Origin of the sequence: Streptomyces sp. NPDC096310 (assembly GCF_044763125.1) — a bacterium.
GTDB lineage: Bacteria > Actinomycetota > Actinomycetes > Streptomycetales > Streptomycetaceae > Streptomyces.
In genome coordinates, this window is record NZ_JBIWFO010000019.1 from 111,691 (window position 1) to 158,165 (window position 46,475).

38 protein-coding genes, 1 pseudogene and 1 riboswitch are annotated in these 46,475 nt (G+C 71.0%); of the genes and pseudogenes, 16 read left to right on the top strand and 23 right to left on the bottom strand.

Annotation, left to right across the window (positions count from 1 at the left end; translation table 11 throughout):
• Nucleotides 1–10 precede the first annotated feature (10 nt).
• The 9 genes and pseudogenes from ACIQ7D_RS28330 to ACIQ7D_RS28370 form a co-directional block, all read right to left on the bottom strand.
• A complete protein-coding gene (locus ACIQ7D_RS28330) occupies nt 11–1,543 on the bottom strand; it encodes an aldehyde dehydrogenase family protein (RefSeq protein ID WP_403942167.1) in 1,533 nt (510 codons plus the stop codon).
• A 125-nt stretch (nt 1,544–1,668) separates the two neighbouring features.
• Nucleotides 1,669–2,196: a hypothetical protein gene (locus ACIQ7D_RS28335; protein ID WP_403942169.1), complete on the bottom strand. Its 528-nt coding sequence runs from the start codon at nt 2,194–2,196 to the stop codon at nt 1,669–1,671.
• A complete protein-coding gene (locus tag ACIQ7D_RS28340; protein ID WP_384994659.1) occupies nt 2,196–2,441 on the bottom strand; it encodes a helix-turn-helix transcriptional regulator in 246 nt (81 codons plus the stop codon). The genes ACIQ7D_RS28335 and ACIQ7D_RS28340 overlap by 1 nt, the downstream gene beginning before the upstream one ends.
• A gap of 130 nt (nt 2,442–2,571) precedes the next feature.
• Entirely contained in the window at nt 2,572–3,561 is a 990-nt protein-coding gene (locus ACIQ7D_RS28345) for a malate dehydrogenase (RefSeq protein ID WP_403942171.1), read from the bottom strand.
• A gap of 249 nt (nt 3,562–3,810) precedes the next feature.
• Nucleotides 3,811–4,911, bottom strand: coding sequence for a helix-turn-helix domain-containing protein (locus ACIQ7D_RS28350; protein ID WP_403942173.1), 1,101 nt, complete (start codon nt 4,909–4,911; stop codon nt 3,811–3,813).
• A 322-nt stretch (nt 4,912–5,233) separates the two neighbouring features.
• Nucleotides 5,234–6,434 (bottom strand): annotated as a pseudogene (locus ACIQ7D_RS28355) (RNA-guided endonuclease InsQ/TnpB family protein); the annotation flags it as partial.
• Nucleotides 6,361–6,750, bottom strand: a complete 390-nt coding sequence (locus ACIQ7D_RS28360) for a helix-turn-helix domain-containing protein (protein ID WP_403942175.1) — start codon at nt 6,748–6,750, stop codon at nt 6,361–6,363. The pseudogene ACIQ7D_RS28355 and the gene ACIQ7D_RS28360, both read right to left, overlap by 74 nt.
• A 392-nt stretch (nt 6,751–7,142) precedes the next feature.
• Nucleotides 7,143–7,775, bottom strand: a complete 633-nt coding sequence (locus ACIQ7D_RS28365) for a DUF3017 domain-containing protein (protein ID WP_403942177.1) — start codon at nt 7,773–7,775, stop codon at nt 7,143–7,145.
• Nucleotides 7,776–7,807: 32 nt separating this feature from the next.
• The gene (locus ACIQ7D_RS28370; RefSeq protein WP_403942180.1) at nt 7,808–8,683 is read right to left on the bottom strand and encodes a bifunctional methylenetetrahydrofolate dehydrogenase/methenyltetrahydrofolate cyclohydrolase; all 876 of its coding nucleotides are present in this window, start codon (nt 8,681–8,683) and stop codon (nt 7,808–7,810) included.
• A gap of 262 nt (nt 8,684–8,945) precedes the next feature.
• On the opposite strand from ACIQ7D_RS28370, the gene ACIQ7D_RS28375 reads away from it, so the two are divergent.
• Nucleotides 8,946–9,548, top strand: a complete 603-nt coding sequence (locus ACIQ7D_RS28375; RefSeq protein ID WP_403942183.1) for a hypothetical protein — start codon at nt 8,946–8,948, stop codon at nt 9,546–9,548.
• A gap of 97 nt (nt 9,549–9,645) precedes the next feature.
• On the opposite strand, the gene purH is transcribed toward ACIQ7D_RS28375, so the two are convergent.
• Together purH and purN are read right to left on the bottom strand one after the other, a co-directional pair.
• On the bottom strand, nt 9,646–11,286 hold the full coding sequence (gene purH, locus ACIQ7D_RS28380; protein WP_403942186.1) for a bifunctional phosphoribosylaminoimidazolecarboxamide formyltransferase/IMP cyclohydrolase: 1,641 nt from the start codon (nt 11,284–11,286) through the stop codon (nt 9,646–9,648).
• Complete coding sequence (purN, locus tag ACIQ7D_RS28385) at nt 11,279–11,929, bottom strand: phosphoribosylglycinamide formyltransferase (protein ID WP_403942188.1); 651 nt, start codon at nt 11,927–11,929, stop codon at nt 11,279–11,281. The genes purH and purN overlap by 8 nt, the downstream gene beginning before the upstream one ends.
• 293 nt (nt 11,930–12,222) lie before the next feature.
• On the opposite strand from purN, the gene ACIQ7D_RS28390 reads away from it, so the two are divergent.
• Complete coding sequence (locus ACIQ7D_RS28390; RefSeq protein WP_403942190.1) at nt 12,223–13,233, top strand: hypothetical protein; 1,011 nt, start codon at nt 12,223–12,225, stop codon at nt 13,231–13,233.
• Nucleotides 13,234–13,239: 6 nt separating this feature from the next.
• On the opposite strand, the gene ACIQ7D_RS28395 is transcribed toward ACIQ7D_RS28390, so the two are convergent.
• Nucleotides 13,240–15,090: a DUF6350 family protein gene (locus tag ACIQ7D_RS28395; RefSeq protein WP_403942191.1), complete on the bottom strand. Its 1,851-nt coding sequence runs from the start codon at nt 15,088–15,090 to the stop codon at nt 13,240–13,242.
• Between the two features lie 116 nt (nt 15,091–15,206).
• Between ACIQ7D_RS28395 and ACIQ7D_RS28400 the strand changes: the two genes are divergently transcribed.
• Entirely contained in the window at nt 15,207–16,541 is a 1,335-nt protein-coding gene (locus ACIQ7D_RS28400) for a sigma factor-like helix-turn-helix DNA-binding protein (RefSeq protein ID WP_403942193.1), read from the top strand.
• Nucleotides 16,542–16,642: 101 nt separating this feature from the next.
• Here the strand turns inward: ACIQ7D_RS28400 and sucD are convergent, their stop codons facing one another.
• The 6 genes from sucD to ACIQ7D_RS28430 all read right to left on the bottom strand — a co-directional run bounded on the left by sucD (nt 16,643) and on the right by ACIQ7D_RS28430 (nt 24,506).
• Nucleotides 16,643–17,527, bottom strand: a complete 885-nt coding sequence (gene sucD / locus ACIQ7D_RS28405) for a succinate--CoA ligase subunit alpha (RefSeq protein WP_384916666.1) — start codon at nt 17,525–17,527, stop codon at nt 16,643–16,645.
• Between the two features lie 20 nt (nt 17,528–17,547).
• Complete coding sequence (gene sucC, locus ACIQ7D_RS28410; RefSeq protein WP_403942196.1) at nt 17,548–18,723, bottom strand: ADP-forming succinate--CoA ligase subunit beta; 1,176 nt, start codon at nt 18,721–18,723, stop codon at nt 17,548–17,550.
• Nucleotides 18,724–19,064: 341 nt separating this feature from the next.
• Entirely contained in the window at nt 19,065–20,273 is a 1,209-nt protein-coding gene (locus ACIQ7D_RS28415; RefSeq protein WP_403942199.1) for a vWA domain-containing protein, read from the bottom strand.
• A complete protein-coding gene (locus ACIQ7D_RS28420) occupies nt 20,270–22,753 on the bottom strand; it encodes a DUF5682 family protein (protein WP_403942201.1) in 2,484 nt (827 codons plus the stop codon). Before ACIQ7D_RS28420 ends, ACIQ7D_RS28415 begins: the two co-directional genes overlap by 4 nt.
• Nucleotides 22,750–23,874, bottom strand: coding sequence for an AAA family ATPase (locus tag ACIQ7D_RS28425; RefSeq protein WP_403942203.1), 1,125 nt, complete (start codon nt 23,872–23,874; stop codon nt 22,750–22,752). The genes ACIQ7D_RS28420 and ACIQ7D_RS28425 overlap by 4 nt, the downstream gene beginning before the upstream one ends.
• Nucleotides 23,875–24,047: 173 nt before the next feature.
• Nucleotides 24,048–24,506, bottom strand: a complete 459-nt coding sequence (locus ACIQ7D_RS28430; RefSeq protein WP_403942205.1) for an MmpS family transport accessory protein — start codon at nt 24,504–24,506, stop codon at nt 24,048–24,050.
• 132 nt (nt 24,507–24,638) lie between these two features.
• Between ACIQ7D_RS28430 and ACIQ7D_RS28435 the strand changes: the two genes are divergently transcribed.
• The gene (locus tag ACIQ7D_RS28435) at nt 24,639–25,988 is read left to right on the top strand and encodes an SWIM zinc finger family protein (RefSeq protein WP_403942208.1); all 1,350 of its coding nucleotides are present in this window, start codon (nt 24,639–24,641) and stop codon (nt 25,986–25,988) included.
• 49 nt (nt 25,989–26,037) lie between these two features.
• Complete coding sequence (locus ACIQ7D_RS28440) at nt 26,038–27,909, top strand: DUF5691 domain-containing protein (protein ID WP_403942209.1); 1,872 nt, start codon at nt 26,038–26,040, stop codon at nt 27,907–27,909.
• Between the two features lie 9 nt (nt 27,910–27,918).
• Here ACIQ7D_RS28440 and ACIQ7D_RS28445 read toward each other — a convergent pair whose 3' ends face one another.
• A complete protein-coding gene (locus tag ACIQ7D_RS28445) occupies nt 27,919–28,332 on the bottom strand; it encodes a cobalamin B12-binding domain-containing protein (RefSeq protein ID WP_384998417.1) in 414 nt (137 codons plus the stop codon).
• Between the two features lie 321 nt (nt 28,333–28,653).
• Here ACIQ7D_RS28445 and ACIQ7D_RS28450 point away from each other — a divergent pair, with 321 nt between their 5' ends.
• Nucleotides 28,654–29,568: an esterase/lipase family protein gene (locus ACIQ7D_RS28450; RefSeq protein WP_403942211.1), complete on the top strand. Its 915-nt coding sequence runs from the start codon at nt 28,654–28,656 to the stop codon at nt 29,566–29,568.
• Nucleotides 29,569–29,811: 243 nt separating this feature from the next.
• Entirely contained in the window at nt 29,812–31,605 is a 1,794-nt protein-coding gene (locus ACIQ7D_RS28455) for a peptidoglycan DD-metalloendopeptidase family protein (protein WP_403942213.1), read from the top strand.
• Nucleotides 31,606–31,724: 119 nt separating this feature from the next.
• Here ACIQ7D_RS28455 and pcrA read toward each other — a convergent pair whose 3' ends face one another.
• Nucleotides 31,725–34,253, bottom strand: a complete 2,529-nt coding sequence (gene pcrA, locus ACIQ7D_RS28460) for a DNA helicase PcrA (RefSeq protein ID WP_403942215.1) — start codon at nt 34,251–34,253, stop codon at nt 31,725–31,727.
• Between the two features lie 280 nt (nt 34,254–34,533).
• Nucleotides 34,534–34,708, top strand: a riboswitch (cyclic di-AMP (ydaO/yuaA leader).
• Here pcrA and ACIQ7D_RS28465 point away from each other — a divergent pair.
• Nucleotides 34,707–35,945: an NlpC/P60 family protein gene (locus tag ACIQ7D_RS28465; RefSeq protein ID WP_403942217.1), complete on the top strand. Its 1,239-nt coding sequence runs from the start codon at nt 34,707–34,709 to the stop codon at nt 35,943–35,945. It overlaps the preceding riboswitch by 2 nt.
• Before the next feature lie 114 nt (nt 35,946–36,059).
• Here ACIQ7D_RS28465 and ACIQ7D_RS28470 read toward each other — a convergent pair whose 3' ends face one another.
• Nucleotides 36,060–36,413, bottom strand: a complete 354-nt coding sequence (locus tag ACIQ7D_RS28470) for a hypothetical protein (protein WP_403942219.1) — start codon at nt 36,411–36,413, stop codon at nt 36,060–36,062.
• A 290-nt stretch (nt 36,414–36,703) separates the two neighbouring features.
• Between ACIQ7D_RS28470 and ACIQ7D_RS28475 the strand changes: the two genes are divergently transcribed.
• Complete coding sequence (locus ACIQ7D_RS28475) at nt 36,704–37,753, top strand: NlpC/P60 family protein (RefSeq protein WP_403942220.1); 1,050 nt, start codon at nt 36,704–36,706, stop codon at nt 37,751–37,753.
• Nucleotides 37,754–37,936: 183 nt separating this feature from the next.
• On the top strand, nt 37,937–38,314 hold the full coding sequence (locus ACIQ7D_RS28480; RefSeq protein WP_403942222.1) for a hypothetical protein: 378 nt from the start codon (nt 37,937–37,939) through the stop codon (nt 38,312–38,314).
• 39 nt (nt 38,315–38,353) lie between these two features.
• Here ACIQ7D_RS28480 and ACIQ7D_RS28485 read toward each other — a convergent pair whose 3' ends face one another.
• A complete protein-coding gene (locus ACIQ7D_RS28485; protein WP_403942226.1) occupies nt 38,354–39,076 on the bottom strand; it encodes a LuxR C-terminal-related transcriptional regulator in 723 nt (240 codons plus the stop codon).
• A 112-nt stretch (nt 39,077–39,188) separates the two neighbouring features.
• Entirely contained in the window at nt 39,189–40,487 is a 1,299-nt protein-coding gene (locus tag ACIQ7D_RS28490) for a PspC domain-containing protein (protein WP_403942229.1), read from the bottom strand.
• Nucleotides 40,488–40,642: 155 nt separating this feature from the next.
• On the opposite strand from ACIQ7D_RS28490, the gene ACIQ7D_RS28495 reads away from it, so the two are divergent.
• The 6 genes from ACIQ7D_RS28495 to ACIQ7D_RS28520 all read left to right on the top strand — a co-directional run bounded on the left by ACIQ7D_RS28495 (nt 40,643) and on the right by ACIQ7D_RS28520 (nt 45,701).
• Complete coding sequence (locus tag ACIQ7D_RS28495) at nt 40,643–42,016, top strand: PspC domain-containing protein (protein ID WP_403942232.1); 1,374 nt, start codon at nt 40,643–40,645, stop codon at nt 42,014–42,016.
• A complete protein-coding gene (locus tag ACIQ7D_RS28500) occupies nt 42,003–42,266 on the top strand; it encodes a hypothetical protein (protein ID WP_403942234.1) in 264 nt (87 codons plus the stop codon). The genes ACIQ7D_RS28495 and ACIQ7D_RS28500 overlap by 14 nt, the downstream gene beginning before the upstream one ends.
• 40 nt (nt 42,267–42,306) lie before the next feature.
• On the top strand, nt 42,307–43,854 hold the full coding sequence (locus tag ACIQ7D_RS28505) for a recombinase family protein (RefSeq protein WP_403942237.1): 1,548 nt from the start codon (nt 42,307–42,309) through the stop codon (nt 43,852–43,854).
• A gap of 298 nt (nt 43,855–44,152) precedes the next feature.
• On the top strand, nt 44,153–44,362 hold the full coding sequence (locus ACIQ7D_RS28510) for a hypothetical protein (protein ID WP_403942240.1): 210 nt from the start codon (nt 44,153–44,155) through the stop codon (nt 44,360–44,362).
• Entirely contained in the window at nt 44,346–44,867 is a 522-nt protein-coding gene (locus ACIQ7D_RS28515; protein WP_403942241.1) for a DUF6879 family protein, read from the top strand. Before ACIQ7D_RS28510 ends, ACIQ7D_RS28515 begins: the two co-directional genes overlap by 17 nt.
• Nucleotides 44,868–44,870: 3 nt before the next feature.
• Nucleotides 44,871–45,701 (top strand): helix-turn-helix domain-containing protein, encoded by an 831-nt coding sequence (locus tag ACIQ7D_RS28520; protein WP_403942243.1) that lies wholly within the window; start codon nt 44,871–44,873, stop codon nt 45,699–45,701.
• Nucleotides 45,702–46,475: the final 774 nt, after the last annotated feature.

The window sequence follows — 46,475 nt, forward strand, 5'->3', positions numbered from 1 at the left end:
CCGGTGTGTGTCAGCCCTTGAACCAGCGGACCGGGGCCGGTGCGAGGTTCTGGTAGACGTGCTTGGCCTCGCGGTACTCGGCGAGCCCCGCCGGTCCCAGCTCGCGTCCGACGCCGGACTTGCCGAATCCGCCCCACTCGGCCTGCGGCAGGTACGGGTGGAAGTCGTTGATCCAGACGGTGCCGTGCCGCAGCCGGCCGGCCACGCGCCGCGCGCGCCCCGCGTCCGCGCTCCACACGCCGCCCGCGAGCCCGTACTCGGTGTCGTTGGCGAGGGCGACGGCCTCGTCCTCCGTACGGAAGGTCTCGACCGTCAGGACGGGGCCGAAGACCTCTTCCCGTACGACACGCATCTCGCGGTGGCACTGGTCGAGGACGGTCGGCTCGTAGAAGTAGCCGCCGTCGGGACGTACCCCGGACGGCCCGGGACGCTTGCCGCCGGAGCGCAGGACGGCGCCCTCGGCGAGCGCGGAGGCCACGTACTCCTCGGTCCTGGCGAGCTGCCGCGCGGAGACGAGCGGGCCGCACTCCACGCCGTCCTCGGTGCCCCGGCCGAGCCGGATCCGCTCGGCGCGGCGGGCCAGCTCCCCGACGAACCGCTCGCGCAGCGACTCCTCGATGATCAGGCGGGAACCGGCGGAGCAGACCTGTCCGCTGTGGATGAAGGCGGCGTTCAGCGCCTGGTCGACCGCGGTGTCGAAGCCCTCGTCGGTGGCGCAGGCGTCCGCGAAGACGACGTTCGGGTTCTTGCCGCCGAGTTCGAGGGCGACCTTCTTCACGCCGGGGGCCGCCGCCTGCATCACCTTCGTACCGCTGCTGAGGCCGCCGGTGAACGAGACCAGGTCCACGTCGGGGTGGGCGGAGAGCCGGGCACCGACCGGGTCACCGGCGCCGGTCACGAGGTTGGCGACGCCGGGCGGCAGCCCCGCCTCGGCGAGCAGGTCGATGAGGTCGACCGTGGAGAGCGGGGTGACCTCGCTCGGCTTGATCACGAAGGTGTTGCCCGCGGCGAGCGCCGGGGCGATCTTCCAGCTCGCCTGGAGGAGCGGGTAGTTCCAGGGGGTGATCAGCGCGCAGACCCCGACGGGCTCATGGACGACCACGCTGTGCACGGTGTCCGAACCGGCGTCGACGACCCGGCCCCCGCTCTCGTTCATCACGAGGTCCGCGAAGTAGCGGAAGGCGTCCGCGACACAGTCGACGTCGACGCGCCCCTCTTCGAGGGTCTTGCCCGAGTCCCTGCTCTCCAGCAGCGCTATCTTCTCGCGGTTGCGTATCAGCAGGTCGGCGGTCCTGCGCAGCAGCCCGGCCCGCTCGGCGACCGGGGTACGCGGCCAAGGGCCGTGGTCGAAGGCGTCACGCGCGGCGGCGACCGCGGCGTCGGTGTCCTGGGTCCCGCCTTCGGACACGACGGCGAGCACCGTCGCGTCGGCGGGGTCGAGGATGTCCCGCGTGGCGCCGGACGCGGCTTCCCGCCACTTTCCGTCCACATGAATCGTCTGTTGTGCCGACACGTCGCGTATTGCCTTCCATTCCCGGAACATTCCTCACCAGCGACAACTGGCGATTCAGGCATCTGCCCAGGGGGGTGGAAAGCATGCGTACGGCGTGACCGAAAGTGCTCTGTGTCTCTTTCGCTCACGCCGTACGTTTGTCCGCCGATGCCGGGTCAGTCGTCGGCGGGCTCGTCCCTGACCCGGAGGCCGGCCAGCCACAGCGGCGTCATCCAGTGCACGATCACGGCCACGACCAGGGCGTACGACAGCGACACCGTCACGTCCCTGCCCCCGAGCGCGTGCAGTACGACGAAGACGAAGGCGCCCCCCAGCAGCACACGGAGGGTGATCCCGTGGGCGCGGGCCCTGATCAGGTCGCGCTCGGCGCGCTGCCGCTCGTCCAGCATCCGGCCGCGCAGCTCCAGCAGCCCGCGCGTGGCGCCGTTGAGGACGCCGGTCGCCAGGCACCAGGGCAGGAGCAGCCCGATCAGTACGAAGAGCGGCCAGGTCCGGTCCATGGCCTGCGCCGCGCCCCAGGAACCGATCATGAGCGCGGTCAGCGCGATGTGGGCGCCGACGACCAGCTTTCTGCGGCCGGCCGTCGCGTGGAACGAGCCGGCCTCGCCCCGGTTCATCAGCGCGTACATGCGCCGGTCGTACGCCGTCGGCGCCGCCGGCGTCGATGTCTCTCGTGCGGTCATCACTGCTTCCTCCCGTAGACCTCGTGCGTGAGCGGGCTGAAAGGTTCGAGGGAGAACAGCGCCTCCACGGGGAGGCCGAAGTACTCCGCGATCCTCAAGGCCAGGTCGAGGCTGGGGTTGTACTGCCCGCGCTCGATGTAGCCGACGGTCTGGTAATGGGCTCCCACCGCCTCGGCCAACTGCTGACGGGACACTTTCCGTTCAGCCCTCACCACAGCCAACCTATTGTGCACCTGCTCGCTCATGTATAAGAAGTACTACATTTACGAGGACGTTGGCAACAGGACCGGCAACAAGAAGGCCCCGTACGGCCGGTGGTGGTCCGGCGGTACGGGGCCTTCTCGAAGCGGGGTGGAGCGGGGCGTGCGGGTCCGGTCAGAGGAGACCGAGCTCGCGCACGGCGTCGCGCTCCTCCGTCAGCTCCTTGACGGAGGCGTCGATCCGGGTGCGCGAGAAGTCGTTGATGTCCAGGCCCTGGACGATCTCGTACACGCCGTTCTTCGTGGTGACGGGGAAGGAGGAGATCAGGCCCTCCGGCACACCGTACGAACCGTCCGACGGGATGCCCATCGAGGTCCAGTCGCCCTCGGCAGTGCCGTTGACCCAGGTGTGGACGTGGTCGATGGCCGCGTTGGCGGCGGAGGCGGCCGAGGACGCGCCACGGGCCTCGATGATCGCCGCGCCGCGCTTGGCGACGGTCGGGATGAAGGTGTCGGCCAGCCACGCCTCGTCGTTGACGGCCTCGGCGGCGTTCTTCCCGGCGATCTCCGCGTGGTAGATGTCCGGGTACTGCGTGGCGGAGTGGTTGCCCCAGATCGTCAGCCGCTTGATGTCGGAGACGGCGGCGCCGGTCTTGGCGGCGAGCTGCGAGATCGCGCGGTTGTGGTCGAGGCGCGTCATGGCGGTGAAGCGCTCACGCGGTACGTCCGGGGCGGCGGCCTGCGCGATCAGCGCGTTGGTGTTGGCCGGGTTGCCCACGACGAGGACCTTGATGTCGTCGGCGGCGTGGTCGTTGATCGCCTTGCCCTGCGGCTTGAAGATGCCACCGTTGGCGGAGAGCAGGTCACCGCGCTCCATGCCCTTGGTACGGGGGCGGGCGCCGACCAGCAGGGCGACGTTCGCGCCGTCGAAGGCGACGTTCGGGTCATCGGTGATCTCGATGCCGCTGAGCAGCGGGAAGGCGCAGTCGTCCAGCTCCATCGCGGTGCCCTCGGCGGCCTTGAGGCCCTGAGGGATTTCGAGGAGACGCAGCTTGACCGGCACGTCCGAGCCGAGGAGCTGGCCGGAGGCGATGCGGAAGAGCAGCGCGTAACCGATCTGGCCGGCCGCGCCGGTGACGGTGACATTCACGGGAGTGCGGGTCATGGCGGTCTCCGTAAGACAGTCTGGCGGTGAGGGTCCCTGCCCCTGATACGGGACATCTCCGCAGCGCCGCTCCGTACGCGGACCGGTGTTCGACCGCCCGGCATCCGAATCTTGACGTGAAGAGATATCCGGCGGCCAGGCTATCCGACCGGGGACGGCGCGCACCCACGCCCCCTTTGTGGCGCGGCTCACGACCGTACGGATGTCCCAGGACCCGTACGGATTGTCCGGTGGCCGCGCGGTTCGCCGTCACGGCTGGGGCGTGGTGCAGCCCTTCTCGCCGGTCGTGAGCGTCGCGCACGCCGTGACGCTCGCCGCGTCCGGCGCCGTGAGCATCGCCGTGTACCCGTTGGTGCCGACCTTCACCGCACCGTTCTGGCCTGGGCCTTGGTCCTGACCCTGGCCTTCGTCCTGGCCCTGGCCCTGGTCCTGGTCCTGGTCCTGGTCCTGGTCCTCCGCGGGGGTTATCCGTATCTCGTCGCCGAGGGCCGCCTGCGTGATCCGCGCCCAGGCGGCTCCGCAGGTCTTGCTGTAGCGGACCTCGACCAGCGCGGTGCCGACCGTGGCGCTGGCGACGGTCTCCGCGAACTGGCCGCCGCAGCCCATGTTTTCCGGGTCCTTGCCCCCGCACGCCTCACCGGCGCACTTCACCCCTTCGGGCAGCACCGGTTCGCTGGTGGACGGCTTGGGCGGGGGCGGCTGGGCGACCGCCTTGCCGTCGCCGTCACCACCGAGACTGGTGAGCGTGAAGGCGGCGGCGACCACCACCAGCGCGCCGACGACACCGGACACGAAGACCAGCGCCTTGCGCCGGCCGCCCTTGCCCGGGCGGGTGCCGGTGGCCGGGCCTGGCGGGGCGGAGGACGGCGCTCCGTGCGCACCGTACGCCGCGTGCGCACCGTGCGTCCCGCGCGGAGGTACGGTGCCACGTGCATGGCCCGGCGGCGTGACGCCACCCGCGCCACCCGCGCCACCCGCGGCCCCCTCCGCGCCGACGATCGGATTCTTCCCGGATTCGGCAAGTGCTGTCCGCGCCTGGGTTATTCGGATCGCTTCCATGGTCATGTCGTGGCGCATCTCGGAACGGCTCCAGGCTCGCTCCGCCAGCTCCCACATCGTGGTCAGATGGATCTGATGCGTGCCGGTGACCTCGGCCAGCGCGACGACCGCACCCTTGGGCGGGAGCAGCCGCCCGCTCAGATAGCGCTCCCACGATGTCTTGCTGTAACCGGTTCTGTCGGCCACGGCGGCGATGCTCAGACCGCTGCGGTCGACGAGCCTGCGCAACTGGCTGGTGAACTCGCCGACCTCCGGGTCGAGCCCTTCCGGTAGCGCCTTCCAACGAGGCATTCCGCCTCCCCCTTGTCCCCCCGCACGTGCCTGATGAGCCCCGCGCTGTGCCTTGCTCCCCCGCGCCGCCTTGCTCCCCCGCGCCCGCGGCCCACCCGGCCCGTCCCCGGCTTTCCCCCTGCCGTGGACCGCCGTGGAAGGCGCCCCCGGCCAGGATGCCAGGCCCTGGGCGCGCCACGCACGGGAGCATTCGGGGCCGCACGCACGCGTCGCCGCGCGCCCCGGCCCGAACACCGCCCCAGTCTCCCATCCGTTGCGCACTCAGCACACCGTGGCTCCTCCCCCTCATGAATGAGGGGGCTTCTCGCAATGCCGGGTTGGCGTCGCGACGGACCAGCCCGGCCCGTAGAACGTTCAGGGTGCCCACCGTGTCCGCGTGCGCCTGGTGGCCGCAGCTAACGCAGTGAAACTTCTCCTGTGCGGGCCGGTTCTCCTTGTCGACGTGCCCGCATTCGGGGCAGGTCCGGGAGGTGTTGCGGGGGCCCACGGCGATCACTTCCCGTCCGGCGTTTTCGGCCTTGGCGGTGAGGATCGTCAGGAACACCCCCCATCCGGCATCCGAGATCGAACGGTTGAGTCCGGCCTTGACGGCGGACCCGTTGGGCAGGAATCTGCCTGGCTGGTCAGGGTCGGGCTTCGGTGTGGGGGCCTTGACCATGTTGCGGATCTTGAGGTCTTCGTGCGCGATGGCATCGTGTTCCCGCACAAGACCGAGGGCAGTCTTGTGCGCGTGGTCCAGACGCTGACGGCGGACCTTGCGGTGCAGCTTGGCGACCTTCTCGACTGCCCGGCGGTGGTTCGCGGTCCGCTTGTCCCGGCGGACGCGGGGGAATCGGGCGAGGGCCTGCTGTGCGGCTTCCAGTTTCGCGGCGGCCGTTCGGCCGTGGCGGGGATTGGGGACGTGCTCGCCGTTGGACGTGGTGAGGAACGACGCTATGCCCATGTCGATGCCGACCACGGACCCGGTCGCGGGCAGCGGCTCGGGCTCATCCTGTTCGGCGGTCAGGATGACGTACCAGCGCTTGCTCTCGCGCTTGACGGACACGGTCTTGACCTTGCCGACCACCGGCCGGTGCCGGTTGACCTTGACGTGCCCGACGCCCTGGAATCGGACGCGGGTGACGGGGTCGTGCGGTGTTGAGTCCCGGCGGCAGCCGTCGCCGTCCTTGGGGAAGTCCACCGTGTCGAACCAGTTGACCCCACGGAAGCGCGGATAGCCCGGCGCGTCCCCGGCCTTGACCCGGCGGAAGAACGCGGCGAATGCCTTGTCCAGGCGCCGCAAGGTGGCCTGCTGCGAAGAGAACGACCAACGGCCCTGCCGCTCAGGGTTCGAAGGCCCGGATGTCCTTGAGCTGGGCGGACTGCTGCCCATACCGGACGGTGACCTTCGAGCTGTGCCGGTAGGCGTCACGGCGTTCCTGCAAAGCCCCGTTGCAGAGCGAGCAGTGATCACGCGGCATCTCGCCGAGTGCGGCCGTCCGGCCCACGGTGGGCCGCATGAGGAACTTGTACGCACGGATCAACCGGACCACCCGGCTTCTCTGCGGGGGCGGCCCGGCCGTTCGCCTCCGCCGCCACCTCGTGCAGGACGAGCAGCCGGGTCGGATCCGCCCCGCACGCCCTGGCCAGCTCTTCGACGGCCCCTCTGGGCACTGGCTGCTTCCGGTTGAGACAGCGCTCCCAGGAGGAGCGGCTGTATCCGGTCTTCGCCGCCGGCCCGGTGAGTCCGAGGCCGGACCGGTCCTTGAGCCGCCGTAGCTGGACGAGAAGCTGTACGTCCTTCTCCGGTAACTCCGCGGGCAGTTCCTTCCAACGCGGCATGTCCACCTCATGCGTCATCGGATGTCCGGGGTCGCTTCCCCACCCCCTTCCTCCCCAAGGCGTCCCCTGCCGAACGCCCGGTTCCCCGCCCCACCCCGTCCCCGTCGCGTTCCGGCCATCTCCGTACCTCTCACGGGACGCGCGGGGCCGTCCCACGACGTCCCACCGCGTCCCATGGAGCCACCCGTCCCCGCAGGTCAGCACACCCCAGGCCCTCACTCGCACACGTACCGCACAGGGGGAATGTATGAACGCCCCACGTGGGTCGGCCACATGTGGCCCACAGCGGTGGATGAAAGCGGCGGCCCGTCCTCCTCGGGGGAGAGGACGGGCCGCCGTGCGTCGGGTACGGGCCGCCGACCAGCCGGCGCTGCTCCTGCCGCCACCGACTACCCGCTACCGGCCTCCGGCTACCGCACGGTGAAGTGCAGGGTGTCCTCCAGGAACGGGATCTCCAGCCACGGCTTCGGCTGTGTCATCAGCGAGAGCAGCACGATCGCCACGCCGAGCAGCCCGTACGTGAGCATGTCGGTGAAGCGTGAGCGCACGGCGAGCATGCCGACGGACGGCAGGACGCGCCGCAGGACCGCACCGCCGACGAGGGCGATACCGATCAGGATCGTGCCGATACGGAACGCCTCGGCGAAGGGGTGAAGGCCGACGATCAGCAGCCCGAGGCCGATCGTCCCGAGCACGCTGAGCAGCGGCCACTGGCGGGCGGGCGCCGGGGCGTCCCGGGGCGCGGCCCGGCCGCCGCCCTCGGGGGGCGCGGTGTCGCGGGTGAGCGAGAACCGCCTGCCGGGATCGGCCTCGTCCGCCGCCTCGGAGCCCTCCGGGGCATCGATGGCGTCAGTGGCTTCCGTGGTTCCCGGGGTGCCCGTGGTTCCCGGGACGTCCACGGCCTGCGAGCTCTTTGCCGCCCCCGGGCCGCGCTGGTCTCCGGTGGTATCCGTACCGGTCCCCGTGTCCGTCGTGTCCGTCGTGTCCGTGGCTGTCGCGGTATCCGCGTCCGAACCCGCGTCCCGGCTCGTGCCAGCACCCATCAGTGGCGCCCCTCTCCCGCTCGGGTCCGCGCTCAGCCGGCGTCCGCGTCGGCGTCCTTGAGCGTACGTTCGGCCGCCTCGACGACATTGACGAGAAGCTGCGCGCGGGTCATCGGCCCGACGCCGCCCGGGTTGGGCGAGATCCAGGACGCCACCTCCGCGACGCCCGGGTGGACATCGCCGACGATCTTGCCGTTCTCATCCCGGCTGACGCCGACGTCGAGGACGACCGCGCCCTCCTTGACGTCCTCGGGGTTGATGATGTGCGGGACGCCGGCCGCGGCCACGATGATGTCGGCCTGCTTGAGCAGCGCCGGCAGGTCGCGCGTGCCGGTGTGGCACTGGGTGACGGTCGCGTTCTCGGACTTACGGGTCAGCAGCAGGGGGATCGACCGGCCCACGGTGATCCCGCGCCCGACGACCACGATGTGCGCGCCGTTGATCTCGACGCCGTGGTGGCGCAGGAGCTGGATGATGCCGTACGGGGTGCAGGGCAGCGGCCCCGGCTCGTTGAGCACCAGCCGGCCCAGGCTCATCGGGTGCAGCCCGTCGGCGTCCTTGGCCGGGTCCATCAGCTCCAGCACCCGGTTGGTGTCGATGCCCTTGGGCAGCGGCAGTTGCACGATGTACCCGGTGCACTCGGGGTTGGCGTTCAGCTCGGCGACGACCGCCTCGATCTCCTCCTGGGTGGCGGTGTCGGGCAGCTCACGCTGGATGGAGGCGATACCGACCTGGGCGCAGTCGCGGTGCTTGCCGTTGACGTACCAGCGGCTGCCCGGGTCGTCCCCGACGAGCAGGGTTCCGAGACCGGGCGTGACACCCCGCTCCTTGAGGGCCGCCACGCGGACGGTGAGATCGGACTTGATCGCGGCTGCGGTGGCCTTGCCATCGAGAATCTGGGCGCTCATGCCCCCATCCTCGCGGAAGACCCCTCCCGGGTTCCAATCCGCGCCCCTGCCGTACCCCGGCCCGTATCTGCACAGGCGTGCGCACGGAACGTTGCACTTGCACAACACCTGTGAAGGCGACTGGACAAAACCGTATGTTGATAACACGATTACGTCGCAGTGCGGCCGGCGTCGGGGGGCAGACCGCTCAGACCGCTCAGACCTGAGATTTTCCTCCGCGCGGGCCATTCCGTCCCCGCATCACCAACGGAGGAACCCCGTCATGAGCTTCGGCGACCCCAACAATCCCTACGGCCAGCAGGGCCAGCAGCCCGGTTACGGCCAGCCCCAGGGTCCGCCGCCGGGCCAGCCGGGGTACGGCTACCCGCAGGGCCAGCCCCAGCAGCCCGGCTACGGCTACCCCTCCCCGCCGCAGGCTCCCATGGGGTACGGCTACCCCGGTGGCCAGATGGAGATGCCCGGTCTGATGAAGACCGCGCGGGTCATCCTCTTCATCTTCGCCGGTTTCCAGATCCTCTTCGGGCTCGGCGTCGGCATCGCCCTCGGCGTGGTCAGCAGCGCCTCGGGCGACAGCGAGATCGCCGGCCTCGTCGGCGGTGTCGGCATCGCCCTCGGCGTGCTGCTCATCGGTCTCGGCGCCCTCTCGATCTTCCTGGGCGTGAAGTTCGCCACGGGCGGTACCGGGATCCGTGTCACGACGATCGTCTACGCCTCGCTCTCGCTCCTCGGCGGTCTCAGCAACCTGGCCGCCGGCAACGGTTCCGCGGCGTTCGGCGGGATCATCTCGCTCGCGTGCAGCGGGATCATCCTGGCCTCGATGGTGAACGGCCAGGCCTCGGCGTGGTTCAGCCGCCCGCGCCACTGACACGCCGTCGGTGCACCGCTTAGGCACACCACGGAGAGCAGCACAGCCGAAGGCCGCGTCCTCCCTTCCGAGAGGACGCGGCCTTCGGCGTCGGTCATCAGTGGAAGAAGTGGCGTGTCCCCGTGAAGTACATGGTCGCGCCCGCCTTCCGCGCCGCCTCGATCGTCAGCTCGTCGCGGACCGAGCCGCCCGGCTGGACCACGGCCCTGACACCCGCGTCGAGCAGGATCTCCAGGCCGTCGGGGAACGGGAAGAACGCGTCGGACGCGGCGTACGCACCGCTCGCCCGCTCCTCCCCCGCCCGCTCCACCGCGAGCTTCGCGGAGTCGACGCGGTTGACCTGGCCCATGCCGACGCCCACCGAGGCGCCGCCCTTGGCGAGCAGGATCGCGTTGGACTTGACCGCGCGGCACGCCTTCCACGCGAAGGACAGTTCGCGCAGCTCCGCCTCGGAGAGCGGCTCGCCCGTCGCGAGCGTCCAGTTCGCCGGGTCGTCGCCGTCCGCCTGGAGCCGGTCGGTGACCTGGAGCAGCGTGCCGCCGTCGATCGGCTTGGCCTCCACCGCGGCGGCCGGGGCCTCGGGGCAGCGCAGCACGCGGATGTTCTTCTTGCGGGCCAGCACCTCGACGGCACCGTCCTCGTACCCCGGCGCGACGATGACCTCGGTGAAGATCTCCGCGACCTGCTCGGCCATCGCGACGGAGACCGGGCGGTTGACGGCGATCACCCCGCCGAACGCGGAGAGCGGATCGCACTCGTGCGCCTTGCGGTGTGCCTCCGCGACATCGTCGCCGATGGCGATCCCGCACGGGTTGGCGTGCTTGATGATCGCGACGCAGGGCTCGGCGTGGTCGTACGCGGCACGGCGCGCGGCGTCCGTGTCCGTGTAGTTGTTGTACGACATCTCCTTGCCGTGAAGCTGCTCCGCCTCCGCGAGCCCGCCCTCGCCCGCGGTGTAGAGCGCGGCCGGCTGGTGCGGGTTCTCGCCGTAGCGCAGCACGTTCGTACGCGCGTACGTGGAGCCCAGGAAGTCGGGGAAGCCGGAGTCGTCGGCCGCCGCGTAGTCGTCCGCGAACCAGGAGGCCACGGCCACGTCGTACGCCGCCGTGTGCTGGAACGCCTCCGCCGCGAGCCGCTTGCGCGTCGTCAGGTCGAAGCCGCCGTCGCGTACGGCGCCGAGGACGTCCGCGTACCGCTCGGGGCTGGTGACGACCGCGACCGAGGGGTGGTTCTTGGCGGCGGCGCGGACCATCGAGGGGCCGCCGATGTCGATCTGCTCGACGCACTCGTCGGGGGTGGCGCCGGAGGCGACCGTCTCGCGGAACGGGTACAGGTTCACGACGACCAGGTCGAACGGCTCGACCCCCAGCTCGGCGAGCTGCTCGCGGTGGGAGTCGAGGCGCAGGTCGGCGAGGATCCCGGCATGGACGCGCGGGTGCAGCGTCTTGACGCGGCCGTCCAGGCACTCGGGGAAGCCGGTCAGCTCCTCGACCTTGGTGACCGGCACACCGGCGGCGGCGATCTTCCCGGCGGTGGAGCCGGTCGAGACCAGGGTGACGCCCGCCTCGTGCAGACCGCGTGCCAGTTCCTCCAGGCCCGTCTTGTCGTAGACGCTGACCAGCGCGCGGCGGACGGGCCGCTTCGTGCCGTCCGCGGACGTGCCCGCGGCGGGCGTTCCCTCGGTGGCCGTACCTGCGGCGTTCGTCCCTGCGGCCGTCGCGGACCCCTGATTATTCACCGACGTATACCTTTCGTCCCTCGATGCGATAGCCGTGCCGGGCCAGTGTCCCCACGGCCTCGACGAGCAGGCGTCGCTCGACTTCCTTGATGCGCTCATGGAGAGCGTCTTCGTCGTCCTCGTCCCGGACCTCGACCACGCCCTGCGCGATGATCGGGCCGGTGTCGACACCGTCGTCGACGAAGTGGACCGTGCAGCCGGTGACCTTCACGCCGTGGGCGAGCGCGTCGCGTACGCCGTGGGCACCGGGAAAGCTGGGGAGCAGCGCGGGATGCGTGTTGACGCACCGGCCGCCGAAGCGCGCCAGGAACTCTTTCCCCAGGATCTTCATGAAGCCCGCCGAGACCACGAGGTCCGGCTCGTACGCGGCGGTCGCCTCGGCGAACGCCGCGTCCCACGCCTCCCGCGACGCGTACTCCTTCACCCGGTGCACGAAGGTCGGCAGTCCGGCGCGCTCGGCGCGCTCCAGGCCGGCGATGGAGCCCCGGTCCGCGCCGACCGCGACGATCCGGGCGCCGAAGCCCTCGGGGTCGTCGCCGATGGCGTCGAGCAGGGCCTGCAGATTCGTACCGGATCCGGAGACCAGGACCACGATCCTGGCCGGGGCGGCGGAAGGCCGGGGGGCGGAGGGCGGGGAGGCCACAGCGGGCGCCTTTCTCGGAGCGAGCACAGCCTCGCGGGGCGTGCGGCGTTGTGTGGACGGCTACTTGGCGTGGTCGTACGACTTTGTGGGGTCGTACGAACGAGTCACGTTCCCCGATACGGGGAACTCTACGAAGGAGCCGACCGTCAGCAACGATACCGGCACACCGAGCGGCCCCCACGGGACGGGGGCTCGGCCGGGAGGTAGCGTCTGGGGACAGGGTTTGTCTCCGGGACGGGCCCGTACTGGACAAGACCCCCGCGTGATGGGTCTGAGGGGAAGACGTTCACCACATGCAGGACCGACGCCGCCGCACGGCACTCCACCTCCCGCCACCCTCTGGGCCGGTGCTGCTGCCGCGAGAACGCCAGTCCTCCTCCACCGGCCCTTCGTCGGGCTCCGGCCCCAAGGAGCCCGGACCGTCCGTTACCTCGGGACCCTCGGATACGTCGGGGACGTCCGGGCCCGGTGGTTCCGGTTCCGGCGGCTCCGACTCCGGTGGTTCCGGGCCCGCCGGTTCCGGCAGGTCCGGGTCCGGGTCCGGCCGCTCCGGATCCGGCGGTTCCGCCGACGACAATCCGTTCGCACCGCCGCCCGAGGGCAGGCCCGACCAGCCGTGGCAGCCCCGGCACCCCGAGAGCGGCGGCGGACAGGACGGGCAGGACGGCGGATCCGGCCGCGGTGGCTGGGGCAGCCAGTGGAGCAGCCGCCAGCCCGGCCGCTCCTCGGGCGGCTTCGGCAGCCGCCCCGGCGGCCAGGGCAGCGGACCGAACGGGCAGAACGGACCGGCCAACGGCCAGGACGGCCAGGAGACGGGGCGCGGCGGCGGACCGCGCTGGGATCCGACGGACCCGGCCCAGCGCCGCGCCCGCTACGCCCTGCTCGGCGGGATGTGGGCCTTCTTCTTCGCGCTGTTCGACCTCCCCGACATCGCCCTCCTCCTCGGCGCGCTCGCGGTCTACTGGGGCGCCAGCTCTTTGCGGGCCAGGACCAGGACCAGGAAGCCGTCGGACGGCGCATCCGCACCCGGCTCCGGACAGCCGGTCCCGGCGAACCGGCGCGACCAGCCGGGGCAGTCAGGACCGTCCGGTCAGATCGCGACCAGGTCCCTGACGACGGCCGCGGTGAGCGGTCTGGTGGCGGCCGGACTCGCGCTGGCGATCGTGGCGACGACCTTCACCGTGCAGCTCGTCTACCGCGACTACTACACGTGCGTGAACGACGCGCTGACGAAGACGGGGCAGCTCTCCTGCAACGATCTGCTGCCGCGCTCCCTGGAGCCCGTCTTCGGCGTCAAGGAGTAGCCGGGCTCAAGGGGCGCCTCCCTCCTCCGTCCGGCCGGTCCGGGGCCGGTCCGCTCGGGGCCGGCCCGGGCCGGGCTGGTCCGCTGGGGACGGCCCTGGGTCGGTCCCGGCCGGGGACGGGGGCGCCGCCGGGAAGTCGGCCATCAGCCCGCCCGACGCCTCCTTGAACGCGGCCCACCGCGCCTCCCGCGCCCCGCGTTCGTGCCAGGCGTCGGCCGCCAGGAAGTCGTACGGCTCCTCGTCCGGGTCCGCGCCCTCCCCCGCCTGCCCCGCCCAGGGCACGGCCCCCGCACCGGGGGGTACGGCGTCCTGCGGTACGGCGTCCGGACCGCCCGCCGGCGCGGCCTCCCCCGTACCGCTCCGCAGCCCCAGCCACCACAGCGGCGCCCGCCACCACGGCGGGAGCTCCGGTTCCACGACGCCCGGCGCCACCGTCGGCGCGGCCTTCCTCCCCGCCTCCTTCTTCTTCCTCCCCGCCTCCTTCTTCTTCCTCCCCGCCTCCTTCTTCTTCCTCTCCTCCTTCTCCGCCTTCCGCGCGTCCCGCCGCTCCGCCCGGCCCATCCGGACCGTCTCCCGTACGCCCTTCACCCACCGCTTCCGCAGCCGCCAGGCCCGGAGCAGCAGCGCCGTCGGTACGCCGAGCGCCACCGTCCACATCAGCGTGGCGGCGCCGGTCAGCCACCACACCGGGCCGAACGCGGCCAGTCGCCCGTTGCCCAGCGGTCCGCCCGCCATCGCCGCCAGGAACGCCGTCAGCACGGCACAGACCGCGCCCCCGAGGGCCGTCCCGAACGCCGTGTCGCGCGCGCTCCACGCCTCCTCCCGTACGGAGAAGGGCGGCGCGGCCACCCGGAGCGTGAACCAGGCGATCGTCGGCCCCACGACGGCGGGCACCGCCGCCACGGCCCAGTGCAGCGACGTGCTCGGCCCCTCGGGCACCGCCGCGAGCAGCGGGAAGGACGGCGGCGCGGGGCTGCCCAGCACGCCGAACGGGGTGACCGTCGCGCCCGTCCCGAGCACGAAGCCGGGGCCCAGTGCGTACGCCGCGCCCCAGATCGCGGCATTGGGCACCAGCGCCAGCCCCAGCAGCAGCACCGCGAACCGTCCGGACCAGTCCGCGGCGAGCTGTACGAAGGAGGCGTGCGCCGGATCGCTGTGCCAGCCGAGCGACACCCCGACGAGCAGCGCGCCACCCCCCGTCAGCAGCAGGGCGCCCGCCGCGCCGGAGCGCAGGGCCGACCGCGTCCGGGTACGTGCCAGCACCGTCCGGACGCCCCGGGGCAGCCACATCGGCAGCGGCCCGTGCGGGCGCCCACTCGCCGTCCAGGCCCCCGCGGTCGCGGACAGAACGGTCAGGACAGGGAGGGTGAGCAGCGCGCGCAGCGGGTGCGCGGTGAGCGGCCCGCCCCCCGCGTAGAGCGCGGCGGCCCCGCCGACGAGCAGATATCCGCAGCTCACCGTGGACACGGCACCGAGCGCGGTGAGTTGCGGACGTCCCTCCTCCGTTTCAAGCGTGTCCCGCGCCGCACGGTGGACGAGCCACACCGGCAGGGCCATGAGCAACAGCGGCACGACGCCGAGCGGAGCGGGGACGCCGGACAGCGTCTCGGGGCGCACCAGCTCGATGCCGTGGGCCAGCAACCAGAGCCCTGCCGCCACATGGAGGGCAGCGCCGGCTCCGCCGTCCGGGTACGGCGAGGCGATCCACATCATCGTCAGGAGCACGGCGAGCGTGCCGAGTCCGAGGCCCGCGGCGATGGCTCCACGGAGGAAAGAGGCGGTCAGCGCGGCGGCCCGGCCGCGGTCGACGGCCGAGGCCGAGGACAACGGTGTACCGCGATCGGTCAATTGGGTCACAAAGCCATGTTGCCCACGACACGCGCTTTATCTGCGTAACAGGCGAATACTCGCCATGTCGCTCAATATACGCTTATGTGCTTTTTCGCCCAGTACCGTGCTGCGGGGAGTCCCTCATGACCCAGAACACCACGCAGAGCACCCCGCAGCCCGTCGGCGAGGCCCCGGCCGGCGCTTCCGGCTCGGCGCTCCCCGCCCCCAAGGAACGGCGCAGGCTGCGCGAGGCGAAGGCGATGACCGAGAAGCAGGCGGCCACCGCGGTGGGTGTCACCCGCGCGACGATCCGGTCCTGGGAGACCGGCCGTACGACGCCGCGCGGGCGCAAGGGGGAGGTCTACGCGAAGCTGCTGGCGGGCATCGCGGCCGAACTGCGGCAGGCGGAGGAACGGGCGCGACGTACCGAGAGGGCGGCGGTACGGGCGGCGCAGGAACGATCCGCCGCGCGACACCTCCACGCCACCGCGGCGGAGCCCCAGGACCGTACAAGAGCGGCACCACCGACACCACCTTCAGCTCCAGCACCGGCTCCGGCTCCGGCACCGGCACCCGCACCACCCTCGACGCCGGCACCCGCACCACCTTCAGCACCGGCCGTGGAACCCGGCGTGATCCCGGTGGCGTTCAGTGGCGCGGCCGTCGCCTCGCTCACGCCCGACCAGGCGTTCGACGCGCTGTACGCGTGCACCGCGCCCGCCCTGGTGCGCCAGGCGTATCTGCTCACCGGACGGCGCGCCCTCTCCCAGGAGTCCGTCGAGCGCGCCTTCCACTGCGCGTGGGAGAACTGGCCCCGGGTCGCCGTCGACCGGGACCCGGTGAGCTGGGTACGGGCCACCGCGCACGAGTACGCGATGTCGCCCTGGCACCGGCTGCGCCGCGCGCACCGCCGCCCCGACCCGGTCCGTGGCGAGCAGGAGAACCCCGACGGCCGGGCGCTGCGTGAGGCGCTGCTCGCCCTGCCGCCGTCGTACCGCCGTACGCTGCTGCTCTACGACGGGCTCGGGCTCGACCTGCCGGAGACCGCCGCCGAGACGGAGGCCTCCACCCCGGCCACCGCGCACCGGCTGATGCGCGCCCGCAAGGCGGTCTCCGTACGCGTGCCGGAGCTGGCCGACACGGATCTGCTGCACGAACGGCTGGCCGCGCTCGTGCGCGCGGTGACCGTTCCGGAGATCGTCTCGGCCCGGACCGTACGGGACGGCAGTGAGCGGCGGGCCAAGATCTGGACGCGGGCGGCGATCGCCTTCACCGTGCTGATCATCGGGGCCACGAGCTTCACGCTGGCGACCGCTCCGCGGCAGTACGACCCGCCCCAGTCACCGGGCGAGCGGGTCGGCGGTGTGCCCGTGCCCAGCGGTCCCGAGCGGCTCAGCCCGCAGGACCTGCGGCTGCGCAACATGCTCCGTGCCGCGCCGATGAACGGACCGCACCGGCTCGTACCCCTGGCACGCTGACCGCTCGGGCATATCGAAGACGTCCCGCACACGCGCGTGGGCCCGCACCCCTGCCCGGGGTGCGGGCCCACGCGCGTGGTGGTCCGTACGAAGGCGACGGATCAGCCGGCGAGGATGGCGCGGGCGAGCCCGGCCGTCTCGGTCGGCGTCTTGCCGACCTTCACACCGGCGGCCTCCAGGGCCTCCTTCTTCGCCTGGGCCGTGCCGGAGGAGCCGGAGACGATGGCGCCGGCGTGGCCCATGGTCTTGCCCTCGGGTGCGGTGAAGCCCGCGACGTAGCCGACGACCGGCTTGGTGACGTTCTTCGCGATGAAGTCGGCCGCGCGCTCCTCGGCGTCACCGCCGATCTCACCGATCATCACGATGAGGTCGGTCTCGGGGTCGGCCTCGAACGCGGCGAGCGCGTCGATGTGCGTCGTGCCGATGACCGGGTCGCCACCGATACCGACGGCGGACGAGAAGCCGATGTCGCGCAGCTCGTACATCATCTGGTAGGTCAGCGTGCCGGACTTGGACACGAGGCCGATGCGGCCGGGCTTGGTGATGTCACCCGGGATGATGCCGGCGTTGGACTGGCCGGGGGTGATCAGGCCGGGGCAGTTCGGCCCGATGATCCGGGTCTTGTTGCCCTTGCTGCCCGCGTACGCCCAGAAGGCGGCGGAGTCGTGGACCGCGATGCCCTCGGTGATCACGACGGCCAGGCCGATCCCGGCGTCGATCGCCTCGACGACGGCGGCCTTGGCGAAGGCCGGCGGCACGAAGACGACGGAGACATCGGCACCGGTCTTCTCCATGGCCTCGGCCACGGAGCCGAAGACGGGCACATCGGTGCCGTCGAAGTCGACGGACGTACCGGCCTTGCGCGGGTTGACACCGCCGACGATGTTGGTGCCGTCGGCGAGCATGAGCTTGGTGTGCTTCATGCCGGTGGCGCCGGTCATGCCTTGGACGATGACCTTGCTTTCCTTGGTCAGGAAAATAGCCATGGTGTGGTTTCCCTCGTCCCTTACTTGGCCGCGGCCAGCTCGGCGGCCTTGTCGGCCGCGCCGTCCATGGTGTCCACGCGCTGCACGAGCGGGTGGTTCGCGTCGGACAGGATCTTGCGACCCAGCTCCGCGTTGTTGCCGTCGAGCCGCACGACCAGCGGCTTCGTGACGTCCTCGCCCTTGGTCTTCAGCAGTTCGAGGGCCTGGACGATGCCGTTGGCGACCTCGTCGCACGCGGTGATGCCACCGAAGACGTTGACGAACACGGACTTCACGTCCGGGTCGCCGAGGATGATCTCCAGGCCGTTCGCCATGACCTCGGCGGATGCGCCGCCGCCGATGTCGAGGAAGTTGGCGGGCTTGACGCCACCGTGGTTCTCACCGGCGTACGCGACGACGTCGAGGGTCGACATGACCAGACCCGCGCCGTTGCCGATGATGCCGACCTCACCGTCGAGCTTGACGTAGTTGAGGTTCTTGGCCTTGGCGGCGGCTTCGAGGGGGTTGGCCGCGGCCTTGTCCTCCAGCGCGTCGTGCTCCGGCTGGCGGAAATCCGCGTTCTCGTCGAGCGAGACCTTGCCGTCGAGCGCGATGATCTTGCCGTCACCGGACTTGATCAGCGGGTTGACCTCGACAAGGAGGGCGTCCTCCTTGATGAAGACGGTCCACAGCTTCTGCAGAACGTCGGCGACCTGGTCCGCGATCTCGGCCGGGAACTTCGCGGCGGCGACGATCTCGGCGGCCTTCTCGGGCGTGCAGCCCTCGTTGGCGTCGACCGGGATCTTGGCGAGCGCGTCGGGGTTCTCCTCGGCGACGACCTCGATCTCCACGCCGCCCTCGACGGAGGCCATCGCGAGGAAGGTGCGGTTGGTGCGGTCCAGCAGGAAGGAGACGTAGTACTCCTCCGCGATGTCCGCGGTCTGGGCCAGCATCACCTTGTGGACCGTGTGGCCCTTGATGTCCATGCCCAGAATCTGACCGGCCTTCTCGACGGCGTCGGTCGCGTCGGAGGCCAGCTTCACGCCGCCCGCCTTGCCACGTCCGCCGACCTTGACCTGCGCCTTGACGACGGCCTTGCCGCCGAGACGCTCGGTCACCTCGCGGGCGTCCTCGGGCGTTTCGATGACTTCACCGGCCAGCACCGGTACGCCGTGCTTGGCGAAGAGGTCCCTCGCCTGGTACTCGAACAGGTCCACGCGTGTCCGTCCCTTTGTCTTTTAACCGCAGCCTGGTGATCGCGGGTTCGTTGTCTGCGTGGGCGTGCCGCGAAGGGCAACGTGACTGCGCTGTCACTGAGGAAGGCGTACGCGGTGTCCGGTACGCGGCATGTCCGTCTCGCAGGTTATCCCCGTGGGACCTGGGTCCCTAAATCACAGATCACAGATGAGCGGTGATACCTGTCACAGAGCGGTGATACCCGTCACAGGCCGCCCGGCTGCCCGCACACCCGGACCGTTGGTCCGTACACATTTCCCTCGCTCGACCCCCTCTCGACCTCCTCTCTCGACCTCCTGCCCGCCTCCTGCCCGTCTCCTCGTCAGGGGTGTGGCAGGTCGGGGTCCGGTACGGGCAGGGGACGCTTCTCGATCGCCGCGGCCATCACGTCGGGGAAGAGGTCGGGCGTGCAGGCGAACGCGGGGGCACCCAGCTCCGCGAGGGCCGCCGCGTGCTCCCGGTCGTACGCCGGAGCCCCCTCGTCCGAGAGCGCGAGGAGCGCCACGAACTGCACGCCGGACGCCTTCATCGCGGCGACCCGCTTCAGCATTCCGTCCCGTATCCCACCCTCGTAGAGATCGCTGATCAGGACGACCACGGTCTCGGCGGGGCGGGTGATCCGCGACTGGCAGTAGGCGAGCGCGCGGTTGATGTCGGTGCCCCCGCCGAGCTGGGTGCCGAACAGGACGTCCACGGGGTCGTCGAGCTGGTCGGTGAGGTCGACGACCGCCGTGTCGAAGACGACCAGACGGGTGTCGAGGGAGCGCATCGAGGCCAGGACCGCGCCGAAGACGGAGGCGTAGACGACGGACGCGGCCATCGACCCGGACTGGTCGATGCAGAGGACGACCTCCTTCTTCACCGACTGCGCGGCCCTGCCGTACCCGATCAGCCGCTCGGGCACGACCGTGCCCTGCTCCGGAAGGTAGTTCTTCAGGTTCGCGCGGATCGTACGGTCCCAGTCGATGTCCCGGTGGCGCGGCCGGCTGATCCGCGCGGAGCGGTCGAGCGCCCCCGTCAGGGTGGCCCTGGTGCGGGTGGCGAGCCGCTTCTCGATGTCCTCCACCACCTTGCGGACGACGGCGCGCGCGGTCTCCTTGGTCGTCTCCGGCATCGCCTTGTTCAGTGAGAGCAGGGTGCCGACGAGATGGACGTCAGCCTCGACGGCCTCCAGCATCTCCGGTTCGAGCAGCAGCGCGGCGAGCCCGAGCCGGTCGATGGCGTCCCGCTGCATGATCTGGACGACGGAGGTGGGGAAGTACGTACGGATGTCACCGAGCCAGCGGGCGACGGACGGCGCGGAGCCGCCGAGCCCGGCGGACCGGCCACCGGTCCCGCTTTCCCGGTTTCCGCCGTTGTCCCGGCCGCCGTAGAGCGCGGTCAGGGCGCCGTCCATAGCCGCGTCCCGGCCGGCGAGCGCGCATCCCGTGCCGTCGGCGCCCTCCCCGCCGAGCACCATCCGCCAGCGCCGCAGCCGCTCCTCGGCGGCCGCCGCCTCCGCCGTTCTGTCGGCCGTCATGCCTGTGGTCATGTTCCCGCTCCCACCAGGTCGTTGTCGTCGCGGTCGGCACCCAGCAGCAACCGGAGCACCGGCAGCACGGCGTCGGCGCGTGCCGGGTCGAGCCCCGGGCCGAAGCCCGGCGCGGTGGCCTCGGCCGTCGTCGGCCCCGGGGCGGCCGGTCCACGCCGGACCAGCTCGCCCAGGGTCCGGCGGACGCCCGGTTCGTACGCCGAGAAGGTGCGCCGCAGCAGCGGCAGCACGTCGGTGAACGCCTCGGGCGCCACACCGGTCAGCCAGGCGTCGACCAGGCCGAGGAGGCGTTCGTCATGGATCAGCAGCATCCCGCCGCCGGATCCGGCCCCCTGTGATCTCCCGGGCGCCCCGCCGACGAAGCCCTCGACCCAGGCGGCGGCGTCGGCGGGCGGGGTGCCCGGTGACAGGGCGAGCCCCATCAGCCGGGCGGCCTCGTCCTCAGGGAGGCGTCCGTCGTCCAGCAGCAGCCGGGCGGCCCGCCCCCGGATCCCGCCGGGCACACCGTCCCGCCCGGCGAGCCTGACCAGCACGGCCTCCCACCGCCCGGCGAGATCCCGCCCCCCGGACTCCTCACCGGGGCCCCCGGAGCCCCCGTCGGGGTCCGCGGACTCCGCTTCGGGGCGCGCGGAGCCGGCCGCCAGGAGTCCGATCGCCGTATGGACGCTGTCGAGATGGCCGCGCATCTCCGCTGCGCCGTCCGCGTCGAGCCCCGCGCACGCGGGCGGCAGGCCGACGCAGATGCGCTCCGCGAGTCCGGCCGCGACCTCACCGAGCGCGCCGGTATCGGTGGACCGTACGTCGCCGTACCGCAGCGAGCGGGCCAGCGCGGGCAGGGCCTCGGCGAGCCGGCCGATGTCGGCGTCGAGCGCGGCGCGGTCGGCGAGGGCGCGCATCACCACGGGCAGGGCGTCGGGCAGCGCGGCCCGCAGACAGCGCTCGGCGAGGGCCGTGATGTCGCTGAGCGCGGTCGCCGCCAGGGCGCGCGACTCGGCCCTGGCGGTCGCGGCGGCGAGCACCGTCGTGCCCCAGACCCCGGCCTCCGCGACCCGTACGTACAGCTCCGGCTCCCAGCTCAGCCGCCAGCTCTCGCGGAACGTGCCCGTGCTCCCCCGTCCGGCGACCGCCCGGCCCCAGCCGATGTCCAGCAGCCTCAGCCGGTGCAGCAGGGTGCTCTTCGCCGCGTCGGTCTCCTTGCGGAGGTCGAGGTCCAGCTCGCGTTCGGACGCCTCCGGCTTGAGCCGCAGGGAGCGCTGAAGCCGGGTCAGGTCGCGCTGGAGCGGTACGGCAGGGGCCGTGTCGGGGACCTCGCCGAGTGTGTCGCCGACGATCAGCCGGTCCCGGATGAGGCCGAGCGGCACCTCGGACCCCTCGCACATCACGGCCTGTACGGCGTCGACGGTCTCCGTGAGCCCGGCCAGCGGCCGGCCGCGCATCACGGCGAGGGTCCGCGCCAGCCGTACCGCCTCGATGACATGGGCGGAGGAGACGGCACGGTCCTCCTCCCGCAGCAGCCCGGCGACCTTGGTGAGCCAGCGCTCGACGGGCCGGTCTGGCGCGCTGAAGAGGTGTCCGTACCAGCCGGGCGAGTCGATGCCCGCGCCGTAACCGCTGTGCCGGGCGAGCCTGCGGTGGGTCCAGGGCACCCAGGTGATGTCGGTCTTGATCTTGGGCAGGCCCTTGAGCAGCGCGCGGTCGGCGGCGAGCGTGGTCCTCTCACGCAGCGCCGGTACGTGCCAGGCGCCGCAGACGACGGCGACCGCCCCGTCCCCGAACTCCTTGCGGGCGGCGCGGAGCTGGACCCGCATATGGGCCTCGCGGACGAGATCCCGCCGGTGTCCGCCGGGGCCGTACTCCTCGCGCAGCTCGCCCATGGCGTCGGCGACCGCCTCGAACGGCGCGAAGGGGTCGTCGCTCTCCCCGGGGGCCCGGTGCTCGACCACGTCCTCCCACCAGCGCTCGGGGTCGTCGTACCCGGCGGCCTTGGCGAGTACGGCGAGCGGGTCGATCCGCACCCCGTCGGTGTCGCCGCCGTCGGAGTCACCGTCGTCGGACCCGCCGTCCTCGGTCCCGTCCTCCCCCGCCCCGTCGTGCGCGGGTTCGGCCTCGGTGTCAGGCTCCACGGCAAAGGCCAGCGAGTGGGCCGCCGGCAGGTCGATGAACCGCACCGGCACCTCGTGCGCGAGCGCCCAGCGGATCGCCACCCACTCGGGGGAGAACTCCGCCAGCGGCCAGAACGCGGCGCGCCCCGGGTCGTCCACGGCGTGCGCGAGGAGCGCCACGGGCGGCCGCATCGCCTCGTCGGCGGCGAGCGGCAGCAACGCGTCGCCCTCGGGCGGGCCTTCGATCAGTACGGCGCCGGGCGCCGCCGCGTCGAGCGCGCTCCGTACCGCACGCGCGGAACCGGGCCCGTGGTGCCGGACCCCGAGCAGCAGCGGCCCCGCCGCGTGCGGCGTGGTCGTCGTCGTGGTCGTGGTCACGCGCTCACCTCGCGGCAGGCGCGGTAGAAGTCCTTCCAGCCGTCGCGTTCGCGGACGACCGTCTCCACGTACTCCTGCCAGATCACCCGGTCCGCCGCGGGATCGCGGACGACCGCGCCGAGGATCCCGGCCGCCACGTCGCCCGGCCGCAGTATCCCGTCGCCGAAGTGCGCGGCGAGCGCCAGCCCGTTGGTGACGACGGAGATCGCCTCGGCCGTGGAGAGCGTCCCGGAGGGGGACTTGAGCTTCGTACGGCCGTCGGTCGTGACGCCGTCGCGCAGTTCACGGAAGACCGTGACGACCCGGCGGATCTCGTGGAGGCCCTCGGGGCCGTCCGGCAGATCGAGCGAGCGGCCCATCTCCCCGACGCGCCGGGAGACGATCTCGACCTCGGCCTCCGGGGTGGCGGGCAGCGGCAGGACGACCGTGTTGAAGCGGCGGCGCAGTGCGCTGGAGAGGTCGTTGACCCCGCGGTCGCGGTCGTTGGCCGTGGCGATCAGGTTGAAGCCGCGGACCGCCTGGACCTCCTCACCCAGCTCGGGGATCGGGAGCGTCTTCTCGGACAGGATCGTGATGAGCGAGTCCTGTACGTCGGCGGGGATACGGGTCAGCTCCTCGACCCGCGCGGTCATGCCGTCGGACATGGCCCGCATCACGGGGCTGGTCACCAGGGCGTCGCGGCTGGGGCCGTGGGCGAGGAGCTGGGCGTAGTTCCAGCCGTAGCGGATCGCCTCTTCGGGCGTGCCGGCCGTGCCCTGCACCAGCAGGGTCGAGTCGCCGCTGACGGCCGCGGCGAGGTGTTCGGAGACCCAGGTCTTGGCCGTGCCCGGCACACCGAGGAGGAGCAGGGCGCGGTCGGTGGCGAGCGTGGTGACGGCGACCTCGACGATCCGGCGCGGCCCCACGTACTTCGGTGTGATCACCGTCCCGTCGGACAGCGTGCCGCCGAGGAGATAGGTGGCCACGGCCCAGGGCGAGAGCCGCCAGCGGGCGGGCCGCTGCCGGTCGTCGGCCGCGGCCAGCGCCGCCAGCTCGTGGGCGAACGCGTCCTCCGCGTGCGGGCGCAGGGCCTGGTCGCCGGTGGCCCCGGCCGTGGTCGCGGTGGTTTCGGGCATGGTCATGGATCCCCCTCCAGATCGGTCGACCTGTTGTGGATCCCACGGTGCACCACGCCACTGACAATCGACCGTCTCCGCAGGTCGGAGCCGGTCCGGCGGGCCGCCGCGACCTGAGTTGGCCGACGGCGGCGGGCGTCGCCCGGCACTCGGCGGAGCGGCCCGGCGGCGGGCGGGAGTTACCCCGCGATCGGAGAGACCGCGACGCAGCCGCCGGCCGCGGCCTTGCCCGCGTCCGTCTCCTCCTTGATGACCTCACCCTTGTAAATGATCTTGCAGGTGACCTCGGCGTCGGCGCCCAGCGCGACCGGCATGACGGCGGGCGGCATGATGCCGCGGAGCGTCACCGTCTTCTTCCAGGGCAGCGTGGGCTTCTCGACCGTCTCGATCTTCGGCTCCATGGCCTCGCCCCCGCCGCCGTGGAAGTCGATCGTGTCGATGTTCTTGCCCGTGACCTCGTAGGTGACCTCGTAGTTCTCGTTGATGGCCTTGTCGACCTCCTCGGTCACGGCCTTGTCGACCCGCTCGGTGGCCTCGGAACAGGCGCCGAGACCCAGCGCGAGGCCGGTGACGGCAAGGGGCGTGACGGCGGCACGAACGGTGCGGCCGGTACGCGTGGTACGGGCGGTGCGGTTCATCGGAGATCCCCCCCGGGATGTGGTGCGGAAATGGCACGAGCATAGCAAAGGCAGCACCAGGTGACGCTCCCTTAAAACCATCGAACCCGCAGGTCAGAGCGATTGTCAGTGGGGGCGCCTAACGTCGTGGGCATGAATCAGACGGGGGTGCGCTGGACGTCGGAACAGGTGCTTGCTCTGGCTCCTGACGACGCGTCACGCAAAGCGGGCAACAAGCTCGGCACGGCCGGGCCGTGGTCGGACGCGGGCTGCGACGCCGCGGGCGCGGTGTGGGGGCTGTGCAAGGGCAGCGGCAGCAAGCCGTACCGGACGGTGGTGGACACCACGGGCCCGGCCTGCAACTGCTCCTGCCCGAGCCGGAAGTTCCCGTGCAAGCACGCACTGGGCCTGCTGCTGCTCTGGGCGACGGACGGAGCGGCCGTGTCGGAGCGCGCCGAGGGCGCCGAGCCGCCCGGCTGGGCCGGGGAATGGCTCGGCACACGCAGGAAGCGGCAGGCGGACAGGGCGCGGAGCACGGCCGCGAAGACCGCCGACCCCGAAGCCGCCCGGCGCAGGGCGGAGCGGCGGGCCGCGCGGATCACCTCGGGCGCCACGGAGTTGGAGCAGCGGCTGACGGATCTGCTGCGCGGGGGCCTCGCCTCCGCCGAGCAGTCGGGTTACGGGCTGTGGGAGGAGACGGCGGCGCGGATGGTCGACGCACAGGCACCGGGGCTGGCGGGCCGGGTGCGGGAGTTGGGGGCGATACCGGGCTCGGGCCCCGGCTGGCCGGTGCGGCTGCTGGAGGAGTCCGCGCTGCTGCATCTGCTGAACACGGCGTGGCTCGGGCTCGACCGGCTGCCGGAACCGCTGGCGACGACGGTCCGTACCCGCGTCGGCCTCCCCTCCCCCGCCGGGGGCCCGCCGGTCCGGGACCACTGGCTGGTCCTCGCGCAGTACGACACGTCGGACGGCAAACTCGTCACCCGCCGCATCCGGTTGTACGGCCGGGACTCGGGGCGCTCGGCGCTGCTGCTCTCCTTCGGAGCGGCCGGCCGCGCGCCGGAGCTGGCGCTGCCGGTGGGCGTGATGATCGACGCCGAGATCGTTCCGCACCCGGGCGCCGGACAGCTACGGGCTGACTGGGGCGAGCGGTTCGGCGCCCCGGCGGCGATGGAGGGACCACCCCCCGGCGGCTCCGTGGCGGCGGCGATCGAGGCGTACGGCGCTGCGCTGCGCGCCGATCCCTGGCTGGACACATGCCCCGTGACGCTGCGCGATGTCATCCCGGTCCCCGGGGTGGGCGGCGGCTGGCAACTGGCCGACGCCGTCGGAGGGTCCGCGCTGCCGGTCGCGCCCGTCTCCCTCGGGCACCCGGGGCTGTGGAAGCTGGCCGCGCTCTCCGGTGGCGGCCCGGTCACGGTCTTCGGCGAGTGCGGCCACCGCGGCTTCCGGCCCCTCACGGCCTGGTCGGGCGAGATACCGGGGACGGTTCCGCTCACCTGAACCCGCCCACGCCCGGAGGCCCGATGCGACGTACGGACGGAGTATCCCGATGACCCACACGCCCAGCACGCCCCGCACACCGCCCACGACCCGCACCACAACGACAACGGCACCTCCCGCGAAAGCCACGAAGGCCACGAAGGCTGCGAAGGCCGCGCCAGCCTCCACGGCCACCGTCCGGTCCGCGGCGCCCTGGGAGTCCCCCTGGGAAGGGCTCCTCACCTCGGCGCTGCTCGGCACCGACCGCCGCACACCGCCCCCGGAGGTCCTGGCCCCCGGCAAGGACGCCCCGGTCGCCCTGCTGGACGCCGCCGCGCTGCACACCGTACGGCGCAGGGCGGGGCTGCTGCCCGGGCCCGCCGCCGCGCCTCCGGCCCGCGCGCCCCGGGACGGCCGCGCGGGGCTCCCCGGGGCGGCGCAGCGGCGGCTCGGGCAGCTTCTGGCCGACCGGGCGGCGCCGGCGGGCGGCGGGGGCCGTCGCGGTGCGGCGCCCGATCTCACCGAGCTGCTGCCCCAGTGGCTCGCCGCGGCCAACGCACACGGCTACGCCGCACCCGCCCCGATGCTGCCCGCGCTGCTGGACGCGGCCCGTGCGCGGACCGACCTGCGTCCGCAGGCCCTGGCGTTCGCCGGGCCGCGCGGCCTCTGGCTCGCCCGGCTCAATCCGGAGTGGAAGTTCGCGCTGCGCGGCGGGTCCGGCGGCGCCGTACCGCCCGCCGCCGATGACGCGGAGGCGATGCGGCGGCTCTGGGAGGAGGGCCTCTTCGCCGAGCGGCTCGCGCTGCTCACCGCCGTACGGGCCAGGGACGCGGAGACGGCGCGTGCGCTGCTCGCCTCGACCTGGCCGACCGAGCGCGCCGAGGACCGGCTGATGTTCCTCGACTCCCTGCGCGACGGGCTGTCCGGGGCGGACGAGCCTTTCCTGGAACAGGCATTGTCGGACCGCAGCCGCAATGTGCGCTCCACCGCGGCCGAACTGCTCTCGGCGCTGCCCGGTTCCGCGCTCGCGGGCCGGATGGCGGCCCGCGCGGCCACCTGCGTCAGCATGGACCGTACGGGCGGCGGACAGGTCATCTCGGTCGAGGCGCCCCACGAATGCGACACGGACATGCAGCACGACGGAGTGGTCCCGGCGCCGCCCGGTGGCCGGGGCGAACGGTCCTGGTGGCTGGGTCAGTTGGTGGAGGCGGCCCCGCTGTCGGGGTGGCCGGCCAGGCTCGGCGGCCGGACCCCCGAGGAGATCGTCGCCCTGCCCGTCCTGGACGGCTGGGCGGACGAACTGCACGCCGCGTGGTGCCGGGCGGCCGTACGGCAGGGGGACGCGCGTTGGTCGGCGGCGCTGCTGGGGTCGCCCACCGCCCCGCCCGACACGGGTCCCGGCACGACATCGCTCGCCGAGCGCGCGAAGCTGCTCGCCACCCTGTCCGAGGCCGAACGGGCCGACTGGGTGGCCGCGTTCATCGCCGCGCACGGCCTGCCGGAGGCGTTCCAACTGCTCGGGGGCTGCGCGGTGCCCTGGTCGGGCCCGCTCGGCCGGGCGGTGGTGGACGCGCTGGACATCGCCAGGGACGCGGGCAGCTACCCCTGGAGCTTCAGCGGCGTCATGGGCCTCGCGGAACGCTGCCTGGACCCGGCGGAGGTGAGCAGGCTGGAACTGCTCACGGCCACGCCCGACGAACCGGAAGGCGGGTCACCGGGCGCGGGCGGCTACTGGTCGGAGGCGTTCCAGCGCCTGGTGTCCACCCTGCGCCTGCGCGCTCTGATGCACGCCGAGCTGGCACCGGCCCCCGGGCAGGCCCTTCAGGCCCATGAGGCCGACGGGCCGGTCCCCGGGCAGCCCCCGGGACCTGCGGCGGAAGCGCTACCGAGGCCGATACGGGAGCCCATACGGGAGCCGATACCCGGCGGCCAGGAGGCGTAGGGCCGCCCGTCAGGCGCCTGCGGGCTGGCGGACGTTGGCCTTGACCCAGGTGACGATCGATGTCGTCGTCGCCCCCGGGGTGAAGATCTCCGCGACGCCCTTCTCCTTCAACGGGGCGATGTCCGCGTCCGGGATGATGCCGCCACCGAAGACCTTGATGTCCGCAGCGTCCCGCTCCTCCAGCAGTTCGATCACCTTCGCGAAGAGCGTGTTGTGGGCGCCGGAGAGGATGGACAGGCCGATCGCGTCGGCGTCCTCCTGGATCGCGGTGTCCACGATCTGCTCCGGCGTCTGGTGCAGCCCCGTGTAGATGACCTCCATCCCCGCGTCACGCAGGGCGCGGGCGATCACCTTGGCCCCTCGGTCATGCCCGTCGAGCCCCGGTTTGGCGACCACCACACGGATCGGACCTGTCACACCCATCACTGCCTCCACATACCGACTGCGCCGTCATTGGCACGGGTCCCCGCGCCCGCCAAGGCTCGGAGTAGTGAACGAACGTTATCCACAGCATCCCGCAACCAGCCGTTTCGCGGAGGCCGCAGAGGGGGAAATCACACATGGGACATGTTCGCTTTGCGCCGTTCCGTCACCACCCGGCCCACCGACCGGGCAGGAACGGGCGCAAGGGGAGCCGCGGACGGAGCCGTCACGACCCGACGGCTCCCGGCATGTCGCCGTGGCGCCCCGATGAGGGCATACGGGGGACAGAGCCGCCTCCCGTATGCCGTTCGGAGGTCGGCCATGAAGGTCATGCCGTTCGCGCCGTTCTCAGCCGTTGTGACGCCCCTTCTGCGCCAACTGGACCGCGTACGTCCGGCGGGGCCGACCGCCGCACCCCTGCGCCTCGCCGCGCCCGTGTGGGCGGGCGCGCTCGATCTGGCGATCTTCACCGGCCATCTCTTCCTCTACCCGGCCGGAATCGTCCAGGAGCGCCGAGCCGCACCCCTGCCGCCCGAGGCGTCCCGACTGCCCACCGAGGGCCGCGCCCACCCTCCGGTCGTTCTGTTGCACGGCTTCGTGGACAACCGCTCGGTCTTCGTCCTGCTGCGCCGCTCCCTCGCCCGGCACGGCTGGCGGCATCTGGTCTCGCTCAACTACTCGCCGCTGACCTGCGACATCCGTACGGCCGCCGAGTTGCTGGGCCACCACATCGAGGAGATCTGCGCCCGCACCGGCCACGCCCGGGTCGATGTCGTCGGGCACAGTCTGGGCGGCCTGATCGCGCGGTATTACGTACAGCGCATGGACGGTGACGCCCGGGTACGTACGCTGGTCACGCTGGGTACACCCCACGAGGGCACGACGGCCGTGCCGCTCGCCGACGCGCACCCCGTCGTACGGCAGATGCGCCCCGGATCACCGGTCGTCGAGGAGTTGCGGCAGCCCGCACCGGCCTGCCGGACACGGTTCGTGAGCTTCTGGAGCGACGCCGACCCCCTGATGGCGCCGGTCGCCACGGCGAGGATCGAACATCCGGACCTTCTCGCGGAGAACGTGCTGGTGAGCGGTGTCGGCCATCTCGCCCTGCCCATTCACCCCGGGGTCGCCGCCGGCATCCGGCACGCGCTCGACGGATCCGCTCCCGTGGACGGTTCCGGTGAAGATTCCGTGCCGGCACCCCCGGCCGAGGGATCCGGATCCGCTTCCGTCGCCTGATCCGGGGAGCCCCGCCCCACCCTCACACTCGAACGCATTTCGAACGTATGGCCAAGCCTGCGCCCACAGTTCGCCGAAACACGGCCGAATGCCCGTTTCCGCAAAGCACGAAACTCGCGGAAGATTGTCGCCGTCGCATACCGCCGGGTACAGTCGCGGCCACTGCTTTCCCTCTGGGGCCCTTTCCACACAGGACCGGATTTCCCAGAGCCTGGTTCTGCTGCCGAGGCGAGAGAGAAGTTGGTGAACGACCAGCACGCCCACGCCGGGTACACCGCTTACGACGGTTACCAGAACGGCAGCTTCGAGACAGATCCCCTCTTCGGCTCCCTGCCGGACGGTTCGGGTGGCACGGGTGGGTACGGCGACGCTTCCGCCGCCACCGGCCAGTACGCGACCGTGCAGGCCGACCACGTGCAGGTCGATCCCCTGCAGGCCGGACAGCCGCACGCCGGGCACTCCGGTCAGTACGACAACACCCAGTGGGACACCGGCGCTCACCACCAGGCCACCGGGTACGACGCGTACGGTACGCAGACGTACGACACCAGCGGCCAGTGGCCGACCGTCACCCCCGAAGCCCCCGTCGCCAGCGGCTATCCGCACGACGCCACGGGCGAGTGGGGTTCCGGCGCCTGGCACCAGGTCGTCCAGCCGAACGGCCCTGGCGACACCGGCCAGTTCGACAGCACGGCGTTCGACGGCGCCTCGTACGGCGGCTACGACACGCCCGGGGCGACAGGGACCGCCACCTTCGATCCCGCGCAGCTCGCCGCCCTCGAAACCGCCCAGTTCGAAGCGGCGCGGTTCGAAGCGGCACCGTTCTCCTACGAGGCGACCGCCCAGTGGACCGGACCGACGTTCGACACCGGCTCGTACGACGCCACCGCCTGGAACGGAACAGGCGCGGCGCCCGAGGACACGCCGTACGCGTACGGCGCCCCGGGTCCGGAACCTGAACGGGCCTACGACGCGGAGCCCGGCTACGAACCGGAACCCGCCTACACCGCTGACCCGGTCTACGAGGCGGAGTCGGCCTACAAGACCGAGCAGGGCTACGACACCGTGGCCACCGAGACGGCCACCGCGCCCGGGACCGGCCCCGGGGCCGAGGCCGAACACCGCGCGGAAGCCGACGACTTCACCCCCGACGCCGAGAGCCCCGTGGAACCGGCCGCTCCGGACGACGACCCCGACGCGCTGCACACGGCGGCCACGATGGCCACGCCCGCGGTGACGCTCACCCCCCGCCCCGTCCGCCGGGCCGGCGGCGCCGGGAACGGCAGCCGAGGCCGGCGCCGTACCCCCGCCAAGCGTTCGGCCCTCCTCACCGTCGCCGTGCCCTCCGCCTGCGTGATGGGCGTCGCCGGCATCGCCGCCGCCTCCGTCGGCGGGCTCACCGGCGAGGACACCAAGGACGACTCCACCACGACGGCCTCCGCCGAGGACACCGCCTCCGCCAAGCCCGTCGCCGCGGCGGCCAACAACAAGCTGGACACCCAACTCGCCGCGCTCAGCGCCGACGCCCGCGACTTCGGCGACCGCGCCAGCCGCACACAGGAGCGGATCGACCTCCAGGAGCGGAAGGCGGAGGAGCGGAAGCGGGCCGCGGAGGAGGCCGCGCGCAAGGAAGCGGCCCGCCCCAAGTTCGCCCTCCCCGTCTCGCAGCACGGACTCAGCGCGTACTACGGCCAGGCCGGCGTCAACTGGATGTCCATGCACACCGGGATCGACTTCCCCGTCTCGTACGGCACACCGGTCATGGCCGCGACCGACGGCACCGTACGCACGCAGTACAACAGCGCCTACGGCAACATGGCCATCGTGACCTCCCCGGACGGCACGGAGACCTGGTACTGCCACCTCAGCAGTACGAAGATCCGCTCCGGTTCGGTCAAGGCCGGTGACGTGATCGCCTACTCGGGCAACTCCGGCAACTCCACCGGACCGCACCTGCACTTCGAGGTACGGCCCGGCGGCGGCTCGGCGGTCGACCCGTTGTCCTGGTTCCGCAGCCACAGCCTCGACCCGACGTAACCGGTCGCACCACCGGACGCGGGGGGGCGCCCCGCCCCCCCCCCCCCCCCCCCCCCCCCCCACCCCCCCCCCGGGGGGGGGGGGGGCCCCCGGCCCCCCCGCGGCGCCTCGCCTCGCCTCTACAGCTTCTCGACCGGCGCGTACCGCAGCAGCAGCCGCTTGGGCTTGGTGTCCCCGAAGTCGACCGTCGCCTGCGCATCCGCGCCCACGCCCGTCACCTCCATGACCGTGCCGAGGCCGAACTGGTCGTGCGTGACCCGGTCCCCCACCGACAGCGCGATCACCGGCTTGTCGCTCGCACGCCGCGTGGCGAAGCCCGAGGGCCCGCCGCCCGACCGTGAACGCGACGCGGAGGAGGAGAGCGACGATGTGATCCCGGACGTCGGACCCGCCGGGATCTGCGCCCCGGTCCGCTTCCACTCCATGTGGTGTCCCGGGATCTCCTCCAGGAACCGCGACGCCGGATTGTACGAGGGCTGCCCCCAGGCGCTGCGCATCGACGACCGTGTCAGGTAGAGCCGTTCACGGGCGCGCGTGATGCCGACGTACGCGAGGCGGCGCTCCTCCTCCAGCTCCTTCGTCTGGCCGAGGGCGCGCATGTGCGGGAAGACGCCGTCCTCCATGCCCGACAGGAACACCACCGGGAATTCAAGGCCCTTGGCGGTGTGCAGCGTCATCAGCGTGATGACACCGGAGCCGTCCTCGTCCTCGTCGGGAATCTGGTCGGAGTCGGCGACGAGCGCGACCTTCTCCAGGAACTCGGCAAGGGTCGGCGTCGCGGCCGGGGCGGCGGCAGCATCCGTACCGTCCCCGTCGCCCTCCCCGTCCGCGCCTCCGCCGTCACCGGCGCCCGCGGCGGCCTGACCGCGCTCCTGCTCGAACTCCAGCGCCACCGAGGCCAGTTCCTGAAGGTTCTCGATCCGTGTCTCGTCCTGCGGGTCGGTCGACGCCTGAAGCTCCGCCAGGTAGCCGGTCCGTTCGAGCACGGCCTCCAGGACCGTGGCCGGGCCGGCGCCCGACTCGACGACCGTACGCAACTCCTCCATCAGCGTGTTGAATCGCTTGACGGCGTTGGCGGAGCGCGCCGCCATGCCGTACGCCTCGTCCACGCGCCGCAGCGCCTGCGGGAAGGTGATCTTCTCCCGGAGCGCCAGGGCGTCGATCATGGCCTCCGCGCGGTCGCCGATGCCGCGCTTGGGCACATTGAGGATCCGGCGCAGCGGTACGTTGTCCTCCGGATTGGCGAGGACCCGCAGATAGGCCAGGACGTCGCGGACCTCCTTGCGTTCGTAGAAGCGCACTCCGCCGACGACCTTGTACGGCAGGCCGACCCGGATGAAGATCTCCTCGAAGACACGGGACTGCGCGTTCGTCCGGTAGAAGACGGCGACATCTCCCGCTTTGGCCTCGCCCGCGTCCGTCAGCCGGTCGATCTCGTCGGCGACGAACTGCGCCTCGTCGTGCTCCGTGTCCGCGACGTAGCCGGTGATCTGGGCGCCCGCGCCGGCCTTGGTCCACAGGTTCTTCGGGCGGCGGCTCTCGTTGCGCTCGATGACCGCGTTGGCGGCGCTGAGGATCGTCTGGGTGGAGCGGTAGTTCTGCTCCAGCAGGATCGTCGTCGCGTCCGGGTAGTCCTCCTCGAACTGGAGGATGTTGCGGATCGTGGCGCCGCGGAAGGCGTAGATCGACTGGTCGGCGTCGCCGACGACGCACAGCTCGGCCGGGTCCTCGCCCTCGCCGGAGGGGCCCACGAGTTCGCGTACGAGGGTGTATTGGGCGTGGTTCGTGTCCTGGTACTCGTCCACCAGGACGTGGCGGAAGCGGCGCCGGTAGTGCTCGGCGACGTCGGGGAACGCCTGGAGCAGGTGGACGGTGGTCATGATGATGTCGTCGAAGTCCAGGGCGTTGGCCTCGCGCAGCCGTGCCTGGTACATCCGGTACGCCTCGGCCAGGGTCTTCTCGAAGCCGTCGACGGCCTGCCCCGCGAAGGTCTCCTCGTCGATCAGCTCGTTCTTCAGATTGGAGATCTTGGCGCTGAAGGACTTCGGCGGATAGCGCTTGGGGTCGAGATCCAGATCGCGGCAGACCAGGGCCATCAGCCGCTTCGAGTCGGCGGCGTCGTAGATCGAGAACGACGAGGTGAACCCGAGGCGCTTCGACTCGCGCCGCAGGATCCGGACGCAGGCGCTGTGGAAGGTCAGCACCCACATCGCCTGGGCGCGCGGGCCGACGAGCTGACCGACGCGCTCCTTCATCTCGCCCGCGGCCTTGTTGGTGAAGGTGATCGCCAGTATCTGGCCGGGGTGGACGCTGCGGGTGCCGAGGAGATGCGCGATCCGGTGGGTCAGCACCCGGGTCTTGCCGGACCCGGCCCCGGCGACGATGAGCAGCGGCGATCCCGTGTGCACGACGGCCGCCCGCTGCTCCTCGTTCAGCCCTTCGAGGAGCGAGGCGGGGTCGATGACGGTGCGGGGCGCGCCGTCGCGGTGGTACGGGTCCCGGGCCGGGGGCACGTCGTACGCGCCCTGGAACAGGTCGTCGGGCACCTGTTCCGGGGCGTGCTCGTCCTGGTCCTCCGGCGGCGGGGGGTGCTCGTCGCCGGAGGGCTGGAGGTCGGCCAGGAAGCTGTCGTCAAAGAGGCTGCTCATCGCTTAACGAGTCTAGGCCGCCGCACTGACAGTCGGCGCCCGACCGGGAAAGCCGGCCGGGGAAGTCGGCCCCGTGAGCGGTACCGGGGAGCCGGACGGTCCCGATGCACATACGGAGCGTAACGCTATACCCCGCATCGGGGCTCCCTGCACTCCACACGAGCAAATGGTCACAGAAATGTATCGGGCATATCGACCATCCACCTTCACATCAGCGCCACATTTTGGCTAGCGTGCTCGATCAGGCAGCCCGTACCTCTGACGGCGATCCGCGCCGAGCGGGCGGCCCACGCCGAATCCGGGCTTTCCGCAAGGAAGTTCGGAACCGGGGACCCACTCTGCACGACCGGGGTGAATCGGGCCGTACGTTCGCCGTACGCGCAAGGCCCGTAGGGCAGCCTTCCGTTCCGCCCGAACCCGACAGCTAACCCGGTAGGCGGTCCACGGAAGGAGATGCCGAACTTGGCGTCGCATCGCAAGTCGCGCAGCCGTAGCGGAGTAGGCCCCAGCTCCCCCGCGGTCGGAGTGACGACGGCCGCCATCGCCTCGGTCACGCTGCTGACGACGCACAGCGCGGACGCCGCGCCCGCGGATTCCAAACCGTCGGTCGAAGAGGTGCAGAAGAAGGTCGACGCCCTGTACCGGCAGGCCGGTGGAGAGTCGCAGACCTACAGCAAGGCGAAGGAGACGACGGCCAGGCAGAAGCGCACGGTCGACCGGGTCATCGAGGGTGTCGCCAAGAGCGCGGACAAACTGAACGAGGCCCGCCGTACGCTCGGTTCCTCCCCGGCACCACAGCCCAGGGAAGGCACGGGCACCCCGGCGGCCGGCCTGTCATTCGCGGACGGCCCGCAGCCGTACACCGAGCGGAGAGGGGCGGGGGCGACCGAGAGGCTGACCGACCGTCAGCAGAACGCCGTCGCGCAGCCCCCGGCGCGCCGCGCGGAGACGGCGCAGGAGCGGGACCCGGCGGCCACGGTCCTGGACCCGGACGAGTCGCCCGCCTCCCTGCGGAACAGCAAGGAGAGCATCCAGAAGAAGCTCGCCGAGGCCCGCGCGCTGCTGGCGCGGCTCACCGCGGAGGAGCAGGCGCGGCTGGCCGCGCTGGAACGCAAGAGGGAAGAAGAGGCCCGGCGCGCGGCGGAGGCACAGGCCAAGGCGGAGGCCCGCGACAAGGCGGAGGCCGAAGCGGAGGCGGAGCGCCGGCGCGAGGCGGGACAGCCCCCGGTCACCGACGCGGGTGCGATCGCGAACGCGAGCACGGTCGGCGGTACGGTCCCGGTCGCGGTCGGTGGCACCGGCATCGAGGCCGGAACCGGCGGCGACCCCGCCGCCACGTACGCGGCCAAGGCGGCCAAGGTGCTCGCCTTCGCGGGCGCCCAGATCGGCAAGCCGTATGTCTGGGGCGCCTCGGGGCCGAGTTCGTACGACTGCTCGGGGCTGACCCAGGCGGCGTGGAAGGCGGCCGGCGTCGAGTTGCCGCGGACCATCGCCGCCCAGGTGCACACGGGCATGCGCGTCGCCACCGACGACCTGCTCCCCGGCGACCTGGTCTTCTTCTACGACGACCTCAGCCACGCCGGTATCTACATCGGCGACGGCATGATGATCCACGCGCCCAAGCCGGGCGCGAACGTACGTGAGGAATCGATCTACTACATGCCGATCTACGGCAGCGTCCGCCCGGCCTGATTCCTGTCCGGGCGGGCGCCGGGCCGGCCCGGTGCCAGGTCGGCCCGGTGCCTGCCCGGCGTCTGGCTGGCCGTGAGTGGCCCGTCCCCGGCCTCCGGCTACGGAGAGCCGGGGTCAGGCCCAGAGCGTGGCGATGAGGATGTTCGCCACCGTCAGCCCGCCCACCGCGCCGAACAGCGGCTTCGCGGCGGCCTCGTCGTCCCGCTTCACGTAGACGATGCCCAGGATCACGACCAGGACGGCCATCTTGACGCCGATCTTGATGTTGTTGAGCGCCTGGTCGTCGGCCTGGTTGAGGCCCACCAGCACCATCCCCGTGACCAGCATCGTCAGCGCGCCGTGCAGCATGGGCGGGGTGAAACGCGCCGTGCCGGCGCTCATCGCCTTCGTCTGCGTCAGGAATCCGCCGAGCAGCGAGGCTATGCCGATGATGTGCAGGGCGACGAAGACATTGATGAGTACGTCCATGCCAGGAGCGTAGCCGGGGCCGTATCAGCCTCTTCGGTGAGGTGTGGCTCAGAGTTCGACCGGGTCCGTCCGGAAGGACACAAGGACACATAGACACAAGGGCGCACTCCGCACGGACGATCGCGATCACGAAACGCTCCGGAACCTTCACCTCCCGCCAATACCTGCCATGCCGAGGCCGAGTCGTGATCCCGCGCCTTAACGTCCTGCGTACGGCCCCCTCCCCGGGCCGTACCGCGCGGCCGTACCGCACGGAATCGACGGAGACGAAGGAAACGGACCCCGCCCCCGTGGCAGCGCACCGGAACCACCGAAAACCCAGACAGCGCCCGTTCACCGGCCAGGCCGGCCGCACCGCCGCGACGCTCGCGCTCGCCGGCGCCGCGACCGTCACGGCGGCGGGACCAGCGCACACCGAGCCCCGGCTCACCCCCGCGCAGATCAAGGCCAAGGTCGACGCGTTGTACACACAGGCCGAGGCCGCCACCGAGCAGTACAACGGCACGAAGGTGAAGGCCGACGAGGCCCGCGCCTCACTCACCGTGCTGCGCGACGAGGCCATCCGCAGGACGGACCGGCTCAACGCCTCGCGTGACGAACTCGGCTCGATCGCCACCGCCCAGTACCGCAGCGGCGGACTCGACCCGGCCGTCCAGCTCGCCCTCAGCTCCCGGCCCGAGGAGTATCTGGAGCGGGCCGGTCTCGCCGAGCGGGCGGGCAGCCGGCAGGCCGCCGCTGTCGCCGGGATCCGCAGGGAGCTGTCGGTCGTCGCCGGGCTGCGTTCCCGGGCGGACACCCAGCTCACGGATCTCACGGCCAGCCGCGCCGAGCTGGCCCGGCACAAGTCGACCATCCAAAGGAAGATCGCCTCCGCCCAGCGGCTCCTGGACAGGCTCAGCGCCGAGCAGCGCGGCCGCTACGACGCCCAGGACGGCGGGTACGCGGCCCGCGCGGACCGGGGGACGCCGCGCGGTGCGGTAAGGGCGCCGAACGCGCGGGCCGAGGCCGCCGTGGCCTTCGCGTACGGGGCGATCGGCAAGCCGTACGTCTGGGGCGCGACCGGCCCGGGGTCCTTCGACTGCTCGGGGCTGACCCAGGCCGCCTGGCGCGCCGCGGGGGTTGCCCTCTCCCGTACCACCTACACGCAGATCAACGCGGGCCGACGCGTCACGCGCTCTGAGCTGACCCCCGGTGACCTGGTGTTCTTCTACTCCGGCATCAGCCATGTCGGGATCTATGTGGGCGGCGGGCAGATGATCCACGCGCCACGGCCGGGCACGGCGGTCCGGCTCGCGCCGGTCGACGAGATGCCGTTCGCGGGCGCCGCGCGGCCCGTCTGACGCCCCTCGGGTGCACCTCGGGTGCCCCTGGTCGCCTTGGCGGCCCGCGCCGGTCCTGCGCCGTCGCGGGCCCGGCATGGGCCGTCTCCTACGGCCCATGCCGGGGTGCCGCGTCCCCTTCTCCGGTTCACGATGAGCATCAGAAGGCCATCGGGCCGGTGAGGGGGCAGGAAAGGGGCGGTCGTGAGCCGAGCCACCGCTGTCAGTACGACGGTCCTCGTCGTCGGCGCGCTGTTCGTCCTGGCGCCCGTGGGCGTGACCCCGAGGGGCTGCGGGGATCTCTCCGGCGGCCGGCTCTGTGTCGAGGGCCCGATCGGCGGCACGGGCTCCTTCACCACGCGATACGTACGGACCGGGGTCGGCCCTGAGATCCCTGTCCGCCTCGGGTACCAGCGCAAGGACGCCCGGATCACGGCCTTCCCCGGCTGGTTCGGCACGCTGCGCACCCGGCACGGCCGCGCCGAGCTGACCGGCGTCATCGACACCCGGCCCGGCGAGTGCATCCGCGGCGTGCTGGACCATCAGGGGCGGCTGTACGTCACCGGCTGGCACTGCTCGTGAGCCGCGCGCGGCCCGGCGGGCCGGGCGACGGGCCGGCCGTCAGACCAGTCGGCGGGCCGTCGCCCAGCGGGTCAGTTCGTGCCGGTTGGAGAGCTGAAGCTTGCGCAGGACCGCGGAGACATGGGATTCCACGGTCTTCACCGAGATGAAGAGCTGCTTGGCGATCTCTTTGTAGGCGTATCCCCGCGCGATGAGCCGCAGCACCTCGCGCTCGCGCTGGGTGAGCCGGTCCAGGTCCTCGTCCACCGGCGGCGCGTCCGTCGACGCGAAGGCGTCCAGGACGAAACCGGCCAGCCGGGGGGAGAAGACCGCGTCGCCCTCCTGGACCCGGAAGATCGAATTGACCAGGTCCCTGCCGGTGATCGTCTTGGTGACATAGCCGCGGGCGCCGCCCCGGATCACGCCGATGACATCCTCGGCCGCGTCCGAGACCGAGAGCGCCAGGAAACGCACCGGATCCTCGGCCGCCCCCATCATCGGCGCGCAGCGGCGCAGCACCTCGACCCCGCCGCCGCCCGGCAGATGGACGTCGAGCAGGACGACCTCGGGGCGAGTCGCGGTGATCACGGTGACCGCCTGGTCGACGTCGGCCGCCTCGCCGACGACCTCGACGCCCGTCTCCTCCGTACGGCCGATCTCGGCCTGGACGCCCGTACGGAACATCCGATGGTCGTCGACGAGCACGACGCGGACGCGGCGGCCGTCCCCCGCCGGGTCCCCGCTCGCCGCGGGAGTCGATTCGGCGTGTACGCCCTCGCTCATGGTGTGTGCCCCTCGCCCTTGTCGCTCCGCCGCCGTCTGCGCGCGGCTCTCGTACCGTACGGTCCCCTCCCGGCGACCGGTCCATCCAGCGCCGGTCGGCGCGCTCCGGCCCTCAGTCGGCGCGCTCCATCTCCAACTCGACCTCCGTGCCGCCGTCGGGCACCGCGCGCAGTCGGGCCGTGCCTCCGTTGCGCTGCATACGGCCGATGATCGACTCCCGGACGCCCATCCGGTCGTCCGGGACTGCGTCCAGGTCGAACCCGGGGCCGCGGTCGCGTACGGAGAGGAAGACCGTACGCCCCTCGACCTCCGCGAACACTTGCACGGCGCCGCCCTCGCCACCGTACTTGGCGGCGTTGACCATCGCCTCGCGCGCGGCCTGCATCTGTGCGGCCAGCTTCTCGTCGAGCGGGCAGTCGCCGACGACCACGACCTCGATGGGCACGCCGTGGTAGTCCTCCACCTCGGCCGCCGTCCGCTTCACCGCGTCGGCGAGAGTCGTGGGCTCGTCCTCCTCGTCCTTGCCCGTGCCTTCCGGTTTGTAGAGCCAGGCGCGCAGCTCACGCTCCTGGGCGCGGGCGAGCCGGCGGACCTCGCCCCCGTCGTCCGCGTTGCGCTGGATGAGCGTCAGGGTGTGCAGCACGGAGTCGTGGACGTGCGCGGCGACCTCGGCGCGCTCCTGTGCGCGGATCCGCATCAGGCGCTCCTCGGAGAGGTCCTGGGTCATCCGGACGAGCCAGGGCCCGGCGAGCAGCGCGACCCCGGCGACGACGGCGATCGCGCCCGTCAGCACATTGCCGAACTGCGCCGCCGCGCCGCGGACCACCATGAAGACCGCGAGGCCGAGGCCGACCAGGGCGACGCCGGAGAGGCCGCGGGCGAGCTGGAGTATCCGGCGGCGGCGGCCGATCTCGGTCCAGCGGGCGCGCCGCGCGTTGTCCGCCTGGCGCCAGACGAGGACGACGCCGACGCCGATCAGCAGCATCGGCCAGATGTAGCGGTCGGCGTGGCTGCGGCCCAGGCTGACGTTGCCCATGAAGGCGGCCGCGCTGACGACCAGGGCGAGCAGGGCGAAGAGCTGTCCCTTGTCGGGCTTGCGCAGCCGGCGCCCGCCGTCCGGGCTGGTCTCGAAGAGCGGGCGCGACGCGACGGCCCGGCCGCCGACGCCGAGCGGGACGACGATCCAGAACACGGCGTAGAGCAGGGCGCCCAAGCCCTGCGAGAAGAAGAAGATGAGGAAGACGAGCCGGACCCAGGCCACCGGCAGTCCGAGGTGGCCGGCGAGTCCGCGCGCGACACCGCCGAGCATGCGGCCGTCCGCGCTGCGGTACAGCTTGCGCGGCGGCTGCTCCTCGGGCCCGGGGGCGCGGGAGTGCGGCGACGCGGCGGTGCGAGGCGGGGCGGCTGGCATGCACCGATGGTCACACGGCGGGGCGTGGCGGGGCATCAGGGTCGTACCCCTGACGTGACCCTGATCCGGGCCCGGGGGCTCCGGGGGCCAATATCAGGGTCAGACCGGGGTCGTCGCCGGTGGAGACCGGGCCCGCGCCCCGTCACCATGGTCGTATGACCCAGCCGCCGACTCAGCCGCCGTCCTCACCGACCGCGCCGTCCGCCGCGCCGCCTCCGCCCTCGGGCGCCACCGCGGTCGCGGACGCCCCCGCGCATCTGCACCGCAGCCCCCGGCAGAAGGTGTTCGCGGGGGTGTGCGGGGGGCTCGGCCGGTACTGCGACGTCGACCCTGTCATCTTCCGGATCGTGCTCGGTGTGCTCGCGGCCACCGGCGGGCTCGGGCTGATCTTCTACGGATTCGCCTGGCTGCTGATTCCGCTGGAGGGTGAGGAGGAGAACGAGGCGCGCAGGCTGCTGTCGGGGCGGGTGGACGGCGCGTCGCTGATCGCCGTGCTGCTCGCTCTGGCGGGATGCGGCCTGTTTCTGTCGATGCTGGACAACGGGGGGACGCTGAGCTTCGCCGGGATCCTGTCGATCACGGTGGCGGGGGCGGCGGTCTGGTCGCAGCGTCGGCGGGGCACCCTGCCGGACGGCGGGCCGCTCGATCCGGCGACGGCGCATGTGGTGGCGGACGCGCCTCCGGAGACGAAGGCGCCGCCGGCGCCCGGGGCCCCGTCGTGGTGGCGGGACCCGATCGTGAAAGACGGCACCACGGGCCCGGTGGGCACGGACTATCTGTGGGGCCCGGCGGGCGAGCAGGTGGAGGCGCGGCCCTGGGGCTGGCACAAGGGCGGGAAGGACAGAGCGGGCCGCGGGGACGGCGCGGCGTCACGCATACGGGAGCCCCGTCCGCGGGGCCCGCGCGGGATCGCCGGGGTCGTCTTCCTGCTGGCACTGCTGGCGGGCGGGCTCGGTACGGGGCTGTCCTGGGAGAGCCGACCGCTGGGCACGAGCCTGGAGATCGGGCTGACGGCCGCGCTCGCGGTGTTCGGTCTGGGGATCGCGGTCAGCAGCTTCCTGGGCCGTACGGGGGTGGGCACGATCTTTCTGACGGTGGTCACGGCCGGGCTGCTCGCCGGGAGCGCCGCCCTGCCGAAGAACATCACGACGGAGTTCGCGCGCAAGGAGTGGATACCGGTGTCGGTGTCGGCCGTGGAGCCGCACTACGAGCTGGGGTCGGGCACCGGTCTGCTCGATCTGAGCGGGGTGTCCGTTCCCGAGGGGCGGACGGTCAGTTCGTCGGCCGAGGTGGGCGCGGGGCAGCTCAAGGTCGTCGTACCGAAGGGAGTGACGGTGAGGATAACGGCGAAGGCCGCTCTCGGGGACATCAGGCTTCCGGGTGAGCCGCCGAACGATGTGGACATCTCGCCGAGCCAGTCGCGGGGGCTCACCCTGGCTCCGGCCGCGGGCAGCGCCCCGGCGGGGACGCTGCGGTTGAATCTCGAAGTCGGGCTCGGACAGGTGGAGGTGACCCGTGCTGCTTCATGAGTTCCGGCCGGGCCGGCTGATCGTGGGGCTGACGGCGCTGGCGGTGTCCGCCGCGTATGTGGGCGACGCGGCGGACGCCGGGCCGACGCCGTGGTTCGTGGCGTTCCCGATGATGTTCTGGGGGTTGTTCCTGGCGGCCGTGGTGACCTGGTGCCACTACCGGATACGGCGGCGGCGGTCGGCGAGGACGGCGTCCAGGGAGAACGAGGGCGCTCCGGCGAGCACGAGCGGCAGCCAGGCCATGAGATAGGGGAGGTCACTCGCCTACTACTGTTATAGGGTCATGATCCATGAAGCCTGTGCGTGTACTGATCGCCCTCAGGATCAGCAACGAGACCGATGCATCTACGTCGTTGGAGCGGCAGCTCCAGGACTGCACGGCCTACGTGAACGAGAGACAGCACCTCGGTTGGCAGGTGGTGGGAGTTGCCAGAGACGCTCACATCTCCGCCACCAAGTCACACCCCTTCGAGAGACCGGCACTCGGGGAGTGGCTGAACAACCGGGCGCCTGAGTTCGATCTGCTGCTGTTCTGGAAGATGGACAGGTTCGTACGCAAAGTCGTCGACATGCAGGACATGATCAAGTGGGCAACCGAACACGGCGGCAAAGCCTTGGTCTCCGTCAAGGAACCTGTGCTCGATATGGTCGGCCCCTTTCGGCACGTCATCATCGACCTGTTCGCGGCAATTGCCGAGACCGAAGCACAGAACATCTCGATGCGGGTCAGATCCTTCCAAAGCTACGCCAAGCCCAAGAACGTCTGGGCGAAGGGGAATCCGCCCTATGGCTACGATTCCTTCCGTGACACCGACAATGCAATGCGGCTTCGAATCCGGGAGAACCAAAGGCAAGTCATCCGGGAAATGTACAAGCGAGTAGTCGAGGACGGCGAGCCCTACTCGGCCATCTGTGACGACTTCAACGCCCGGGAGATTCCCTCCCCTGGGAGCGAGAGGATGTCGGATCGCCGAAAGAAGAACGGTACATCGATGCCCGTATGGCGAAGCCGCACCGTCACCAACATTCTGAGGTCAGAAACCCTCCTCGGTTGGAAGTGCGAAGAGGTGAAGGTTCCTGGAAAGAAGTACGGGATATCGCAAGCCATCCTCACCGCCGAGGGGAAAATCAGGATGGCAGACCCTATTCTCACGGACGTTGAATGGGAGAAGCTCCAGCAAGAGATGAACGGGCGCCCTGCCGCCGTTCGTCGCTCCACAAAGAACACGACTGCCTACCGTGGAGTCGTCCTCTGCGGCGGATGCGGCAAGAACTTGTACCTCTTCAACCCGGAGAGACAACAGGGAAAGCCGGTGTACCGGTGCAATAAGGCAGCGAATCGGGAGTCCTGCGGCAAGGGGTACGCGTTCCGGGCCGAGAAGGTAGAGGAACTCGTCGAGACGATGATCCTCGGAACCATCGGAGGCTTCCCCATGCATGAGCGCCACTACATCAAGGGCTCCAACAACTCCGAGAGGCTCCGGGAGATCGAAGCCTATGTAGCGGAACTCCAGAGGTCCATCCGCCCTGGCGGGAGGAACTCATCAGGATTCGCAAAGAAAGCGACAGAGGATGAGATTGCGGCTCTCTACGAGGAACACGATTCCCTGGCAGCCGAAGGTGACAAGCCAGATAGGTACGAGTACCGGGAGACCGGGGAGACCTTCCGCCAAATGTGGGAGAGAAACAAAGACAATGAAGCCGAGAGGACGCGTCACCTACTGAAGGCAGGAATCACCATCCGACTGAATCCCCTCACTAAGGGAGTCTCCAACACCATCGACTTCGGTGGTGAGGTGGACCTAGGAAACAGGAGTGAACCCTTCACTATCCACTGACCCAGAGGCGCCCCTCTTGAGGGGGGCACCCTCTAGTACTAGTGGTTCTAAGGACTCATTCTGTGGGGGGTATACCCAACCCCCCACATTAAATATGTACGTGTCCTTTACTGAAGTCCGGGACGGAGCTCTCAAAGGTGAGAGCGGGATCACATGGCAACCGGCAAGGGCCTGAAAGACTCCCAAGATCCTTTATTCCTCAACCGGAATAGTCCGGAGTCGGCATGGACGTGGGGCAACGGCCTACGTAGCGTCGATCGCCAAGAGCCCCAACAGGGGCCACAGACAAGGGGGCACCATGGCGCGTGAGGAACTGACCCGTCTCACTGGCAAGCTCGACGGACCCAACTGCGATGACGACGACTGCCCGAACGTCTACCGCACGGCAAGCGGCTCCATCGTGGTCCAGGGAGACGTCTCCACGGCCTTCCAGACGCCGGAGGGCGAAGCCCTGGTGGAGATCCCCGAAGCGGTGCTCAGGGAGGCCGTACGTGCTCTTGGATGGTGATGGGTGGCGCAGGACGTTCGACGCCTATGAACGTGACGCATGGCGGTTCGAGGCTCAGCCCACGTACACCATGCCCAAGGAGACCGAGAACGTCACCCGGTTCCTTCGAGGAGAACCCAAGCCCGCCGACCACAACTCACAGTGGCATGAGCGCGTACACGACTACGTGGCATCAGGTCGGAGCATCGGCCGGGTGCGGATCGTACGACAGCCGTTGACGGAATATCAGCGATACCAATTCGCTTGGGGAATCCCTGGAAACATCCAGGCCGGAGAGGACATCCGCATCCTGGATGTTACGGACGACGACTACGGTCTTCAGTTCTCGGGAACCGACTGGTGGATGTTCGACGAGACCCAAGTGGTACACCTGAACTTCCGTCCGGACGGGACACAGATCAACCGTGAGCTGTTTACGGGAGACATCGCGCCATATCTGGAATGGAAGCGCATAGCCTTGGCCTACTCCGTACCATTCTGCGAGTACGTGAAAGAAGCCGAGTGAAGAGTGACGTTCGAGCCTGAGCAGCTGGGGCAGTCGAGGACTGATCTGGCAGAAAAGCTCCGCGAGTTGCGCAAGCGGGCCGGTCTCACAGGTGATCGGCTCGCAAGGCGCTGCAACATGTCTCAGAGCCAGATCAGCAAGTTTGAGACCGGCAAGAAGACGCCGAAGCTGGTCGACGTCGAACGCATCCTTCGAGCCCTGGATGCCCCCGCTGAGCTGGTCACGGAAATCACCGCCCTTGCTCGCATAGCCAACACCGAGTGGCAGGACAAGCGCTCTTCCTGGCGCAGGGGAATGGAGAAGCGTCAGGCGGAGTTGGCCTCACTGGAGTCTGAAGCGACGGAGCTGCGGTACTTCCTGCCAGCCATGATCACAGGGTTGTTGGCGACGCCGGAATACATTCGTGCCAGCCTGAGCCACACACCGGGTGACCCTTCCAAGACCGTCGCCAAGAAGCTTGAACGTCAGGCCATCCTCTACGACACGGCCAAGACGTTCACGTTTCTCCTCACGGAACAGGCAGTCAGGTGGGCAATCGTCCCACACCCCGCCCTGGCCGTTCAGATTGGCCGCCTCGTGTCGATCTCCCACCTTCCCAATATCCGCATGGGAATCATCCCATTGGGGACGGTGATACCACGAGGACCGATGAACACCTTCACGGTCTACGACGACCGATTGGCCACGGTCGAGAACTTCACCGGCCGCATGGTCTTTCGTGATCCCCGTGACGTCTCTGAGCACATCTCCGTCTTCACCTCGTTTGAGCGTCATGCTCTATTCGGAGGTGAAGCAAGAGAGTTGCTTGAACAGTACACAGAAGGCTACCGATGATCTTTAGTCAGGAACAGGAATAATGATCGGCGCCGCTCGCCAACCGGTGGACCATGAATGGGTCACGAAACCGGGGAGGACTGATGGCGAGTGCACAGCAACCTCAGGGCTACGGGCTCACCGAACTGCCGCCAGAACCAAGAGCGGTATCAGGATGCAGCACCTGTCTCGGCATCTGCGTACGACGGAGGAATTCCCGGTCGAGAGGCGACTACAGCGCCGCCTCCGATGCGAACGTCGCGCTGCGCCAGCACCACACCGAGGCGCACAGCTCATGAGCGCCGGCAGGACAGTCGGACTCTTCTGCGACCGCCCTTTGATGACCCTGCGCGTCTCTCGTGACTCGGGGAAGACCTGGGAGCCGGAGCAAGTCGTATCCACGACAGACGACCTTCAGCCCCTCGTCACGCTCGCCTGGCCTCCCTGCCAGTGTGCGAGGTGCGCGAAGCGCGGCAAGCCCTGAAACCCGTACAGCGCCGAAGGAACCTGCCCCTGCGGTCCCTGCGGCGAACCCCCGCCCTTCATTACCCCCGGTGTCCGTCCCAAGGCGCACTGGGGAGCGTCTCAGAAACCTTGGTTTACGAGACGACGGACAACGGGAGCCACGGGACCCGCCAGAGACGTTCAAAACTCGTCTCAGAACCGTTGCCGAACCCTTGATGTTTTGAGACGAGTTATGAGCTTGACGTTTAACCTCTGACCTCGAACGTCGCGTCGTACGTGCTCACTCGTCAGGGGATTTGCCGGGCAGGCGGACGGCCTTCGCATGATCAT

Bases quoted from the DNA above. Each gene is read 5' to 3' on its own strand.
- ACIQ7D_RS28330 (WP_403942167.1), bottom strand. From the start codon at position 1,543: ATGTTCCGGGAATGGAAGGCAATACGCGACGTGTCGGCACAACAGACG.
- ACIQ7D_RS28445 (WP_384998417.1), bottom strand. From the start codon at position 28,332: ATGGGTGTGACAGGTCCGATCCGTGTGGTGGTCGCCAAACCGGGGCTC.
- ACIQ7D_RS28450 (WP_403942211.1), top strand. From the start codon at position 28,654: ATGAAGGTCATGCCGTTCGCGCCGTTCTCAGCCGTTGTGACGCCCCTT.
- ACIQ7D_RS28335 (WP_403942169.1), bottom strand. From the start codon at position 2,196: ATGACCGCACGAGAGACATCGACGCCGGCGGCGCCGACGGCGTACGAC.
- ACIQ7D_RS28390 (WP_403942190.1), top strand. From the start codon at position 12,223: ATGCAGGACCGACGCCGCCGCACGGCACTCCACCTCCCGCCACCCTCT.
- ACIQ7D_RS28400 (WP_403942193.1), top strand. From the start codon at position 15,207: ATGACCCAGAACACCACGCAGAGCACCCCGCAGCCCGTCGGCGAGGCC.
- ACIQ7D_RS28375 (WP_403942183.1), top strand. From the start codon at position 8,946: ATGAGCTTCGGCGACCCCAACAATCCCTACGGCCAGCAGGGCCAGCAG.
- ACIQ7D_RS28365 (WP_403942177.1), bottom strand. From the start codon at position 7,775: ATGGGTGCTGGCACGAGCCGGGACGCGGGTTCGGACGCGGATACCGCG.
- ACIQ7D_RS28495 (WP_403942232.1), top strand. From the start codon at position 40,643: ATGACCCAGCCGCCGACTCAGCCGCCGTCCTCACCGACCGCGCCGTCC.
- ACIQ7D_RS28370 (WP_403942180.1), bottom strand. From the start codon at position 8,683: ATGAGCGCCCAGATTCTCGATGGCAAGGCCACCGCAGCCGCGATCAAG.
- ACIQ7D_RS28440 (WP_403942209.1), top strand. From the start codon at position 26,038: ATGACCCACACGCCCAGCACGCCCCGCACACCGCCCACGACCCGCACC.
- pcrA (WP_403942215.1), bottom strand. From the start codon at position 34,253: ATGAGCAGCCTCTTTGACGACAGCTTCCTGGCCGACCTCCAGCCCTCC.
- ACIQ7D_RS28435 (WP_403942208.1), top strand. From the start codon at position 24,639: ATGAATCAGACGGGGGTGCGCTGGACGTCGGAACAGGTGCTTGCTCTG.
- ACIQ7D_RS28425 (WP_403942203.1), bottom strand. From the start codon at position 23,874: ATGACCATGCCCGAAACCACCGCGACCACGGCCGGGGCCACCGGCGAC.
- ACIQ7D_RS28490 (WP_403942229.1), bottom strand. From the start codon at position 40,487: ATGCCAGCCGCCCCGCCTCGCACCGCCGCGTCGCCGCACTCCCGCGCC.
- ACIQ7D_RS28505 (WP_403942237.1), top strand. From the start codon at position 42,307: ATGAAGCCTGTGCGTGTACTGATCGCCCTCAGGATCAGCAACGAGACC.
- ACIQ7D_RS28345 (WP_403942171.1), bottom strand. From the start codon at position 3,561: ATGACCCGCACTCCCGTGAATGTCACCGTCACCGGCGCGGCCGGCCAG.
- ACIQ7D_RS28470 (WP_403942219.1), bottom strand. From the start codon at position 36,413: ATGGACGTACTCATCAATGTCTTCGTCGCCCTGCACATCATCGGCATA.
- ACIQ7D_RS28340 (WP_384994659.1), bottom strand. From the start codon at position 2,441: ATGAGCGAGCAGGTGCACAATAGGTTGGCTGTGGTGAGGGCTGAACGG.
- ACIQ7D_RS28510 (WP_403942240.1), top strand. From the start codon at position 44,153: ATGGCGCGTGAGGAACTGACCCGTCTCACTGGCAAGCTCGACGGACCC.
- ACIQ7D_RS28360 (WP_403942175.1), bottom strand. From the start codon at position 6,750: ATGACGCATGAGGTGGACATGCCGCGTTGGAAGGAACTGCCCGCGGAG.
- ACIQ7D_RS28430 (WP_403942205.1), bottom strand. From the start codon at position 24,506: ATGAACCGCACCGCCCGTACCACGCGTACCGGCCGCACCGTTCGTGCC.
- ACIQ7D_RS28415 (WP_403942199.1), bottom strand. From the start codon at position 20,273: ATGACCACAGGCATGACGGCCGACAGAACGGCGGAGGCGGCGGCCGCC.
- ACIQ7D_RS28485 (WP_403942226.1), bottom strand. From the start codon at position 39,076: ATGAGCGAGGGCGTACACGCCGAATCGACTCCCGCGGCGAGCGGGGAC.
- ACIQ7D_RS28350 (WP_403942173.1), bottom strand. From the start codon at position 4,911: ATGCCTCGTTGGAAGGCGCTACCGGAAGGGCTCGACCCGGAGGTCGGC.
- ACIQ7D_RS28465 (WP_403942217.1), top strand. From the start codon at position 34,707: ATGCCGAACTTGGCGTCGCATCGCAAGTCGCGCAGCCGTAGCGGAGTA.
- sucD (WP_384916666.1), bottom strand. From the start codon at position 17,527: ATGGCTATTTTCCTGACCAAGGAAAGCAAGGTCATCGTCCAAGGCATG.